At 40.0% G+C, this 45,495-nt stretch carries 46 protein-coding genes and 1 pseudogene; 37 read left to right on the top strand and 10 right to left on the bottom strand.

All coding sequences use genetic code 11. From position 1 onward, the window contains the following. The first annotated feature begins 415 nt into the window (after window positions 1-415). Entirely contained in the window at window positions 416-1,597 is a 1,182-nt protein-coding gene (locus AKG98_RS12190) for a hypothetical protein (RefSeq protein ID WP_198155514.1), read from the top strand. 118 nt (window positions 1,598-1,715) lie between these two features. Here the strand turns inward: AKG98_RS12190 and AKG98_RS22245 are convergent. Together AKG98_RS22245 and AKG98_RS22995 are read right to left on the bottom strand one after the other, a co-directional pair. Further along, window positions 1,716-1,793, bottom strand: a pseudogene (locus AKG98_RS22245) (IS6 family transposase); the annotation flags it as partial. Further along, window positions 1,769-1,834, bottom strand: a complete 66-nt coding sequence (locus tag AKG98_RS22995) for a DUF4113 domain-containing protein (protein WP_083543956.1) — start codon at window positions 1,832-1,834, stop codon at window positions 1,769-1,771. The gene AKG98_RS22995 and the pseudogene AKG98_RS22245, both read right to left, overlap by 25 nt. A gap of 785 nt (window positions 1,835-2,619) precedes the next feature. Between AKG98_RS22995 and AKG98_RS12180 the strand changes: the two genes are divergently transcribed. From AKG98_RS12180 to AKG98_RS12120, 12 genes are all read left to right on the top strand, one after another. Then, the gene (locus AKG98_RS12180; protein ID WP_067046083.1) at window positions 2,620-3,090 is read left to right on the top strand and encodes a GNAT family N-acetyltransferase; all 471 of its coding nucleotides are present in this window, start codon (window positions 2,620-2,622) and stop codon (window positions 3,088-3,090) included. Window positions 3,091-3,220: 130 nt separating this feature from the next. Beyond that, on the top strand, window positions 3,221-3,757 hold the full coding sequence (locus tag AKG98_RS12175; protein ID WP_067046081.1) for a GNAT family N-acetyltransferase: 537 nt from the start codon (window positions 3,221-3,223) through the stop codon (window positions 3,755-3,757). Window positions 3,758-3,875: 118 nt separating this feature from the next. Next, the gene (locus AKG98_RS12170) at window positions 3,876-4,262 is read left to right on the top strand and encodes a hypothetical protein (RefSeq protein ID WP_067046079.1); all 387 of its coding nucleotides are present in this window, start codon (window positions 3,876-3,878) and stop codon (window positions 4,260-4,262) included. A gap of 58 nt (window positions 4,263-4,320) precedes the next feature. Beyond that, window positions 4,321-5,031, top strand: a complete 711-nt coding sequence (locus AKG98_RS12165) for a riboflavin synthase (RefSeq protein WP_067046077.1) — start codon at window positions 4,321-4,323, stop codon at window positions 5,029-5,031. Between the two features lie 6 nt (window positions 5,032-5,037). Continuing rightward, window positions 5,038-5,496, top strand: coding sequence for an N-acetyltransferase (locus tag AKG98_RS12160; protein ID WP_067046075.1), 459 nt, complete (start codon window positions 5,038-5,040; stop codon window positions 5,494-5,496). A gap of 129 nt (window positions 5,497-5,625) precedes the next feature. After that, entirely contained in the window at window positions 5,626-6,453 is an 828-nt protein-coding gene (locus tag AKG98_RS12155) for an NAD(P)-dependent oxidoreductase (protein ID WP_067046073.1), read from the top strand. An 80-nt stretch (window positions 6,454-6,533) separates the two neighbouring features. Further along, a complete protein-coding gene (locus AKG98_RS12150) occupies window positions 6,534-7,241 on the top strand; it encodes an aspartate/glutamate racemase family protein (RefSeq protein ID WP_067046071.1) in 708 nt (235 codons plus the stop codon). A 28-nt stretch (window positions 7,242-7,269) separates the two neighbouring features. Then, the gene (locus tag AKG98_RS12145; protein WP_067046069.1) at window positions 7,270-7,635 is read left to right on the top strand and encodes a hypothetical protein; all 366 of its coding nucleotides are present in this window, start codon (window positions 7,270-7,272) and stop codon (window positions 7,633-7,635) included. Between the two features lie 404 nt (window positions 7,636-8,039). After that, window positions 8,040-8,885: an MBL fold metallo-hydrolase gene (locus tag AKG98_RS12140; RefSeq protein ID WP_067046067.1), complete on the top strand. Its 846-nt coding sequence runs from the start codon at window positions 8,040-8,042 to the stop codon at window positions 8,883-8,885. 800 nt (window positions 8,886-9,685) lie between these two features. Then, entirely contained in the window at window positions 9,686-9,919 is a 234-nt protein-coding gene (locus AKG98_RS12130) for a hypothetical protein (RefSeq protein WP_067046063.1), read from the top strand. 17 nt (window positions 9,920-9,936) lie between these two features. Next, window positions 9,937-10,563, top strand: coding sequence for a DUF2913 family protein (locus tag AKG98_RS12125; RefSeq protein ID WP_067046061.1), 627 nt, complete (start codon window positions 9,937-9,939; stop codon window positions 10,561-10,563). A 150-nt stretch (window positions 10,564-10,713) separates the two neighbouring features. Then, on the top strand, window positions 10,714-11,244 hold the full coding sequence (locus AKG98_RS12120; protein WP_067046059.1) for a GNAT family N-acetyltransferase: 531 nt from the start codon (window positions 10,714-10,716) through the stop codon (window positions 11,242-11,244). Between the two features lie 17 nt (window positions 11,245-11,261). Here the strand turns inward: AKG98_RS12120 and AKG98_RS12115 are convergent, their stop codons facing one another. Continuing rightward, window positions 11,262-11,597 carry a hypothetical protein gene (locus AKG98_RS12115; RefSeq protein ID WP_228140288.1) on the bottom strand — a complete coding sequence of 112 codons (336 nt, stop codon included), beginning with the start codon at window positions 11,595-11,597 and terminating at the stop codon, window positions 11,262-11,264. Window positions 11,598-11,800: 203 nt separating this feature from the next. Here AKG98_RS12115 and AKG98_RS12110 point away from each other — a divergent pair, with 203 nt between their 5' ends. Together AKG98_RS12110 and AKG98_RS12105 are read left to right on the top strand one after the other, a co-directional pair. Further along, window positions 11,801-12,715: a LysR family transcriptional regulator gene (locus AKG98_RS12110; RefSeq protein ID WP_067046057.1), complete on the top strand. Its 915-nt coding sequence runs from the start codon at window positions 11,801-11,803 to the stop codon at window positions 12,713-12,715. A gap of 105 nt (window positions 12,716-12,820) precedes the next feature. Next, the gene (locus tag AKG98_RS12105; protein ID WP_067046055.1) at window positions 12,821-14,230 is read left to right on the top strand and encodes an alanine dehydrogenase; all 1,410 of its coding nucleotides are present in this window, start codon (window positions 12,821-12,823) and stop codon (window positions 14,228-14,230) included. Window positions 14,231-14,341: 111 nt separating this feature from the next. Here the strand turns inward: AKG98_RS12105 and AKG98_RS12100 are convergent, their stop codons facing one another. Further along, window positions 14,342-16,189 (bottom strand): M3 family metallopeptidase, encoded by a 1,848-nt coding sequence (locus tag AKG98_RS12100; protein ID WP_067046053.1) that lies wholly within the window; start codon window positions 16,187-16,189, stop codon window positions 14,342-14,344. A 252-nt stretch (window positions 16,190-16,441) separates the two neighbouring features. Here AKG98_RS12100 and AKG98_RS12095 point away from each other — a divergent pair, with 252 nt between their 5' ends. Next, window positions 16,442-17,455, top strand: coding sequence for a hypothetical protein (locus tag AKG98_RS12095; RefSeq protein WP_067046051.1), 1,014 nt, complete (start codon window positions 16,442-16,444; stop codon window positions 17,453-17,455). A gap of 54 nt (window positions 17,456-17,509) precedes the next feature. Here AKG98_RS12095 and AKG98_RS12090 read toward each other — a convergent pair whose 3' ends face one another. Then, window positions 17,510-18,133 carry a protein-L-isoaspartate O-methyltransferase gene (locus AKG98_RS12090; protein WP_067046049.1) on the bottom strand — a complete coding sequence of 208 codons (624 nt, stop codon included), beginning with the start codon at window positions 18,131-18,133 and terminating at the stop codon, window positions 17,510-17,512. 293 nt (window positions 18,134-18,426) lie between these two features. Here AKG98_RS12090 and AKG98_RS12085 point away from each other — a divergent pair, with 293 nt between their 5' ends. From AKG98_RS12085 to AKG98_RS12045, 9 genes are all read left to right on the top strand, one after another. Beyond that, window positions 18,427-20,670 carry a peptidase U32 family protein gene (locus AKG98_RS12085; protein ID WP_067046047.1) on the top strand — a complete coding sequence of 748 codons (2,244 nt, stop codon included), beginning with the start codon at window positions 18,427-18,429 and terminating at the stop codon, window positions 20,668-20,670. A 323-nt stretch (window positions 20,671-20,993) separates the two neighbouring features. Next, window positions 20,994-22,163 carry a glycosyltransferase gene (locus AKG98_RS12080; RefSeq protein WP_067046088.1) on the top strand — a complete coding sequence of 390 codons (1,170 nt, stop codon included), beginning with the start codon at window positions 20,994-20,996 and terminating at the stop codon, window positions 22,161-22,163. Then, the gene (locus AKG98_RS12075; RefSeq protein WP_067046045.1) at window positions 22,153-23,166 is read left to right on the top strand and encodes a glycosyltransferase; all 1,014 of its coding nucleotides are present in this window, start codon (window positions 22,153-22,155) and stop codon (window positions 23,164-23,166) included. Before AKG98_RS12080 ends, AKG98_RS12075 begins: the two co-directional genes overlap by 11 nt. Then, on the top strand, window positions 23,159-24,025 hold the full coding sequence (locus tag AKG98_RS12070; RefSeq protein ID WP_067046043.1) for a glycosyltransferase: 867 nt from the start codon (window positions 23,159-23,161) through the stop codon (window positions 24,023-24,025). The genes AKG98_RS12075 and AKG98_RS12070 overlap by 8 nt, the downstream gene beginning before the upstream one ends. Before the next feature lie 7 nt (window positions 24,026-24,032). Next, window positions 24,033-25,106, top strand: coding sequence for a dTDP-glucose 4,6-dehydratase (rfbB, locus tag AKG98_RS12065; protein ID WP_067046041.1), 1,074 nt, complete (start codon window positions 24,033-24,035; stop codon window positions 25,104-25,106). Continuing rightward, window positions 25,096-25,983: a glucose-1-phosphate thymidylyltransferase RfbA gene (gene rfbA / locus AKG98_RS12060; RefSeq protein ID WP_067046039.1), complete on the top strand. Its 888-nt coding sequence runs from the start codon at window positions 25,096-25,098 to the stop codon at window positions 25,981-25,983. Before rfbB ends, rfbA begins: the two co-directional genes overlap by 11 nt. Further along, window positions 25,984-26,520: a dTDP-4-dehydrorhamnose 3,5-epimerase gene (gene rfbC, locus AKG98_RS12055; protein ID WP_067046037.1), complete on the top strand. Its 537-nt coding sequence runs from the start codon at window positions 25,984-25,986 to the stop codon at window positions 26,518-26,520. It abuts the gene before it with no gap. Between the two features lie 11 nt (window positions 26,521-26,531). Then, complete coding sequence (rfbD, locus tag AKG98_RS12050; RefSeq protein ID WP_067046035.1) at window positions 26,532-27,413, top strand: dTDP-4-dehydrorhamnose reductase; 882 nt, start codon at window positions 26,532-26,534, stop codon at window positions 27,411-27,413. Between the two features lie 24 nt (window positions 27,414-27,437). After that, a complete protein-coding gene (locus AKG98_RS12045) occupies window positions 27,438-28,709 on the top strand; it encodes a hypothetical protein (RefSeq protein WP_067046033.1) in 1,272 nt (423 codons plus the stop codon). A 139-nt stretch (window positions 28,710-28,848) separates the two neighbouring features. On the opposite strand, the gene AKG98_RS12040 is transcribed toward AKG98_RS12045, so the two are convergent. After that, window positions 28,849-29,745 (bottom strand): glycosyltransferase family 2 protein, encoded by an 897-nt coding sequence (locus AKG98_RS12040; RefSeq protein ID WP_228140287.1) that lies wholly within the window; start codon window positions 29,743-29,745, stop codon window positions 28,849-28,851. A gap of 182 nt (window positions 29,746-29,927) precedes the next feature. Here AKG98_RS12040 and AKG98_RS12035 point away from each other — a divergent pair, with 182 nt between their 5' ends. Both AKG98_RS12035 and AKG98_RS12030 read left to right on the top strand, forming a co-directional pair. Then, window positions 29,928-30,359, top strand: a complete 432-nt coding sequence (locus AKG98_RS12035; RefSeq protein ID WP_067046032.1) for an N-acetyltransferase — start codon at window positions 29,928-29,930, stop codon at window positions 30,357-30,359. A 48-nt stretch (window positions 30,360-30,407) separates the two neighbouring features. After that, window positions 30,408-31,433, top strand: coding sequence for a serine hydrolase (locus AKG98_RS12030; protein ID WP_067046030.1), 1,026 nt, complete (start codon window positions 30,408-30,410; stop codon window positions 31,431-31,433). 40 nt (window positions 31,434-31,473) lie between these two features. Here AKG98_RS12030 and AKG98_RS12025 read toward each other — a convergent pair whose 3' ends face one another. Both AKG98_RS12025 and AKG98_RS12020 read right to left on the bottom strand, forming a co-directional pair. Then, on the bottom strand, window positions 31,474-32,601 hold the full coding sequence (locus AKG98_RS12025) for an FAD-dependent oxidoreductase (protein WP_067046028.1): 1,128 nt from the start codon (window positions 32,599-32,601) through the stop codon (window positions 31,474-31,476). Between the two features lie 23 nt (window positions 32,602-32,624). Then, on the bottom strand, window positions 32,625-33,293 hold the full coding sequence (locus AKG98_RS12020; RefSeq protein ID WP_067046026.1) for a cupin domain-containing protein: 669 nt from the start codon (window positions 33,291-33,293) through the stop codon (window positions 32,625-32,627). A 132-nt stretch (window positions 33,294-33,425) separates the two neighbouring features. Between AKG98_RS12020 and gcvA the strand changes: the two genes are divergently transcribed. Continuing rightward, entirely contained in the window at window positions 33,426-34,337 is a 912-nt protein-coding gene (gene gcvA / locus AKG98_RS12015) for a transcriptional regulator GcvA (protein ID WP_067046024.1), read from the top strand. Here gcvA and AKG98_RS12010 read toward each other — a convergent pair. After that, on the bottom strand, window positions 34,311-35,408 hold the full coding sequence (locus tag AKG98_RS12010) for an MBL fold metallo-hydrolase (RefSeq protein WP_228140286.1): 1,098 nt from the start codon (window positions 35,406-35,408) through the stop codon (window positions 34,311-34,313). The two genes, gcvA and AKG98_RS12010, sit on opposite strands and share 27 nt — an antisense overlap. Before the next feature lie 151 nt (window positions 35,409-35,559). Here AKG98_RS12010 and AKG98_RS12005 point away from each other — a divergent pair, with 151 nt between their 5' ends. Beyond that, on the top strand, window positions 35,560-36,168 hold the full coding sequence (locus AKG98_RS12005) for a TetR/AcrR family transcriptional regulator (RefSeq protein WP_067046021.1): 609 nt from the start codon (window positions 35,560-35,562) through the stop codon (window positions 36,166-36,168). 184 nt (window positions 36,169-36,352) lie between these two features. Here AKG98_RS12005 and AKG98_RS12000 read toward each other — a convergent pair whose 3' ends face one another. After that, complete coding sequence (locus tag AKG98_RS12000) at window positions 36,353-37,918, bottom strand: cytochrome-c peroxidase (RefSeq protein WP_067046019.1); 1,566 nt, start codon at window positions 37,916-37,918, stop codon at window positions 36,353-36,355. Between the two features lie 265 nt (window positions 37,919-38,183). Between AKG98_RS12000 and AKG98_RS11995 the strand changes: the two genes are divergently transcribed. The 8 genes from AKG98_RS11995 to grcA all read left to right on the top strand — a co-directional run bounded on the left by AKG98_RS11995 (window position 38,184) and on the right by grcA (window position 45,055). Then, a complete protein-coding gene (locus AKG98_RS11995) occupies window positions 38,184-38,732 on the top strand; it encodes an NAD/FAD-utilizing enzyme (RefSeq protein ID WP_067046017.1) in 549 nt (182 codons plus the stop codon). A gap of 134 nt (window positions 38,733-38,866) precedes the next feature. After that, entirely contained in the window at window positions 38,867-40,237 is a 1,371-nt protein-coding gene (locus AKG98_RS11990) for a c-type cytochrome (RefSeq protein WP_067046015.1), read from the top strand. 33 nt (window positions 40,238-40,270) lie between these two features. Beyond that, window positions 40,271-42,013 carry a cbb3-type cytochrome c oxidase subunit I gene (locus AKG98_RS11985; RefSeq protein ID WP_067046013.1) on the top strand — a complete coding sequence of 581 codons (1,743 nt, stop codon included), beginning with the start codon at window positions 40,271-40,273 and terminating at the stop codon, window positions 42,011-42,013. Between the two features lie 2 nt (window positions 42,014-42,015). Next, window positions 42,016-42,717, top strand: a complete 702-nt coding sequence (locus tag AKG98_RS11980; RefSeq protein ID WP_083543951.1) for a cytochrome c oxidase subunit 3 — start codon at window positions 42,016-42,018, stop codon at window positions 42,715-42,717. A gap of 9 nt (window positions 42,718-42,726) precedes the next feature. Further along, window positions 42,727-43,404 carry a heme-copper oxidase subunit III family protein gene (locus AKG98_RS11975; protein WP_067046011.1) on the top strand — a complete coding sequence of 226 codons (678 nt, stop codon included), beginning with the start codon at window positions 42,727-42,729 and terminating at the stop codon, window positions 43,402-43,404. 9 nt (window positions 43,405-43,413) lie between these two features. Beyond that, complete coding sequence (locus AKG98_RS11970) at window positions 43,414-43,731, top strand: cytochrome C oxidase subunit IV family protein (protein ID WP_067046009.1); 318 nt, start codon at window positions 43,414-43,416, stop codon at window positions 43,729-43,731. A 195-nt stretch (window positions 43,732-43,926) separates the two neighbouring features. Then, the gene (locus AKG98_RS11965) at window positions 43,927-44,475 is read left to right on the top strand and encodes an SCO family protein (protein ID WP_157534121.1); all 549 of its coding nucleotides are present in this window, start codon (window positions 43,927-43,929) and stop codon (window positions 44,473-44,475) included. Between the two features lie 193 nt (window positions 44,476-44,668). After that, window positions 44,669-45,055, top strand: coding sequence for an autonomous glycyl radical cofactor GrcA (gene grcA / locus AKG98_RS11960; RefSeq protein ID WP_067046005.1), 387 nt, complete (start codon window positions 44,669-44,671; stop codon window positions 45,053-45,055). The last annotated feature ends 440 nt before the right edge of the window (window positions 45,056-45,495 follow it).

The following is a 45,495-nucleotide window of genomic DNA, read 5'->3' as shown; positions in this document are numbered from 1 at the left end:
CAAGAATCCCCTTCCTTCCCCGACTTGTCGGGCGCGAAGCGAGGTGGGGGAGCTTCAAGTATGCGAATGGATTTGGTGTTGCTAAAGATGAGCAGAAAGCATTAGAGCTTTATAAGAAATCAAACACAGCCTGGTCTAAGAAAAAGCTCCTAGAGTTAAAAGCACGGTTAGATTAAAAATGCGGCTATATTTTGATAATAAAGTTTCAATTTCTAACTTGTTTCTGTCCAACTACAGCTTAGTGTTCTAACGCTAAGCCGTGTGAAATCTAGCGAACTAACGATCATTTCAAAAAAGGAGTTTAATCTCAACAAACTATGATGAAATAAACAAACGCTTACAAAGTAACCATTTTCTTTACCATTATTTTTTGTTTTAATCTTTCTAATAACTTTGTTAATGAATGAGATTTAATATGAAAAAAATAACAACTGTAGCCTTACTTGCCACTGCTCTTTCTGGGTGCGGATCAGGTTCAACTCCAACAGATCCAGTTAAACCGCCAACAACTCCAGTTAACCCGCCAACAGCTCCAGTTAATCCGCCAACAGCTCCAGTTAATCCGCCAACAGCTCCAGTTAATCCGCCAACAGCTCCAGTTAACCCGAAGGCTGATTACGTATTTTCATCGGATAAGCTTGATAAATTGAAGCTGGAGCGACAAGAGATCCAAAAAAATGCAATGACGCTCACTTATAATGGGGTGCGGTATGATAAAATTGAGTTTGCTGAAGAAATTAGTGATTCTGAAAAATTAATTAGGCTTACGGATAATTCAGGTTCAAAAAATGTTGACCTTTATCTTCCTGATGCTGAGGATAATGAGAATTGTATTATTTACGCCGAAAGCAAGATTCTGGGTAAGTTTAATTGTGATGCTAATATACGCTCCATTTCTAATGACACCACATTAATTAATACGACGACGATTAATAAAAATCTCTCCGTCAGCCTTGAATATAATAATGAAATGTCGGAATACGTTACCGCTCTTGGTAATACTATTTTAACAGAATCCAAAAATGGCAACAAAGTAACGATCACCACTTCCTTTGCTTTTAGCGATTTTTATCGTGATTTTATCCCTGGTGTTGAAACTGTTTCGACTCTTGGTGCGTCAACCTATTTCCAGCTTTCTGATATCGTGACTTCAAATCTAGGCAGTAAAATGACCTTGAAGTTTAACAACCATATCGGCGGCAGTGCTGATGATGATATCAACATGTACACCGGACTTATGATCAATAGCAACAAGATGACGACGATCGTAACCTCAACTGGCTCAGTTTTCTCTGGAGGCACGGATCTGTTCGCAGCCGGTAACCCACGAATTTTGCAACGTTCAGATACCAATAAAACCATTGAGCTTAATAAGCAAGTGGGTGTGCATAGTTGGGCGCAGGGCGATAAAACAGCCAAAGAATTCCCGTACACCAACGAAAGTCATCGTAAGCAAGCGACCTATTTTAATAAGGTGATGGGAAATAAAGGGGTTGATTTTTATATCTTTACTTTAGACTCGGCTCCTGCTAATGGTGCGCACTGGATAACTAAAGCAGACTCTGATAAATATGACTTTATCACTCGTATTGAGTAAGTCTTAATAGTGTAAATCTTTGGCTTTACAGCTCCTAAAAGGTTGATAGTTTCTTGGTCATTATCCAGGGCGAACGCGTCAATCACCCGCCCCTAAAGGGGGCGGGGCTTGGATTGGAACACATTTCAACACCTGATAATGTTGATTCTGCACCAATCCAAGACTTCCATCCTAAACATTGATGCATTTTACCTTCGGTATATCCTGCCATTTGGTTGTATATTGTGGTGTAAGCATTTTACGGCTAAACTACCGATAAATTCACTCCTCTTCGCCTACCGCGTTTTCGCAATTTTTTCACGTTTTGGACATAGCGATGGACACGCTGATATAGCTCAAGCCTTGCCAGTAAAGGATCTCGACGATCATTTAAAGATCGTTAATGTCAAAGTTGTGACACCTTTTGACACAAAGTGACAAACCCTTCTGATTTAATGAGGCGATAAATTGCAATTAACCCAAATCAGTTAAGTGATGTTCATTTCATGAAGTGTTTATCAAAATTTGTAGAACCAGAACAGTGAATTAATCTGCTTTTTAAGCTGACCAAAGTTGGCAGCAAGAACATTAAAATCACCTTGGTTAAGTACCTATCCAAAGGCTTAATACAAAATGATGCAGCCATGCTAAATGACGTGTCACAACAAAGATTAACCGTAAATTAAAGCGGTTGAATAGCTGACCGATTTTACATTAGGTTCTATCAAGGTTCTGCCTCGATAGGGTGATTTTATACAGTGTTATTTGTATTTTGGTGAACGGAGTCTCGATTTGCCAAAAGGCAGTCAGGTTTATCTTGTAGTCTAAAATTAATATCAATATAATCAGTTGCATAGCTAGTCTTGTATATAACTTATAAGACTAAATAAATAATTTACAGGACGGCTCATTTTCCCATAAACATGTAATTAATAAATTTGAAGTATAATCTTATTTTTCAATTAATTAATCTACTTTTATTGAGGTGAATGAATTTGGGGAATCGAGAGTCCTGTTATAAAAATGTTATATGTGAGTTCATTATGAGTTGTAATATCACTGTTAGAGACGGTTCTCGAACTGATGCAAAGGCAATTCAGGCGATTGCATCTCCAATTATGAAGAGTTTCGGTCTTGAGCCTGATTTTGATGATCTTGATTATGAACTTGGACACTTTGGAGAAAATTACCCTGGCTCAATTGTACAGTTGGTAGCCTGTTTAAATGATGCCGTTATAGGCTCTGTTATTTTGAAAGCTCATAAAGAAAATGTAGCAAAACTTACTGGTTTCTATATTTCAGAAAAACAGCAAGGTAAAGGTATTGGTAAAAAATTACTAAATGTCGCAATTCAACGTGCAAAGCTATTAGGACATGAGTCAATTTATCTAGAAACATGGGATAAAATGGAATCCGCTACGAACTTGTATCAAAAGTTGGGCTGGGAAAAGACTATAGATCCTGATCCTAAAAGTGGAGCTGAACGGGCTTATATTCTTAATTTAAAATCATAGGCTCACATATAAAAATGCATTTAAACAAAACTAAAACAGTGGGTTACGTTTCGCTTCGCGCCACATTTTAACTCACTATTTTAGTCCGCTTAATGCGGCGTTATACCTCACAGTTAAAAAGGAACTTTCGATGTTTAAGCTGGAAACTAGCCGTCTGATTCTTCGAGATATGATGCTCAGCGATGAAAGTAAATTTGTAGCTATGTCTCAAGATGCAAAGTTTCAGCGTTTTTATGATGAAAGTGACTGTGAACCAAATAAATATCGAGAACTCACCCAATTGTTTGTTGCACAAGCTAATGAGCTTCCCCGTCAATCCTATCAATTGGCTGTCGAAAGCAAAGAGACAGGTATGTTTATTGGCACCGTTTGTTTACGATTAGAGGTAAATAAAGAAGCTTCTATGGGGTGTGCCTTTTCTAGAGAATCACAGGGAACTAAGCTTAGTTTTGAAGCAGCCCAAGCCCTAGCAAATTTTGGTTTTTTCGAATTAGGTGTACGTCGTATTTACGCAGAAACTATCAGCAAAAACTTCCCTGCTATAAAGTTATGTAAGTCACTAGGAATGAGACAAGAAGCTTACTTTAAAGAGCATCGCTTCTTCAAAGGTAAGTGGTGGGATACGACAACTTTAGCTGTTCTTCGTACTGAATGGGTCAAGGAATAACAAGCAATTCAAGTGGGATTTTTAACAGTTTCTGGTTCCGCTTCGCTACACAATTTTAGAAAACTATTAAAAGCCCCCTTAATTGGGCATTAGGTGACACGGAAAGTTAGGAGTTAATTTGAACATCATCATTACTAATATAAAATGGATCATGGTTATTGCAGGTCTACTTACTTGTTCTATGATTTATGCGGTTTTCGCACCTCAAGCAGCTTTAATAAGTATGTTTGGTGAAGCTCTTACCGAACCATTAGCTCAGGTTGTAGTTAGAAGTTGGGGTTTTCTCATTTTCTTAATGGGTGTGTTATTAATTTATGGAGCATATAAACCTATTTATCGGAACTTATGCTTAATTATCGTAAGCCTGAGTAAAATAGCGTTCATTTCAATGATCTTTATCTTTGGCACTCAGTATATTGAAAAGTCAGCAGTAACATTAATATTAGATTCAATTTTAATTACACTGTTCGCCTTCTATTTAATTAAAGCGAAAAGTGTTACCTAACAAGCGCTTAATCGGGTGTTAGTTCTCAGCAGCACATCTTAATAAAAAAGAGGGATTTATGTTTACAGGAATAGTCCAATCAATAGCTAAAATTGTTGACGTAATCGATAAAAATGGTATCAGAACATTTGTTATCGATTTTAATGAAGGATTTTGCACGAATTTGGAAGTTGGAGCTAGTGTTGCTGTCGATGGGGTATGCTTGACTGTCACTGAGTTAGTTTCTGATGTTAGGGTCAAGTTTGACGTAATATTGCAAAGTTTGCTGATTACGACGTTAAGCCAATATGAAAATAGTACTTTCGTTAATGTTGAGCGAGCCGCTAAAGATGGAGCCGAAATCGGTGGTCACCCTTTATCAGGTCATGTTGATTTTAACTCGGCAGTTGTCAAGATTACGCAGATTGAAGACAATTATTGTATTCGTTTAGCGTTATCGGAAGAGTGGAAGCGCTATGTTTTTCCTAAAGGTTATATTGCATTAAATGGTGCAAGTCTGACAGTTTCTCAAGTTAATAAACAAGAAGGGTGGTTCGAGGTTTGGCTAATACCGGAAACTCGCAGAATGACGGTGTTTGAGGCTAAAAACGTCGGAGATCATATTAACGTTGAAATAGAGCGTGGTACTCAAGTTGTGGTGGATACTGTGCGTGATACGCTTCATGAAAGCTTGGGGCCTTTACTTCCACTATTCGAAAGGCTGTTACTAGAGCAGGGTGTTGATATTAATGCACTGGGTCATAATGCCAAGTCTCTAATTGACCGTTAGGTGAATATGCAATTAATTCAACCGTTAGATAATCATATAATAGAAATGATGAAATGGTTTTCCTGTGAAGGTGAGCTTACCGATTGGTCTGGTCCAAATTTCAGGTATCCATATAATTTATCTTCGTTTACTGATGATCTAAACATACGTAAGCTAAATTCATTCTCTCTTGTATCTAGTGATTCTGAATTTTTAGCTTTTGGTCAATATTACCAACGGCTAGGTAAATGTCATCTGGGTAGGTTAATTGTTAATCCACAGTTTCGAGGTAAGGGATTAGTATCAAAACTTATACAGCAGCTTTGTGAGTTAGGTATAAAAGAATTCGAAGTGGAGGAGTGCTCGTTATTTGTCTTAGGGCATAACAAAAACGCGATAAGAGCTTATGAAAAATTTGGTTTCTCGTTTGCTAATTATCCCGAAAAAATACCGTTAGATAATTGTTTTTATATGGTTAAATTGTAAAACGCACCTAACAAATAAGAACTTGAAACGTAAAAAATACAGTTGGTTATTTTCACTCCGTTCAATATTTTAGCCAACTACATTTTTCCGCTTAAGTTAAGCGTTGGTAAATCTAATTCCCGAGGTAGTATGAAATTACTCATTGCAGGTTCAAATGGATATGTTGGAAGTCATGTAAGAGATCTATTCAAAGCTAAAGGTTTTGATGTTTATGTCTATAGCCGAGATGGTACTAGCGATAAATGTGATAATAGAAATATTTCAAGTGAAAATACTGAAATGCACGGGAGTTTTGATGTGGTAATTAATTGTGCCCGTGCACATTGGAAAAGATACACGCCTGAAGAGATTAGCCGGATTGAGAGAAATTTACTTTCAAATTTAAATCTTTTTGCGTCAGAAACTGCAAAAAAAATACATACGTCAGGTGTTTGGCTATTTGGTAATGCAAATGAAAAAGAGCTAAATGATTTCACCTTACGTCCTTTTGAGATGGTCAAAAATGACGAAAAAACCATACATGATTCTTTATCTTTAAATTGGAATGTTGTTTATTGCCCGAGCATTATTTATGGTGGTAATTCGTGCCAAATGCGTCGCATTATTGAAGGTTGGAAAAATTCATCTGTTACAGTTGCAATTCCTAGTACCGGTTATAATCAGTATGTTCATGTATTCGATGTGGCAGATTTTTATTATGCATTAGTGTCCCAAAATAATATTCATCCACGTCAACACATCATTGCAGAAAGAAAAGGCTATACACCCGAGGAGTTTGCAGATCTACTTTATAAGCATTCAATTATTGAACGTGTTTGCAAAACAAATTGGGACGATTTTGAAATACATCATGGCTCTGATGCTATAGATATTGAAAAACTTAATCTTAATTTACCAATTAGTCCATATTTCACAGAAAAATACACAATAACCGAGTACTTCGAGCAATACACATAATAAGAACTTTAAACGGAACATTGTAGTTCCCCCCCGCTTTAGTGGCTATGGATCCAATTTTAACTCAAGGAATATATAGAATGCACATAGGGATGATTGGCGGAATTGGTCCGGCAGCAACAGAGTTCTACTATCACAATCTGGTTAAGTCATATAAGTCAGCGAATGAGTTACTGGAGCTGACTATTGTCCATGCTGAAGCTAGTGATCTTATAGGCAATATTGTTTCAGATTCACCAGATAAACAAGCCGAGATATTTTTTAAACTGGCACTACGCCTACAGGCAGCAGGTGCTGAGGTCATAGCATTATCATCTATCGCTGGTCACTTTTGTATTCCTGAATTTGAAAGAATTTCCCCATTGCCCATAATCAATGTAATTTCAGCGCTTGAGTCTGAGCTTGCCAGAAGGAAGTTGCAACGGGTTGGGATACTTGGACATCGAATTTCAATGGAAACAAAATTATTTGGTGGAATTTCTTCAGCAGAAATTGTCGTGCCTTTAGGTCAAGAGTTTGATGTGGTCCATGATGAGTATATAAAAATGGCGACTACAGGAAAGGTCGATCCTCGTCAGCGAGAGTTGCTTTTCACTATAGGTAAAGGTTTGTGCGAAAAGCAGGGTGCAGAGGCTGTTATTTTAGCTGGAACTGACCTTTTTCTCGCCTTTGATGGACATGATAGTGGTTTCACAGTCATTGATAGCGCATTAGTTCATATAGATGCACTGCTTGGCATGTCTGTTCAAACCATAACTAACAAAGTAATGCACGCTACAAGCGCGTGATTACGGCGTTAGATGAGGAAGACAGGCTATGTATATTCGTTTTGCAGTTGGAGCCGAAAGCGAAGATCCAAGGGGAATGCATGGCCCTTTTACTGAAGTTGAGTATCTAAGAGAAGAGGGTTTACTCGCGCCATATGAGGAGGAGCTGGTTGTGGCAATATTTGAAAAATTTAATCATGAACTGCCTTGCCCTCCATGGTCATCAAGGAATTGGCCAGAAGATGCTATTTCATGGTTCAAAGTTACAGCACAAACTTTCGTATCTCAGATGTATAACTTGGTCACAATTTTGAAGGAACATGGAATACAAGTTCGGGTTTTAAAGTGTCAAAGATTATTCAAAGTGTTTTACGAAGACGAATTTCAGGTTGTTGCGCTAGACAAAAGGTTTTAAGCGTAATTTTCACCTAACAAGGGTATCAACGGCGACGTCTTTTTCGCTCCTTCGTCGCTTATTCTAACCAACAATTTTAAGCCATCCTGTTCAGTGATGGCTTAGTACAATCACGCTAATCCGTTTCTGCCCCTTTCCTTGTTAGAGCTTCTACTCATTCATATTTTTATGACAATTGGCCATAGATTTTCTTATGTGATGAATTGGAGTGATTTGTCATATCATAACTGCATACGCGAGCTAAATTAGAAGGCAAGCCTTGATTAGATATAATATAAAGCGCTTTTGTCTGAGTGGTGAAATGATGGTTAAGTAGTTAGTAACATTAATAAACTAGTGTAAATAATGGTACATGAAAATGCAGGTATAGTAGACTCCGCTAAACAATGGTTGAGGAAGTAGATATGATACTGACAGCGTTAATTGATAATACTCGATTAGATGATAGAACAGACCTTACGGTTGAAAGAGGCTTATCTTTTCATATAAAAACGATGGGGCAAGAAATTCTGTTTGATGCTGGTAGCAGTAAAGCTTTTTGTGATAATGCCATTTTATTAGGCATTAAGATGGAAGATGTTGATGCTGCAATTATTTCGCACCGTCATCATGATCACTGTAATGGCATCACTCATTTCCTCGACCGAAATTCTAAGGCTCAGGTCTATTTCCGGGAATGTAAAGAAACTGATTATAGTTTCAAAGCGTTTGGTTTTAAAAGTAATGTGGGTATTGATAAAGCATTATTAAACAAAGCCAGTGGTCGATTCAGTTTCATTAATAAAACTACTGAGATACGGCCAAATATTTTTATTATTACAAGTTTGAGTCGTAAGTATGAACAGCCAAAAGGTAATAAATATCTCTTTACTGACTCCGGTGATGGCTGTAAACCCGACACATTTGACCATGAGTTACTCTTAGTCATCAAAGAATATGATGGTCTTATAGTATTTACTGGTTGTGCTCATAGTGGGGTGCTCAATATGATTGAAACTGCTATTGAATTGTTCCCGAACACGAGAATTAAGGCTGTTGTCGGTGGATTTCATTTGGTCGGATTACCTTTATTTAATAGTATTGGCGGAACAAAAAAAGACATTGAGGCAATTGCTGAAACCATGCTCACTTATCCAATCGATAAGCTCTATACGGGCCATTGTACAGGTATGAAAGCTTATGAAATATTAAAAGGTGTACTTGGTGATGCCCTTGAGTACTTCCCAACAGGACGCAGCGTAATCATTTGATTTTAAATAGGCTTAAACTTCCCTATAAAATCTAATGAGTATTACCATCAGCTAGTACAATAACCCTAAGCCAGTCATGTCCAGCTATGGCTTAGGGCCATAACGCTAAGCCATGTGAACACCAAGCGACTTTGTCTACTTCCTTCGTTATTCAGTCCCATTACTGTCATGATTTTTAATAGCTTGCGACCAATTTCCCAAACACCACTGATAAATTCACTCCTCTTCGCCTACCGCGTTTTCGCAATTTTTTCACGTTTTGGACATAGCGATGGACACGCTACTATAGCTCAAGCCTTGCCAGTAAAGGATCGAGACGATCATTTAAAGATCGCTAATGTCAAAGTTGTGACACCATTTGACACAAAGTGACAAGCTTTAGGACTTAGACCTGAATTAAGGTTGATTTTGAGGGATTTAAAAAAATACGAATTAATTCTTGTTCAATGCAAATATTTATTGAAAAGTATACTAGACTGAGTAATATACTCACTAGTAGGTAGTTTTGTTGGGGGTTGTGAAAAATGTTAAAAACAAAAAATAGCCTGATAGAAGAAGAAAAATTAAGACGTTTACAGCCAAACAGCAATAGGATTACGATACTGTTAACCTTTTTTATCGTGCCCGTAATTGTTGTGGCTATTATTTATTTGAATGTGAGATCAGTTGATTCACCGAATCTTCTAATGCAGTCAAATTTAAGTTTTGATCAATCAGCTTTCACATTTGACAAAATGCACAACATTAAATAACAAGACAAAGATCTTAAAATTATATTTAGGCGATGAAACGGAGGGGTTATGGAAACCCAAAATCAAAATCAAAATCAAAATCAAAATCAAAATCAAAATCAAAATCAAAATCAAAATCAAAAGATAAAAGACAAAAAAGAAATATTAAGAAAAGATCTGGATAGAGATATGCACTGGGCCAACCTTCATTGCGGTGGCGGCAGTATCTCTGATAGAGACCGAGATGATATGTTAAAAATCATGGCTGCGATGAAAATGTTTAGATGTTCAAGCGCTAATTAACGATTAACGGACATTAGATGAACACTAGTCGTCACGCATACATCTATCAGGGATTTGATTTAAATATGTCAGACAAAACCGAATTAAAAAATGTAATTGATAATAGCTTGTTGCATCTGTACATGAGTGTGGCCAATAGCGGAAAATTCGTGACTGTACCAGCAAGAAACAAAATTATTACAACGTTTTTGACACCAAAATTAAAAGTAACAAAATATCGCTTAGTGAAGTCTGAGGTAAAAAAAATAATCCTCACTGCTAAATTAAAAAAAGGGAATTTGGAAGGGCTATTGGTCAAGATGAGTGAGGGTCTACATAAGGTGACCAAAAGGACTCAACTTCATAACCTTATTGCTTTGTTAGAACTTATTTCTGAAGAGCACCAGATTTATTCCAAGTTCACCAGTGGTGAGACGCTTGAATCTGATGTCATTTACGTCTTAAGTGGTGATATGGAAGTCACATTCACCTGTGATGGAGAACAGGCTACGCCTTTGCCCATGATTATAAAATCAAAACGAACTTTTTTGTTAATGGAGACGATCAATAACTTTGGGGGATTTACTGCAACCTTAGACTTCCATGATAAAAAATCTGGTTTTAGTCATTTTTTGTTGGGCGCGGACCTCCATAACACAACATGAACACTTCACTTTTTCTTTAATTAAAATATATTTATTATTAAGTAACAAATATATTATGGCTCTGGTTTTAAAAACTAACCCACGAGGTTGGAGGCTAGCACCTCGTGGGAGTCATTATGCCTAGTTTTCTACAAAGAATAAGGAAGTGTTGTGCAAGAAAAATTAGTTAAAATTCGGCCTGCGAAACCGAATGAATTAGAAATTATTCACTCCCTCATTACTAAAAATGATGAATGGACAACGTTTAATGGTCCTTATTTTCCTTATTCGCACCCATCACTACAGCAGTTTGAAAAAACATCCTTTCAAAGCTTATTAAGTGGGCTAGAGCTGCAGCTAGTTACTGTGGATGATGTTCCTGTTGGAACTGTGAATTGCTACTGGGAATGTGAAGATACTCGCTGGCTTGAAGCTGGTATTGTTATTTATGATCCCACGTTCTGGGGTAAGGGCATTGCCGCATTGGCCATTACTATCTGGGTTTCTCATTTGTTTCAGGCCAAAGAGATTGAGCGTGTTGGTATGACAACTTGGTCGGGTAACCCTCGCATGATGTCGTTAGCACTAAAATTAGGCTTTCAGCAAGAAGCTAGGTTACGTAAAGTTCGCTACTACCAAGGAAAATATTATGATTCAGTCAAATATGGTGTGTTGCGTTCGGAATGGCAAGAACATAATTAATGAGGTGTTTATTGATTTTATAACCCATAGCCTGCCAACCATTTTCCATATACGGCTGCTGCTGTGGTATAAAACGAAATGAAGAATCCCAAAAACACCGTAATAATGGTTTGATCCATTAACAATTCGCGCCGGTTCTTCAACACCTGCAAGTCATAATCAGCGTCGTTACCTTTCTGGTTCGCTAGCCGTTTAGCTTCCGCCTCCAGCTTAACCAATTTAAGGTTACCTCCTGCAGTTGCAATCGATGTCGCCATCTCAGCCGCAATACATTTACGCTCTCGATAGCTACCAGACAAATCTTCAATCGGTTTCGAAATAAAACTAAATGCCCATTTACTGATAAGCCACATGTCGATGGCTCCACGACCGTTTTTGCAGGGAAATAATATGGTGTTAAGTAAATTAGCACTAAAATGTAAATTATAATGTGTGGTTGCGTTGTTCGTATAAATTAAGGCTTTTATCACTATAAACAGGACTATATATGCTAGATTAGGTCTTGTTAGGATTGAATGTTTACTTCAATAGCGATATTGCGAAAAGGTAGGTAGTGATGGACTGGATAATATGTGTGCGAAGTTATATCAAAGTGGTCGAAGAGGGTAGCTTTAACGGTGCGGCTTATCAGCTTAATACCACGGGGTCTGCAATCAGTAAGCGGATAAACTGGTTAGAAGAGAAAGTAGGTGTGCAGTTACTTAAGCGAACCACGCGATCACTTGATCAAACTGAAGCTGGTCAGCTATTTTACCAGCGGTCACGATTACAACTTGATCAGTGGATGTCGCTGGTGGACGAAGCGCGCTCGATAAACCAAACGCCTACTGGGATATTAAAGATAGGTGCGACAACGGCGGTGGGCTCTAAATTCATCATCAAGTACTTAAATGACTTCTTACTCATGTATCCAAAAATTAAAATACAATTACTGACAACATCACCAGGGCAAATGCCCGAGACTTATGTGGATGTTTTTATTAGTCGTGATTTGGAGCAGTTAAACTCGCATAATTATAAAGCAATTGAACTGTTTAAAAACGACGCCAAATTTTTTGCCTCACCAGACTATATTGAAAAATACGGCAAGCCTGAAACCGTCCATGATCTTGAATCGCATAACATGCTAATTTGGGGCGAAAGGCCAATACGAGACGTGAAGCTATCGACCGGTAATCGCATTACTTTACGGGGGAATTTTGCCACCACCAACCCTGAGGCTCTGTTCTATGGGGCTAAGTGCGGCATGGGTATTTTACTCGCTAGTCAAAAGATGCTTGAAGATTTAATTGAAGAGGGTGAATTGGTGCAAGTATTGCCTGATGTCACGGTCGATCATGGTGCAGTGTGTGCTTATTATCCAACGCTTGATTATGAGCATACCCGTACTCAGCTGTTTATTAAATATCTAAAAGAGCGAATACGAAGTCAAGAATTAAATTCGGTGGATCCTGCTATATTGCAGTGTTAAAAGTTGTATAAATATGTTTTCGTGTCCATATAGCTCCAAAGGTTAGGATTGTGCGATGTTTCATGCTACTAATGTCTCTTTTGTGGTATTAAGGAATATATACTTATGTCAGATAGTTCATCACGTTATTCATCTATTGCACTTGTTAAAGAAATTGAGTCACCAGAAAATCCTGGAGGACGAGAGAAACGTGTTGCATTGATACCGAGTGATGTAGGTCAACTTGTTAAATCTGGTATTAAAGTTTATGTTGAGTATGGTGCTGGCAACGGTGTCGGTTTTAGCGATGACGAATATTTAAAAAATAATGCCATTATGCAAACGGCAGAAGAAATTTATGTTAATAAATCACTGATCATTAAATTTAAAGGTCCTGCAATCGCCTCTGTAGAACAAATGAGTGAAGGCTGTACTTTATTCTGTATGGCGCATTTTAATTCTTACCCAGACCGCGCTAAATTGCTGCAAGATAGACGTATTAATGTGATTGCGATGGAAGATATATGTGAGTCACCGAAGTATGAAACCGATCATAAGATCCTTGCTCGCGTGGCGATGAATGCCGCATTAACCCCTTTTATTAACGATCAAACGATCGCGAACTTACAAGTCAGAGTTATCGGTTGGAGTGAACGATTACGTGGTGCTATAAAGCGTGCTGGTAATCGTGGGCCGCGTTCACTGCGGGTCATTCAACCCACGCTTGCATTTAACGAACTTGATGCTGTTGGTCCTAATGCGTTGTATTTCTATGACAGCCAGAGTTTTCACGATCAGCAAGACATATTGCTACAGCTACACAACGCGGGAACGCATCTGTTTGATCTGAGTGAGTTTGAACGTGAGCACGGACAACAAGCAATTTCAGCTTACCGAGGCAGTCATCCACCGGAAGAGTTTGGTTTACGTCGTATCCAGTGTTTACACGAAACGGGTCAAGCTGGTGCCAGATATGGGTTGTCGTTATTGAAAGAACATAAGCCGTCTGTAGATGTCGCTAATATTAAAGCGGTGATCCTTGGTTATGGTAATGTCGGGCAGGGTGCTTTGGATGAATTGCATCAACACGGTGTCAAACATATCCATGTATTAGGTCGCGCACAGACCGCAAAAGAGAGTATCGGTTATTGGTTGAAGGATGCCGATATCGTGATTAATGGTGCCGAACAGCCTGCCGCGCTTAGAGGCAAGAATTTTTTAATCAGTAACCAGCATGTGAAAGAATTAATACCTGAAAATTCGGTTGTTATCGATTTAGTGGGTGGCAGTGCGACCAACCGTAGTCCGGTAGAGCCTGTGATCAGCTGCAGCTTTTTAACGCAACCTTATTTTGTTCAAGACGGTGTGTTGATCTCATCTTTATGGGGCTGGCCAATGATGGGCATGATGCGTGAAACGGCGATACGCTACTCAGGGCAAATTACCGACGTACTGATTAGTCGTGAGAAATTGATTAATGGGCTTGATAAGTTAACGCCGGGAGTGAAACTCGCTTTGGTTTGTGGTCCTTTTTAGGCTACTTTTAGAGCCTCTTTAGGTTCTGTTTAGATCCAAGATTGTTAATATCCGTCCTGTTTGAGGACGGATATATTACCTAATTACCTAATTACCTAACTACTTAACTTCCTAACAATCACTTCCATAACGTTGCGTAATATAAGTCTCGAAGTTATCGCATAACTGGCCATCAGAAACGTTATTGTCAGCAATGGTCTCTGCACCATCAACAATACTAATTTTTGCGTTCAGCGCTGCTGGTTTCACTCTAATTCTGTTTTGCGCAGCTACTATTTTAGCCTGCTCTTGTTGCCAAGCCTGCTCACTGGTTTTATTACAGGTTTCAGCAAGGTAAGCGGCAGAGAAACCTTCGCCAGTTAAGCTACGTAAGGTTGCATCGTGACTAATGCTGTTACCCGGTTTCCAGTAATGCTCAGCCAGTAACGGACCAATTGCTGGATTATCGGTTAGGTAGCCAAATTTATCGATAAAGTAAGCGCGAGTTTGATACACAGCCATATGCGCAAGTAGGTAACCTTGGTAAGAACAAGCGGCTTCTTGCGATAGCAAATGCGGAACAGCGAGTAATGGTCGTGGACTTGCTGCTAGGCCAAGAATACGTTGCTCAGTATCACGGGCTAGCGTCGTTAAGTATTCAGGCGTTAACAAGTCTTCATCAGCGCTATACACTGCCCATTCAAAATAAGGTACCACTAAGATACTGCGTTCTTGATAAGCTTTAAACGGCTGTTTTGCTGCAATTAATGCTTTGATCACCTCGTCTGGTACAACTTCACCATCGGCGTTATAAGCATATTGTTTAAGCCAGTCACCGTCGTTTAACAAGCTATCGCAGAACATAGATTGGGTTTCTGCATACGCCATTGATGTTGGTGCAAACTCTTGTGAGAAACATGGAGAGTTTAATTTAATATTGGCAAAGTGAGCCGCATGGCCACCTTCATGGAACAAGGTATTGATGCCATCATAACCGCTGCCGATTTGGTCGGGTTTCGCGTTACTGGTGAAATTTATTTTACCGGCTTGCCATTGATCTTCTGCATAAAACGACGGAATAGGACCGTGGCAGAAACCATTTTGGTATTTACCCGGACGGTCTAATAAATCGAGGGTCATGTCGGCTTGTGAGTAATCTATATTTAGGCGACCGAATGATTCAATCCAACGACGTAATGATTTTGAGAACGGCACGTAAGGGTCAAGTTGACGTGCGGCATCACCAGCATACATAAAGCTAAAGTTATGGCCTTGAACTGCACTGTCGCCTTTAGTTTCTGCTAAATTTTGGATGCTGCTTTGGTTTTGTTCACGTGTACGTGATTCAAAGTCATCTAAAATAGTGAACAGTTGTTCTGGAGTCATCTGCTCGGTTTTATTGACTTTGTAATCAAAGAAATTACGGAAGCCTTGCTGACGAGCAAAGTCATTACGTTGTTTAACAAGGTCAATATAGCCGTTATTAAGCACCCATTGTTCAAGGTCTAATAACGCTTGGTGTGCTGATTGTCGAACACCTTCATTATTACTGGTGCGAATATTCGCGGCTAGCACGGTTAAAGATGCTTGCTGCTTATCCCCGTTTTCATCATTGCAATACATCAGGTAATCTTGGCGCTTGGTAAATAATGCCGATTCACTGCGAATGAGGGCGGCCATTTTATCTCTGCCTTCTGGGCTTTCAATTGCATTGGCATCAAAAAAGGCTAACCAACCTTTGAGCCCTTGTACCAGCTCATCATCTTCATCGGTTAGCTGTAATAGTACGTCAAGGTTACAGCGTGTTGCTTGAATGTGACTTGGGTCTGAGATAAATGCACTGAGTTTAGCTTCTGCAGCTGCAAAACCGTCATGGTCATCGCTGGTGCCCATGTAAGTTTGCCAAAATAGATCTTCTTTGCGGCGGTGTAATGCTAAATAATCATCATTGAGTTGATTAAAATAATCTTGTGGGTTCACAACGTCTCCTTGTTAAAACAGCGTATGACAGTGGCAGTACTACTGGTAACGGGTAATAGTGCGAAAGGCACTGGATGAATGTATACGCTAATTTACTATTTATTTAAAATGAAGCTTATTAAAAGCTATAGTCATTAAAATGAAAGGGAATACAGCCAAATATTAAAAAATTCTTGTTCCTTATAAGCAAAGTTAATACACTTTAGGTCTTCGCAAATAATATATATTATTAATAACACTTTTAGGACCACTATGTATACAGATGAAGACCTTAACAATGCGGTAGATAAAGGAATTTTTACTGCGTCGTCCGTTGACGAGTTTCGACATGACCAATTGTTATCCAAGCACGTGACAATTGCAGATGAAGAAAATATCCGTTTAATCGGTGGATTTAACGATATATTTATCGTGATTGCTTGCGCGCTCCTATTGTTTTCATCGCTGTGGGCAGTTAAATCGATAGATCCGCGCTTAGGTTTAGCTACTTTTGCCGCGTTATCGTGGGCGCTTGCGGAATTCTTTGTTCTGAAAAGAAAAATGGCGTTTCCCGCGATTATGTTATTACTCGCCTTTATTGGTGGTGTGTTTAAGTTATCAATGGAAGTATTTTCATCGCTTGATGAACAAGCTATTATTGCGGCGACTGGCGCATCGGTTATTGCCGCTTTTTGTCACTGGCGTCGTTTCAATGTGCCAATTACGATTGCAGCGGGTACTGCTGCAATGATCGGCTTCATCGTGTCTTCATTCATATCAACATTTACGACGGCTGAAACGATCAATGTATTAACGGATTGGATACTAGTAGTGATATTTGCCTGTGGTATTTTAACTTTCTTGTTTGCTATGTATTGGGACTCTTCTGATCGTGAACGTGTGACTAACCGTACTGATACTGCATTCTGGTTACATTTATTATCAGCACCTTTGATTATTCACCCGATATTTTTAAGTGTTGGTATTTTGAATGGCGATGAAAGTATCAGTAGTATCGCGATTATTATTACCTTGTACTTATTGATGTCACTTGTTTCTATTATTATCGACCGCCGTGCCTTTATGGTGTCATCACTGGTATATGTATTGTATGCATTATCAAGCTTAATGAGTATGTATGGCGACGTAGGTACTAATTTTGCTATTACTGGCATTGCGATTGGTGCGGCATTATTACTGTTATCAGCATTATGGCATCCTGTTCGTGGCATGATCGTAACGGTATTACCTAGCGCGGTGAAACAATTAGTACCTGATGCAAAGTAGCTTTTAGTTTAGTTTCGTTCAGTTTTAGCGATGACGGTGAGCTAAGTTAATGCTTTAACTCACCGTGCTATCGTTATCGTTATCGTTATCGGTAGCGGTAATTAAGGGCACAAAAACATACCCTAAATGTTCGTGGCAATACTCAATCTCACCTTGTGCATCTTTTTGTAATTCAAAAATACTGTTGTTAACGGGGATAATAAGCTTACCGTTAGGCGCGAGTTGATCGATTAATTCGTCAGGGATCTCATCAGTCGCCGCTGCGCTAACTAAAATGCGGTCGAAAGGCGCATGTGTCGCGAGACCGAGTCTGTTTTCTGTGATGAAAAATTCAATATTGTTCCCACCAAAACGCTGGCAATTTGTTTCACCAAACCGTTTTAAAACGGGGATGCGTTCAACAGCAAATACAGATCCTGTTGGTCCAACTAAATCAGCCAGTAGCGCGGTACTCCAACCCGATCCAGAACCCACATCCAAAATACGCTGACCCGTCTCTGGTGCTAACCATAACAGCATGTGTTTTACGGTCGTTGGTTGGCTGATAGTTTGCGCATGGCCTATAGAGAAGGGGGCATCATAGTCTGCCATATGTTGATTATCAGTGGGCATAAAATAACGCCGTTTAACGGTACGAAAAGCTTGTTCTACACGTTTATCAATCGTTGTTTTATTCATTTTTATATTGCCTACTTTCTATTTCTAGAATGTCGAATGAAATGGCTTTGTGCGAATTATGTATCTCTCTCTCTTTCTAATTCTAGCTCAGCGTTTATGATGATTTCAGGTATTATGAATTGTGCTCAATATGCGTTGTTTTTACTACATTATAGGCATTATTTAGCCCTGTAATGAGCACTTGAAAACTTTGATCTAGATCAATAAACCCGAATTCATAGCATTGGCCTGCATATACAGGTAGAATGCCCCCTCAAAAAATTACAATAAAAGCAATAAGTGGGTTATTTCGCATGAGTAGAAAAATAGAATTATTGGCACCGGGTGGTGATGTAGAAGCGATTAAAGCGGCGATTGTAGCTGGTGCAAATGCTGTCTACTGTGGTTTGGATATGTTCAATGCCCGTAACCGTGCGTCCAATCTTTCATTTGATGAGCTAAATGGCGTATTACGACTTGCACACGAACACAGCTGTGAAGTCTTTTTAACCCTGAACGTCGTGATCTTAGAGCACGAAGTTGTTAGCTTAGTACGCCTGCTTAATAAATTGGTTAACAGTGGTATTGATGGCATCATCGTACAAGACTTAGGTGTCTTTAACATTGTTAAAAAGCATTTCCCATCATTACATATCCATGCATCTACTCAGTTAACAACGCACAACGAAGGTCAGGTTTTATTCTTACATAAAATTGGTGCAACGCGCGTCAATTTATCTCGAGAGCTAAACCTTGGTGAAATTAAGCAATTAACAACAGTTGCGCATGACCATGATGTACTGACAGAAGTATTCGTGCATGGCGCACTGTGTATCGCGTTCTCTGGCCAATGTTACTCAAGCTCAGTAAGTGTAGGTAACTCAGGTAACCGTGGTCGCTGTAGTCAAGCATGTCGTGACGAATACGAAGTGACTGCAGAAGGTCATCGTTTCCCACTTAACTTAAAAGATAACTCGGCATACTTTGACTTACCGCAACTGGTTGATGCGGGTGTTGATTCGTTAAAAGTAGAAGGTCGTATTAAAGGCGCCCATTATGTTTATACTGTTGTCGATACATGGCGTAAACAGATCAACAGCTTTGTTGAGTCTGGCAAGTTATTAGCTGATGATGGCAACTTGCATAAAGTATTTAACCGTAGCTTCACTAACTCATTCTTGCAGGGCGACCTAAACAAGAAAATGTTTACTGATAACCCACGTGATAACAGTGTTAACTACGCGGTAGAAAAAAGTGATGCGATCTCTGTTGTACAAATCCATGATGTAAAACAAGACCTTTATACTGACAAAAATGCATTAGGTGCTGAACTAGCAGAAAAGATTAAAGATCTAAGCATTGATAAGATTGGTCTTACATTAGCATTCACGGCGAAAGAAAATAGCCCATTAACAGTCAATATTATGGCTGGTGACACGCCGTTTGAAGTGAAAAGTGACTCTGTATTACGTATTGCAGATGAAATTTCAATTACACCAGAAACGGTTGAGAAACGTTTCCGTAGCTTCAACAATGCAACGTTTGATCTTGCGCCAATGAACTTTGATAATTTTGATGCAAATCTAACTGTACCGTTTAAAGAATTAACTGAACTGAAAAACCAAGTGGCGTTTTTATTAAATGATTCACGTGAAGTCGTTAAACACGTTGATGTACCGGCATTACCTCAGCATCCTAAAATAGAAGAAACGCCTAAGTTATCACTGCTTATTGCTAACGTAAAAGATTTACACCTTGCTGACGTAACAGATGCAGATATCTACTTCAAGATCCCAGAAAGCTTGAAAAAGAACTGTCCTAAACACATTAAATTATTGCAAGAAAATCCACGCTTAATTCCTTGGTTCCCAGCGGTACTGATTGGTAAAGACTACCTAGAGTCAGTGAAGATCCTTGAAGAAGTGAAACCTAAGCGTATCGTTACCAATAACACTGGTATTGCTTATAAAGCATTTGAAATGGGTATTGAGTGGGTTGCTGGTCCGTTCTTAAACACAACCAACTCACACGCATTAATCACCCTACAAGAAGAGTTAAACTGTGCAGGTGCGTTTATTTCTAACGAGATCAACCGTGGTCAAATTAGAAACATCACTCGTCCAAAGAACTTTAAAATGTTCTACAGTATTTACCATCCGATTCTGATGATGACAAGTCGTCAATGTTTCTTCCAACAAACGGTTGGCTGTAAAAAACCTGCGATTGAAGATGGTTGCATGCTGAAATGTGAAAAAGCGACAACAATTACCAATGTTAAAGGTATTTCGTTTGCGGTTGATAAACAAAAAGGCGGCTACCCAAGCATTTACAATGACGAGCAATTCTTAAACTTTGATGCAGTAAATGACTTCTCTCATCTTTTTGACGAATTCTTTATTGATCTCACTAACATCGGTGCAGGCTCTAAAAAAGAACAAGACAAAGTCGAGCTAATCAAACACTTTGAAGCGTTACTCGCGGGTGATGAAGCGTCAAAAGTAGCGTTAAATAACTTAGTGCCTGTGGCAACTAATGCACAATATACTCAGGGTTTATAAGAAAGAGTACCCAGGGTTTATAAAAAAGAGTACTCAGGGTTTATAAGAAAGAGTACCCAGGGTTTATAAAAAGAGCACTCAAGGTCTATAAACGTTAACGACATGGGTTAAGGCCTAATCGCTTGAATATTTAATCTAAGCCAAGTATTACGGATTGTAGTAAAATACATGCTGTAAAACTTGGCTTTATTTTTATGCACTTAGTAATTTTTAATGTTCTATTACATGTAGAAGGTGGTCAAAATTAGAATTTAACGCCTATAATTCTTTTTTAATGGTGATTATCTGCTGATTTAAGGCGGGTTGTGGTAGGTCGTTATGATATGAACATTTTACATATACACTCTGATTACCCCGATGGCCGCAATGATCAAAGTACGCCTGCTGTAAAATCATTATTAGACGCCACCTCTGGTATCTCCAATACCGTGTTCGTTATTCATCGCACCCCATGGCCTTGGCTGGTTCGTGTTATTCCGCATAATCCTACATTGTATTCGGTTTATTATTGGGGATTACCTTTTGGTTTAGCGCTGACTTTATCTTTATTTTTTGCTCGACATCTTCTTTTTAATCTTATCAAAAAGCAGCAGGTCAAATACCAGCTTATTCATGGTCATAAATTGGCTATTGATGGCACGTTAGGTGCTGCAATCGCGAATAAGATCGGAATTCCGTATTTCCTATCCGTTAGAGGGGGAACTGATGTACGTATTTTACAACGTAAATTCTTTTTACGATCACGTTGGAAAAAGGTCTTAGAAGAGGCGGAACATATATTTTGGGTGAGTTCTTGGGCGAAAAATCCAATTAAAAAAATGCTGAAAAGTACGTTCAATACATCGACAGCTCAATCGAGTTTGCTCCCTAATCCCTGTGAAATGAGTCAGCTAGCAGATATTAGTAAGCACAATCGAGCTGCGCATTTTGTTACCGTGTTTCGTTTTGAACAATATGAACGTAAAGGTATCATGCCATTATTAGAGGCTATCGCTAGACTTAGGGTTGTATACCCAGATATTAAACTGGATATATATGGTTCCGGACCTGAAAAAAAGATTAAAATAGTACAGGATAAAATTGATGCATTATCGTTAAATGAGCGTGTTTCGATTAAAGGGTGTATTGATAACACACAACTGCAGTACAAGTTAAAACAATATGCCGCATTTTTATTACCGAGTAAAAATGAGTCTTTTGGGATGGTTTTTGTCGAAGCGTTATTTTCTGGATTACCTATCTTATATCACGCTAATACCGGTATTGATGGCTATTTGGATGACATTGATGTGGGGATTAAGGTTCGTAATCAAGATATAGATGAGTTAGAGAACAAAGTCGAAGAGTTGATCGTGCGACATGATTTTTTTCAAAATCGTATAAGGTGTGCATTAGAAACACATGCATTAGACATTTTCGAGAAGAAAACGGTGGTTAATCATTATCAAAGTTTAGTTGATGGCCTTAATCTGGAGTATCGAAATGCCAAATAGAAAAGTGCTTGTCATTGCATCGGCAGGAGGACACCTTACTCAAGCATTATGCGCTTGTAGCCATGTTAATGATATTGTATTAGTGACAACGATGTCACTCGGTAACGATGATAAAATTAAGAAAACCTACACCATGTGGTCAACACAAAAAAATGCGTTTATTCACTTTGTAAATATTTTTCATGCCTTGTATGTGCTTTTAAAAGAAAGACCGCGGACAGTATTTACGACGGGGGGACCACTCGTTTTACCTTTTGCGCTAGTGTGTAAGTTCTTACCTTTAAAATTTGTATATTTAGATACGCTGTCTCGTGTTGTTGAACTATCTAATACAGGTAAATTTATTCATAAGTATAAGTTATACGATGAATTTATGTCGCAGTGGGAAGGGATAGCTAGAGAATATAAAGTGGAATATGCAGGCAAAACATTTGATTTAGCAGGTAAAGCCAACAAGGTCATCACACCATTACAGCCGCCTGAAAAACCATTGGTATTAGTGACGATGGGGACAAACACTTATCCTTTTCCACGCTTGATTACGGCAATGGCCAAGCTTGATATTTACAAGGATCCTAATGTTCGCTGGTTTATTCAAACCGGTGGCTTTGAGATTAAAGAAAAACCCGCTAATGGCGAAATTACAGCGATGATACCGAAGGATAAAATGGACGCCTTGGTAAAAGAGAGCAGCTTGGTGATTAGTCATTGTGGTGTTGGCAGTATCAATCACATGCTTACCTTTCAGAAGCGGGTGGTCTTTGTGCCGAGATTAGCGCGATTTGGCGAATTTTCTGATGATCATCAATTACAAATTGCGAAAGAGTTATGCAACCCTAATATGAAAGTTGTTTATCCCGATGAATTATTACCTGAATATAGTGTGGCAGAGCTAATTTCAATACCAAGGTATGACAAGGCAATAGATATAACAAATCATACGTTTGCTTCTGTTATCGATAAAAAACTATTCGTTGAGCAAAGGGAAGATTCCTATGGCTAATAAACTATTAATTTCTGTTGTTATTGTTGATTTTTTTAAAGCTGAACGAGTTGTAGATAATGTCGAAAGGGTACTGATTCAGCAAGGTGATTTTGATATAGAAGTTATCGTTATTGATAACTCAATGGATAGTGGCAACCAACAAATACTGTCCCAATATCAAGATACAGATAATGTAACCTTGATTTTTAATCAACACAATAATGGTTATACCCGAGGTTGTAATCAAGGTGCTGATTTATGCAGTGGTGACTATTTGTTTTTTGTAAACCCGGATATTGAATGGAAATCGGTCACGACACTGGCTGATATTATTGCTATATACCAACGTGATAAAGGTATAGGCATTGTGGGTACTCGACAACTTAATGATGATGGTTCGACCCCTGACACGGTACGTCGTTTTCCTAATTTAATCGCACAGGTGGTACGCAGAACGTCACTTAGAAATTGGCCAATCCTGAAAGGGATTGCGGAGTATTACGAATATGCTGAATTTGACTATTTTAAACCGGCTAATGTGGATTGGATACAGTCATCTTTCATGGCGCTCAGTCGTGACGTTTGGGAACGAATAGGTGGTTTTGACAATCGTTATTTCATCTTTATGGCAGATCCTGATATCTGTTATAAGTGTTGGGAGCTAGGGTATAAAGTTCATTATGAAAGTGACATCGTCGTCGGTGCTGATGGACTACGTTGCAGTGCTGGCGGTATTTATGATGTATTTAGTAATCGCGTATTACGTTGTCATATTCGAGACGCCTGTATTTATCATTTACAGTATTTATTGAAGCCAAGAATACCTACCGCGCGAAAGTTACAGGTTCAAGGGTCTTCAAGCGTTAATTACGAGTAGCACCAATATGAAGATATTAGTCACTGGCGGTGCTGGGTTTATTGGCAGTGCTGTTATTCGACATATATTAATCGATACTGAGCATGAGGTCGTTAACCTCGACAAATTAACGTATGCAGGTAATTTAGATTCAATACCGGTGACGTTAATATCATCTCGCTATGTATTTGAGCATGCTGATATATGTGATAAAGAAGCGGTGACACGTATTTTGGGACAGCATCAGCCAGATATTATTATGCACCTTGCTGCTGAATCTCATGTTGACCGTTCAATAGAAAATCCCAGTTGTTTTGTCGAAACAAATATCATCGGTACTTACAATCTGCTTGAATCGGCTAGAGTATATTGGTTGTCATTAGACGCTGTAAAAAAGGCGGGTTTTCGTTTCCATCATATTTCAACCGATGAAGTGTTTGGTGATTTAAACAACCATGACGATTTATTCGTTGAGACGACCGCTTATGATCCCAGTTCACCTTATTCAGCAACCAAAGCCAGTTCCGATCATTTAGTTCGTGCTTGGTTAAGAACGTATGGGTTACCTACATTAATCACCAATTGCTCGAATAACTATGGCCCTTATCACTTTCCTGAAAAGTTGATCCCTCACATTATTTTAAATGCGTTGAGCGGATTAGCACTACCTATCTATGGCGATGGTAAGCAAATTAGGGATTGGTTATATGTTGATGACCATGCTAAAGCACTCGTGTTAGTGGCAACAAAAGGGGGGATTGGTGAAAGTTACAATATTGGTGGGCATAACGAAAAACAGAATATAGATGTAGTACATACCTTGTGTGATGCGCTGGAAGCACTTGTACCCGATAAGCCTAATGGAATTGAACATTATCGCGACTTAATTAAATTTGTTCGCGATAGACCGGGCCATGATCTTAGGTATGCGATTGATGCGAGCAAAATTCAACGTGAATTAGGCTGGCAACCAGAAGAAACATTTGAGACTGGTATCAGAAAAACGGTGCAGTGGTATTTAGATAATACAATATGGTGGCAGCGAGTTCTAAGCGGTGATTATCAGTTAACTCGTCGAGGAGAAAGTGCTAATGGGCGATAAAAAATACAAAGGTATTGTGTTAGCGGGTGGCTCAGGTACGCGTTTACACCCCATCACCAGAGCGGTGTCTAAGCAGCTACTACCGATTTATGATAAGCCAATGATCTACTACCCAATCTCGGTACTTATGCTGGCTAATATTAAAGATATATTAATTATTTCGACGCCAGAGGACCTTCCACACTTTAAAAATTTATTCGGTGATGGCTCGACATTTGGGCTGAACATTGAGTATGCAGAGCAGCCAAGGCCAGAGGGGATTGCGCAAGCTTTTATCATTGGTGAAGACTTTATTGGCGACGATAATGTCTGCCTGATATTGGGAGACAATGTCTTTTATGGTCAGCACTTTACGGGAAAATTGTTAAATGCAACGAGCCGAGATGAAGGGGCAACGATCTTTGGTTATCAAGTGACGGACCCAGGCCGATTTGGGGTGGTGGAGTTTGATAGTGAAGGTAACGCGATCAGTATTGAAGAAAAACCCGAACACCCTAAGTCGAATATCGCTGTCACGGGTCTATACTTCTATGATAACCGAGTCATTAATATGGCTAAATCATTAACCCCGTCGGCACGTGATGAAGTCGAAATAACGGATATAACCAATATGTATTTGGATGTTGGAGACTTGTTTGTTGAGCGCTTTGGCCGTGGTTTTGCTTGGTTTGATACAGGTACACATTACTCATTATTAAAAGCATCGATGTTTGTGCAAACCATTGAAGATAATCAGGGTTTAAAAGTTGCGTGCTTAGAAGAAATTGCATTCTCACAAGGCTGGATCACACGGGGGCAATTAGAAGATCAAGCTTGCTTGTTACAGAAAACGGAGTATGGGCAATATCTTTACGGTTTACTTAATGAGGACCTGTAGATGAAAGTCTCTAAGACACCCATTGATGGTGCGTTGGTTATTGAACCGGATGTATTTGGTGATGACCGAGGCTTTTTTATGGAAACATTTCAAGCCGCACGTTATAGAGACGTTATAGGTGATGAATTTAACTTTTTACAAGATAACTACTCTCGTTCTATGAAAGATGTTTTGCGCGGATTACATTTTCAAAAAACGAAATCACAAGGTAAGTTAGTGCATGTCGTGATGGGGGAGGTTTATGATGTTGCCGTTGATATTCGGTTGGACTCTCCCACGTACGGTCAATGCCATGGTGTGCGCTTAAATGCCGAAAATAAGTTGCAATTTTGGTTGCCGCCGGGGTTAGCACATGGTTTTGTCGTGTTGTCTGAAATGGCTGATTTCGAATATAAATGCACAGACTATTACGATCCAAACGACGAGGGCTGTCTTATTTGGAATGATCCAGCATTAAATATACATTGGCCTTGTAGTAACCCTTTACTCTCTGACAAAGACAAGATGGGACTTAAGTTTAAAGACTTGTTTCTTTAAGGACGTATTTTATGGACCGACTACTTGTGACAGGGCTGAAAGGGCAGATTGGCCAATCGATACAAGCCCGTGTTGATCATCAGTTGTGGGACGTTTTACTTACCGATATTGATACACTGGATATTACGAATGCAGAGCAAGTTTCATTGTTTTTTTTGCAATTTAGACCCGATGTAGTGATTAACACTGCCGCTTATACTCAGGTTGATAAAGCTGAAAAAGAAGTCGCTATTGCAGAAGCTGCCAATGCTTACGGCCCTTATTTACTTGCAAAAGAATGTCAAAAAATAGGGGCGCTATTGATTCACTTTTCTACAGAATATATTTTTGGTGGCCACGATAAAGCGGGTTATTTAGAAACAGATAAACCTGCCCCTTTGAATGTTTATGGCAGAACAAAGTTACAGGGTGATCAATATGTAAAATCGTATTTGACCAACTATATTATTATTCGCACATCCTGGGTGTTTAGTGAATACCAACATAATTTTGTTGCGACTATGCTATCACTTAATCGTAATACGGATGAAATTCGTGTTGTTAACGACCAGCTAGGTTGCCCAACGTATGCAGGTGATCTGGCTAACTTGGCGCTCGATATTGCCAAGGATTACACGCTTGAAACTGGCCGTTATCAATTCGGTGAATATAATTTTTGCGGTGATAGAGGGGTTAGTTGGTTTGATTTTGCTTGCGCTATTTTTGAAGAGTCGAATAAATATCAATCCGATGGGCGATATCTAAATTTAAAAGCGGTGACGAGCGAAGAATACGCTTCAATCGCCAAACGGCCAAAAAATGGCATTTTAAATTGCCATAAAATATCGCCTATATTTAAACCGTCTAATTGGCGTGAAAAATTACAACATGTGGTTAAGAAATCAATTGCATAACCGTTCCATCGCTGGGGGAAATCAATGATAAATAGAAATTTATTAGACGCATATAAAATCGAACATGGGAGTATTAAGGTTGCCATTGCTGGTGCAGGTTATATCAGTAAAGGGTTGATACAACAGATCACATTACTTGATTTTATTGATGTAGTGTCGATCTACTCTAAAACCCGCGCGCCTATTATTGCGTTATTAAAAGATGCCAACTTACCTTTATCTATTATTGCCGATGATATTACAGAGCTATGTGAAAATGATGCGGACATTGTGATTGAATTGACAGGTGATACTGAGTTTGGCTGTGAGCTTGCTCTAGCAGCATTAGCAGCGAATAAGCATTTTGTTGTCAGCGCTGAAACCGACGCATTAGTTGGGCCTGTTCTTGCTGAGTTATTCCGTGAAAAAGATCTTATCTACAGTAATATGTGGGGAGATGAACCCGGGTTAATTAAGCACCTTTATAATTACGCGGATGTATTGGGCTTTGGTATTGTTGCTGTTGGTAAATTTAAGGGCTTTCACGATTCGTTTGCCAATCCAGATACTGTACTTCCTTGGGCTGAAAAGTCGGGGCAAAAACCGACGATGATCGCCTCGTTTGCAGATGGCTCTAAAATGTCGATGGAAATGACGATTGTTTCTAATGCCACTGGTTTGGTTGCTGATGTCCCTGGTATGCACCTCGCAAAAGGGACGCTTGAAGATATTGTCGACTTGTTACAATTAAAAGAAGACGGCGGTATTTTGAATCGAACTGGTGTTATTGAAGTCGTTTGTGGTGTTGAGCCCAGTGGTGGGGTATTTGCTGTTATCACCACGGACAAGCCTGAGATATTACATTCTCTTTCGTACTATAAAATGGGTGATGGTCCTAATTATCTGTTGTATTTACCTTACCATATGCCCGGGATTGAAGCTTTATACGGCTTATATGTGAATGTTGTTGAACATCAATCTATTGTTCGGCCATTGGGTGCGCCTGTGTCTGATGTGATCTCTCGTGCGAAGCGAGATTTGAAAAAAGGGGACCAACTCGATTGCATTGGTGGTTATGATTATTATGGTGAGATGACCAGCGCAGGGCTATCGGTTGAACATAACGCATTGCCCTTAGGTTTAGCGACGGGTGCTAAATTGTTAGTGGATATTAAAAAAGGTGAACCGATTTTATTTCAACATGTAGAAATACAAGGTCATAAAGTTGGCTGTAAATTACGAGAAAAATTCAGTGAAATGGTGCAGGGAAGTCGATCATTAGATACTCGTGATATTAAACGGGCTAATTTAGGTTAGGTTCATAGCGCTAATATACGACGCAGTTAATACCAAAAGCGAGTCATTTTACCAGTGACTTGTCTTTTTGTGTTTATGACTTGTGTTTATGACGGGCTAGGTCGACTATAGGCTATTTACGTAATCAGGTTAGGTTGCTTTAATTGTACAGTTTGATGGTGTCGGTGGTAAATAATGCTTTTATTTTTCCGTATTTATCAACTAATTGTAATAATGGTTTTGCATATTTTGATTGGCCAAAAGGTAATTTAATTAACACGATAAAGAGTAATACAATGAGTTTTATTAACACATCGCCAAAGTAAGTGAGTTTGTTCCTAATGGGTGCTTTTTGCATGCGATAACGTGTATAGGTTTCACCTATACGTATGGCTCTTTTCAATAAATAATGTATGTTTAATCGATTACTTGCCACTTCTTCACTGACATACGCTTCACTTGAGCACACCAACTTACCGCCATGCTGATATAGTCGATAAAAGAAATCGGCATCCTCACCGCCTGTTAAACCATAGTTAGAATCGAACTTGAGTTGGTATTTCTGTATTGCGGTTTGACTGACTAAGGTTGAATTAGTTGCGCCGCTAGTGACTGCTTGGCCATTACTTACCGTAGATCTATCAAACACACCAGATTCGATTATCCATTGTGGTGTGTGGTTAGGGTAGGTTGATTTAACGCGACCGAAAACGGCATCTGCTTGATAGGTTTGCGCGGTTGCTAAGAGTTGCGTTAACCAGTCGGGATCTGCAACTTCATCATCATCGATAAAGGCGATCCATTCACCCTTGGTATTATCCATTGAACAGTTACGTGCTAACGCGATATTCTTCGCCGTTTCTTGGCGATAAAAAACAGGGATATTCATGAGGGCTGCTTGTGCCTTGACGAGCTTTTCGGCATAGCCTTGCTCATCGTTATCAACCACGATAACTTCAATGTTGACATGTTCGGGTAGCCGCAATGCTGCAATACTCTTCAGGGTATCGACGACATGATCTCTTTGGTATGTGCACATGCAAATAGATATCATCATTTCTGTTTTCACCTATCAAGTGATGACCTCCTAGTAATTGTAGTGAGGGAAGACGCTATTCGCTATTATGATGGTTGATTATACAGAACAGAATGCGGCACTGTTCACCTTATCGATCTTGTTATATTAATCACTTATAGGTACTATCCATTATTTCAGCCATTTTCAAATATAGACAACCGATGAACCTGGAATACAGACGCGCTACTGAGCAAGATTATTATTTTGCGTTTAACTTAAAAAAATCCGCTGAATATGGGCCGATTAACGCTATTTTTGGTTGGGATGAAGTACTACAGCAACAAATGCATGCAGAGGAATGGGCGGTTGGTAAACCTATGTTGATCTGTATTGATGGTATCGCTGTTGGCAGCTATAAGATTGAAATAAACGCTGGCCATATTCATTTTTGTCGCTTTTTCTTATTACCGGAACATCAAGGGAGAGGCATTGGTAGCAAGGTATTAAATCAGCTCATAACACTTGCCAAAGAGAAGCAATTACCTTGTAAGCTAAGTCATTTACAAGGTAATCGAGTCGGTGAGTTATATGCCCGTTTTGGCTTTGTTATTGACGACTGTGATAGCCAATTTGTTTATATGTCTCGCCAATAAATAATGCGTTTAGATTATTCCCCACACCGTTATAGATGGATTTATAAAATGATGAAAACCAATGTACTTGCCTGTCGTTTGGCGTATAGCTTAGCGATGACGTTGCCAATGGTAAGTGTTGCTGCACAACATAATGTCACTGAATTTAAATCAGTATTTACCAGTACAAATGTACCAAGAGTGTTTAGTGGCGTGGCCGTTATTGCAAAAGGTAATGACATTACGTTTAGTTATACGTCAGCATCTCAGTCAGCAAGTTCTGACTCGGCAGCGCCCGCATTTACATTACAAACACCCTTTGTAACCGCATCATTAAGTAAGCAAATGACGGCAGCGTTAGTCATGCGAGAAGTTGATCAAGGTCGACTCGAACTTGACGCGCCAATTACTCAGTATCTTGAACACTTAAAAGGGAACTGGGATGCGGTTATAACGGTTAGGCAATTGCTTAATCATTTATCTGGTATTGTGGCGATGAATAAACCACTTAAAACAGCCCCTGGTGATGTGTTTGCATATTCAAATACCGGTTATAACTTGTTAGGTGAATTAGTCGCTACGACATCAGGAAAAGACTATGAAAGGTTAGCGTCAGACATGTTTGCATACTGTGGTATGGACAATACCAATCCATCAAGTAATACCAACAATGCGCTTCGTTATCATGAAAAATTACCGGGTGAGCTGGTGGTGATGACTAAGGACCTGCCTGCTAGTTCAGCGCCAAGTGCAGGTATTATCTCTACCGCCGAAGACTTAGTGGCATGGAATCAGTGTTTGCATCATAGCGACCTGATATCAGCAAAATCGCATGTACAGATGGTCACTAAAGCGGCGACTAGAAAACACCGTTGGGGTGAGCTAGGTTATGGTTTTGGTCTGCAATTATCTGACAAAACAGCGATGCAAGAATGGAGTCACAGCGGTTATGTTCTGGGTTATATTTCGACGTTAAGCTATTACCCAAAATCAGATACCAGCATGATCCTACTGGAAAATATATCTTGGTATCCGAAAGACATGACTCGGGTATTTTATTACCATGATCAATTACGTAGTCAGTTATTAAAGTAAGCTAAGGCTGTAAATAGACCTGTATTCTATACGAATGTTTTTAAGTTGGAATACGAGCGATGACAGCTTCTGCCGCTTCTAGCGCGCCTTCGATATAACCCCCGTTTTCTTCTGCGGATTCAGTTCCCGCAAAGTACCAACCTTGTTGGTAAACAGGCGCCAGCGCTGATTGAACATCGCGTAACCCATAATGTGGGTGAGCATTGGGTGCATTTTTATCGGCATCCGTTGCTGTCATGGTTTCTTGGCTCCAGTCGACTAACTTCACATCAATAGGTTGAGCGGCTTGTTCACCATAAATACGTACAAGCTGTTTTACGGCTAACGATTTAATTAACTCATTACCTGCCGATTGGCGAGTACGTGCATCAATCCCCACAAAACCAAATAGTGCGCCTGCGCCCACATTACTACTATCGGCGGTACTACTATCGTCGATAGCCCAATCAATTGTACTTGCATCATGTATTTCTGCTAACGGGCCCACTTGGCTACTGGCCGAACCGGACAAACCCGCTTTACGCCAGAAGGGTGTGTCGTAAATGGCAAAAAATTTAGCATGTGCTGCCATCCATGTCGCAGTCGATGCGAACTTTTTCTGTACTTTCGTCGGCAATTCAGGTGATAACGTAATGCTATTTGCAAGTAAGCGTAATGGCATCGCAAAGATAACCTGACGCGCTTGTATTGTTTGTAGTTCACCGTCTATTTCGGCTTTGATGATAGAATAACTATCTTGCTCTGTCGCAGTATGGGCTACATGCGTGACCTTAGCGTTGCGAATAATACGCTCATTGATTAGCTTCGCTTTAATACCATCAACAACAGTTTGCATACCACCAGCAACACGCATTGATTGCGGTGAACCAGCGTAACCTGGTTCATAACGCTGCGGTGGTTTGTTCTCGTGTTTATCAAACAAGAACGCGCCTTTATCATGCTGTGGGAACACTGGTAAATGTAGATCATCAATCAAGGTGGTAATACGTGGGTGCATGTCAGGCCAAAACCAAGAAGGCCCCATATCAAACTGGTCTTCGGTATATATTCGGCCACCCAGTCGCGCTCGACCTTCGAGTAAAATATAATGCTTACCAAGCTGTTCTAATAAATAAGCCGTATATAAACCGCTTAATCCACCGCCAATAATGACAAATTCTGTTTTCATGTTAATACCTTAATAAGTGTAGGTTAGAGGCGGTAAGTGTGATGACCTGTTTTGATCCAAACAGTGCAACCATCTGAAGTCGTGGTGGCACCTAACATTTCACCAACAGGTAAACGCAGCCAATCAAATTGTCGATAAATGTCCCCTTGATGACTAAACTCACCATTAACAACAAGCACTTCAATCCCACCTGTATTGTCTAGGGCGATACTTGAGTCATGTGCCCAACGTTCTAAACGTACCGTTTCTTGTTTGAATGTGTGTAGCGCTTGATATTGCACAGCAGTACGGCCTTCATCTTGGGTAAAAGCTTGATTAGCGGTATTTATTTCCACATCTTGATCATCACCGTCTTGGAACTGACCCAGTTTCACTATGATCATGCAGCCGTCTTTAACTATCGGTGCATGCTCAGTACCGACAGGGTTACGCTTATAGGTGCCAGTAGGATAGTCACCATGTTCATCTGCGAACACACCGTCTAACACCAAAAACTCTTCGCCCCCAGTATGTACATGGTTAGTGAAATAGCTGTCTGCATCATAGATAACTAGTGTTGTTGGCGTTGCTGCAAACTCAGCGCCATCACGCTCTAACATTTTACGTGATACACCTTTAAGCGGAGAGGATATCCAAGTTGACTCATTAAAGAATACTTTCGTTGATTGGGTTAGGTCGCTATTAATGTTCATATCGTTATTCCACAGATGAAGTGTCTTTATGTTGTAATTATGGATTTATTCTTTGCATATGACAAAGCACTACTTCTATACTGTCGGTATAGTTTTTATTTAGTGGTTGATTGAAGGGAGGTAGTAGTGTAAATGAAAAATATAGCCCATTTAAATGCAGTTCGTGCTTTTGAAGCGTCAGCAAGGCATCTTAGTTTTTCTTTGGCGGCAAAGGAACTCAATGTCACCCCTGCCGCAATCGGCCAGCAAGTACGTTTATTGGAAGAGTGGTTAGATATCACTTTGTTTATTCGTGCGACTAGCGGAGCTTCACGCTTAACGTTGACGGATCAGGCTAAGCTTGCACTGCCGGAAATAAGCCTAGGTTTAGAACATATTTCTCAAGGTTTAGCATTATTACAAAAACCGATTATAAATAATGCCATCACGGTATCTGTGAGTCCTGCGTTTGCAGCAAAGTGGTTATTGATGCACATTGATGATTTTCAACTTAACCACCCTGATTATGATATCCGCTTAAATACTAATTCTCGTTCTGTTGATTACTTTGCTGAGGATATTGATATTGGAGTGCGTTATGGCAAAGGTAATTGGCCGGGGTTGTCACAAACATTGCTGATGGATGAGGATATATTTCCGGTGTGCTCCCCAGATCTGGTTGAACAAGGGCTAAAATTACCGACCGACTTAGCTAATTACCCGTTATTACACGATCATTCTATGCCGATAAGTTCAGGGTTTCCGACTTGGTCTAGCTGGTTGAGTGAGCAGGGAATAGAGGATGTAGACACCAATAAAGGGTTGAAAATTAACAACTCGGCATCGGTGATTCAAGCCGCGGTGGCTGGGCAGGGGGTAGCATTAGGCCGCAGTGTATTAGTCAAAGATGATCTTGCTTGTGGACGATTAGTGAAGCCATTTCCAGTACTGAATAGCAGTACAGAATTGGCTTATTATATCGTCTGGCGACCTGAACATGATGCGTTAGAAAAAGTTCAGGCCTTTAAAGAATGGTTATTAGAAACGGCTGCCGTTATACAGTGAGGTCCACCATGATGGTGTGTCTGCAATATCATCCACCGTAATAATTTGTCCCATGATAGGCGTGACAAGTGATACATCGGCCGCTTGTGCCAATGCGGATATACGCTCCAGTGGTTCATACCAACTGTGGAATGCTAAATCAAACGTACCGTTATGAATTGGCATCATATGTTTACCACGCAGGTCTTTGTGGGCTTGTAGGCTTTCATCGGGTGTCATGTGAATAGTTGCCCAATCTTTATCGTAAGCACCAGTTTCAATCATAGTGATATCAAAAGGACCTAAGCGATCGCCAATCTCTTTAAAGCCAGCAAAGTAACCTGAATCACCACTAAAGAATAACTTGCTGTTTGTCGATTCAATGACGTAAGACGCCCACAAGGTCTCGTTTTTATCAAACAGTCCACGTCCAGAAAAGTGCTGCGTTGGTGTCGCGGTTATTTTTACATTATCGATGGTGATCGATTGCCACCAATCTAAGCTATGAATGTGGTCTGCTTTAACGCCCCAATCTTGTAAATGAGCACCAACACCCAGTGGTACGACAAAGTGTTTTACGTTTTCAGCTAAGTACTTAATCGACGCTTTATCAAGGTGATCATAGTGGTCGTGAGAGATCATCACACCATCAATTTTTGGTAATTGTGTCAGACTAATGGGCGGCTGATGAAATCGTTTCGGTCCAGCAAAACTAACGGGTGACGCGCGTTCACTAAACACTGGATCAATTAACCAGCGCTGTCCAGAAATCTGTAAATAAATACTGGAATGACCAAGGCGGATCAAGCTATCACTCAATAATGGCAACTGTTCTAGTTGTGTGGTTGTTAATGGTGATAACGGGATCGGATTAATCGGTTCTGCATCAGCGCGTTCTTCGCGGATATAACGAACAAGTAACGGTAAGATCGGTGTATCAGCTTTAAAGTCCGGCGCGGTATTTAAAAATCCACCTTTGGTATTATGATGCGCGAGGTTCAATTGGGTCGCTGAACTTGTATTTGATGTTGCCGCTGTAGACATAACGCCTCCGATTAACGCGAGTAGAATAAACAATGTAAATTTTGTCATAATTTTAATTCTGGCTATCTTAATTCAGTGTTAAATAGTGATGGTAATAAGTAAACTATACGGTGTAGTTTACTTATTTGTTTTGAAAAGTAAACTCATCAGTGTAAAATAATGAATGTCATTGATTGAACTACTATGTAAGAAGCTGAAAATGAAAGAAAAAAATATGTCACGCTCAGAACTTAAAAGGGCAGCTGTACTCGACTCTGCTATGTTAGAGTTCCAAGCTAAGGGTTTTAAAGCCACAAGCATGGACGATATAGCTAAACGTGCAGAGGTTTCCAAGCGTACTGTCTATAACCATTTTGCCAGTAAAGAAGTGCTGTTCAGCGCCATTATGTTAAAAATGATGAACCTGTTATGCAATTTTGATTATGTGCAATACAGCGCAGAGCAAGATTTAGGTAAGCAATTAACCTTGTTAGCTAAATATGAAATTACCCAATTACAGAACGAAAGCTTTATCGCGATGGCCAGAGTTATTATTGCGGAAGCGATCCATTCACCAGAATTAATTCAAGAAGCCTTAGCCAGTTTTAATGAACAAGAATCACCTTTGGCTGCTTGGTTTAATGCCGCGATTACGGATGGCGCCTTAACGATCCAACATCCAGAGTTAGCGGTGATGCAGTTTATCTCCGTGATTAAAGGCTTTTGTTTTTGGCCACAAATAGTGCAGGGGGAAGCATTTCCCGATGAAGATAAAATTGCTTTAATAACCGAGACTGCAGTGCAGATGATCTTAAAGCAATACGGTTAGCAGTTTAAAGGCTAGGCCTGTCATCATTAGCTTAGCTGGGCGTTTTTCAAGGAAGGCGCTGACTGCCTCTGCTTGACCTTGATGATGATTCACTCTGTGAACTAAGGCATCAATTATGTTGTTATGTAACACCTTAGATCACAAGTTTATGTGATTAATTACACCTAGGCCGTTAGCCGCTGCGTTATAATGGGTTGCCATTTATGTCCGTTCCAATAAGCACTTGGTCATCGGGATTATCCGTTGTTTCATCTGCAATCCAAGGGGCAAGGCAATCACGGTCTTCGACACAAGGATCTGTAAGGCTATTGAGAAAATCCACCAATTGATCAACGTCCTTATTATTTAAGTCCATATTTGGTAATCGTGATGTTCCATTTTGGCGCTCTTGCTCTAGTTTAGCTAATGCAAGTTCGCCATTAGCTTCAACGTTTGGATATAAGCTTGTACAGTTTGCGACATTCTTGAATTGTGCTAATTGACACCACTCATTGTCATTAACATAATCATCAATACTGCGAATTGGGTTGATATGATGGCGCAGCACTCTTTCTAATGAATCAAATGTACCGGCGTGGCCATAAGGCGATGTTACAGCAACGTTTAATAAGCTTGGTGTTCGGAAGTTATATCTGTCCTGAGTGTTACCGGTTACGCGCTCACGACCAAAATCATCATCGCCATTGCTGCCATCACCTTTACCAATGCCGATTTGTGGAAAGGCAATAATGTTATGGCGTTCGTCACTTAACAGCGGACCACTATGGCACGCCGAGCAGCCTGCACCATTGTCTTTAGGTGTATTAAAGAATAACAACGCACCTTGTTTTTGCTGTTCTGTTAATGCGGTAATATCACCATCGAGATAATTACGCCATGGTGAGTTGATAAACACCATAGATCGCTCATATTCACCCATGGCTGTGCCGATGTTTGCGAAGGTGACAAGATCCTCTGTATCAGCATTACTATTGAATGCCGTTTGGAATTCGGTTAGCCATTGATTACGGGTCAATTCACCTGCGCCTTCGTCATAATCGCCCAGACGCGCGGCAAGGTGATGACGAATGACATCTCTGCTACTGTCATTTTCAAAATCAGCCGTTTTCATTTCGTGATTTGACGTAATGGGAAATCGAGTTTGTGCAACAACCAAATTAGAACCTGCATTGTTATCTGTTACGCCAAAGCCGCTGTCTGGTGTACTAATGCCCGATGCCGCACCATTTTGGTCAACTTCTTTTCCTAAACTCTCGACGCGAGAATCCCAGAATAAACTGCCGTCCCATAAAGCGATATTAAATATGGTAGGACTATTGCGTGGTACGAAGGGTATACCTTCACTATTGTTACGTCCTTGACCAAGCACTTGTGTATTTATTGATTCGACACCAATAGGGAGACTTAATTCGTCTGCACCACCAAGTGTGGGGTGATGACAGCTAGCACAGGCGCTATCAAAATTACCGCCGAGGCTTTGGCTAAAGAATAATTTTTTACCTAAATTAGCAAGCGGGGAGTCAATCGAAGGAATATCACGGTTTGCGGTCGCTGAGCGGTCAAGATTTTTTTCGGTGATGAGTGCTTGTAGCAATATGTCTAATTCAGTTGGTTTTTTTGGCTCAGTTGGCTGTGCACTGTCGTCAGCAGCATCCCCTAAATTATCATCATGGCGGTGACATCCTGATAATGTCAATGCGAGAGATAGCATCATAATCAGTGCTAATGATTCTTTTATTTTGAATATCATATCAGATCCCACTCACTTGTGATTTGTTTTTTGAATTACTTAGTCTAATTAATGAGTATGGAAGAACAATGCGATAAATAAGAAATAAATATCTAAAATAGTGCTGATTTGTGGAATTTATGCCATTTAAAGGTATAACTTAGTGATAGATGAAACTGTTAATTACCTTTTTTATATTCACTTATCTAGATAACCAGACTATGGTTTGAGCATGGTTATGTATTTTTGTGTGTTAATTACGACAGTTTTCAAGGCGGTAGTTACTATGCTAAGACACTATTATGTATCTGATGATCTTGATGAGTTAGAGATTGTTGAAAAGGAGCTAGAAGCAGAAGGATTTACTGAACCTCAAATCCATGTATTAAGTCTTGATGATTACCATGTTGAGCAGCACCATTTACATGAAGTTGAATCATTACTTAAGCAAGATGTTATTCGGGGGGGAGAAATAGGGGCTGGTGTTGGCGTTATTATTGCGATGTTTGCGTTAGTGATACCTTATATGATGGGCTGGACGAATGGCGCTGCAGGTTGGTTACCCTTTATATTTTTGTCTATGTTGAGTTTTGGATTTTGTATTTGGGAAGGCGGATTCATTGGTTTTCAGAAGCCGAATGTGAACTTTGTTCGCTTTCAATCGCTATTAATAAAAGGGAAACATATCTTATTTGTCGATGTGGATCCGGTACAGGAGCATCATTTTGGCGTGATAATGCGATCGCACCCCGATGTTAAACCGGTAGGTTGTGGCGCGGGTTCTCCACATTGGGTAGTGAGTTGTCAGGATACATATAACCGCATGATGAAGTGATCACCTTAAACACGGCTTTAGTTATTTCGCAACGCAATTCAAATTTCTTGCGCTATGCTTATTAATTACACTGGTTTTCAGGTCACTAGTTAGTTTTATATTTTGTAAAACTGACAATAATCGATGGTTCAATTATGGTTATTGCGGTAGTAATTCTCTTACTGGTTATTAGCTCCTTATTGTTTCATTTCTTTAGTCCATGGTGGTTTACGCCTATCGCGTCTAATTGGACTGCAATAGATCAAACTATCAATATTACCTTCTGGGTCACGGGTATAGTATTTGTTGCCGTGAACCTGTTTCTCGCTTATGTAGTGTATAGGTTCCGTTACAACAAAAAAAGAAAAGCAGATTATGATCCGGAGAATCGTAAATTAGAAGGCTGGTTAACGGTATTAACGTCGATTGGTATTATCGCTATGCTAACACCTGGGCTGTTTGTTTGGGCTGATTTTGTCAATGTGCCAGCAGATGCGAGTGAGGTCGAAGTGGTTGGCCAGCAATGGCATTGGAGCTTTCGCTTACCTGGTGAGGACGGCAAACTTGGTCGTACAGCCATTCCGTTAATTAATCAGAATAATCCGTTTGGTATCGACCCAGAAGATCCACATGGGCAAGACGACGTGTTGATCAATAGTAATGAATTACACCTGCCTATCGAACATCCGGTTAAAGTGTTATTGCGCTCTAAAGATGTGTTACATAATTTCACCGTTCCTCAATTTAGAGTGAAAATGGACTTGGTGCCAGGCACTCAATCTTACCTCTGGTTTACACCTACTTTACTTGGTCGTTTCGAAATTCTATGCCTCGAGTTATGCGGTATTGCCCACTATACAATGCGTGGACACGTTGTTGTTGAATCTGAACGTGATTATCAAATATGGCTTAACCAACAGCCAACATTTAGCCAAAGCCTTGCTCGTATTAGTCGTGATATTTCGGCAGGCCAGCAGATGTATACCATGTGCATTGCCTGTCATGGCGTGAATGGTGAAGGGAATAGGACGATCGGTGCGCCAGCATTAGCGGGTCAGGAACGTGATTACCTTAATCGGCAGTTACATTATTTCCGTAATAATATTCGTGGTGGCAGTGATGATGATATTTATGGCCGTCAAATGTTACCGTTTGCAGCAATGTTAGCTGACGATACTGCGGTGGCTAATATCAGTCGTTACCTTAATTCGTTGCCCCCTGTGACAGTGACTCAGTCAACTGAACGTCGAGGTAATGTGTCGGTGGGGCGTGACATTTATAAAAATTGTGCCGTTTGTCATGGTGAATTTGCTCAAGGACATTATGCCCAAAAAGCGCCTAAGTTAGCGGGACAATATACTGGCTACCTTAAACGTCAATTAGAGAACTATCAACAAGGTATTCGCGGTAAACACCCACAAGATATGTACGGTTCTCAGATGATCCTGATGTCTAAATTACTGCACGACGAGCGAGCTATCGACGATGTTCTTGCGTATATCGCTACATTACAGCCAGTTCAATAGGGTTTGTTAAATAAGGTTTGGTAGGAGGTTTGAGTGAAAGAAATACAGCCTATAGCAGACGATCACCAACCATCGGGATTTTTTGCTAAGTATGTGTGGAGTCTGGATCATAAAGTGATTGCTATTCAATATTCAATCACGGCTATTTTTGTTGGTTTGATCGCCTTAGTATTATCTGCGCTAATGCGTTTACAACTCGGTTTCCCTGATCATTTCTCTTTTATAGACCCAAGCTCTTATCTGCAATATGTCACCATGCACGGGATCATTATGGTGATCTATTTACTTACCGCATTATTACTCGGTGGTTTTGGTAATTACCTGATCCCATTGATGATTGGCGCTAGAGACATGGTGTTCCCCTATCTGAACATGCTGAGTTTTTGGACTTATTTAGTATCGGTTATCGTGCTGATATCCAGTTTTTTTGTTACCGGAGGGCCGACTGGTGCGGGGTGGACCTTGTATCCACCACAAGCTATTTTGCAAGGTACGCCGGGGGCCGATAACGGTATATTGTTGATGTTGTTATCGCTGGCCATTTTTATTATTGCTTTTACCATGGGTGGACTTAATTACGTGACCACGATATTGCAAGCGCGTACTCGTGGTATGACCCTGATGAGAATGCCACTGACATTGTGGGGTATCTTCATTGCCACTATTTTAGGGTTGTTGGCATTTCCGGCGTTGCTGGTCAGCGCGATCATGATGTTGTTTGATAAATTACTGGGGACCAGTTTCTTCATGCCTGCGATCTTATCCTTAGGTGAAAACTTAGACTACACCGGCGGGAGCCCTATCTTATTTCAACATCTATTTTGGTTCTTTGGTCATCCCGAGGTATACATTGTCGCTTTGCCAGCATTCGGCATGGTGTCGGATGTGATCGCGACTCACGCTCGTAAAAATATCTTTGGTTATCGGATGATGGTATGGGCGATCGTCGCGATCGGGGGGCTTAGTTTTGTGGTGTGGGCGCATCATATGTATGTCAGTGGGATGAATCCTTATTTTGGTTTCTTCTTTGCTACCACCACCTTGATTATTGCAGTACCGACAGCATTGAAAGTCTATAACTGGCTGCTAACACTGTGGCGTGGCAATATTCATTTTACGGTGCCGATGTTTTTCGCTATTGGCTTTATCTTTACCTTTACGCACGGTGGTCTAACGGGTTTGTTCTTGGGTAATGTGGTGGTTGATTTACCGTTGTCGGACACCTTTTTTGTGGTTGCGCATTTTCATATGGTGATGGGGGTGTCGCCGATCATGGTGCTGTTTGCGGCGATCTATCATTGGTTCCCGCTAGTAACGGGTCGTATGCTGCACACGGGGCTGGGTAAATTACATTTTTGGGTTACTTTTATTGGCACCTATGCGATTTATTTACCGATGCACTATCTTGGTTTTCTTGGTGTACCGCGCCGTTATTTTGCGCTGGGTGATACCGCTTTCATACCGGATTCAACACAAACACTCAATGCTGGTATTACTGTCGCCGCCTTGATTGTTGGTGTGGGTCAGCTGATCTTTATTTTCAATCTGATTTGGAGTATACGTCGCGGTAAACTTGCCGTTGCTAACCCTTGGCAAGCGACGTCGTTGGAATGGCAAACGCCGCAATGCCCACCTATACATGGTAATTGGGGGGATAACGTGCCAGTCGTTTACCGGTGGGCTTATGATTACAGTGTACCTGGACACAAAACTGATTTTACCCCACAAAATATAACGGATTCAGAGTGTTTATTAACAGATAAGGGAGGGCGGTGATAATGAACATTATTCGCCAATTACTCAGTAAACCTTGGTTACCAGACGATGCTGCTATTTCCGAATCATATAATCAGACGCAATGCTTGAAAGTGACGCAGACCCAATCAACTAAAACTGCGCTGGTGTTTTTTTTGATGGTGGTGACCGTTGTTTTCTTCTTGATTTCAATTACCTTCTTATCACGTTCTCAATATCCCGATTTTACGGCGTTAGCGGGCCCGCCTTGGTTACCCTTTAGCAATCCCATTACCCTTTGGGTGAACAGCGGGTTCTTATTATTGGCGTCTATTTCTATTCGCTTTGCGGCGACCACTAAGCCGATTAACGAGAGCGTGGGTCATACACGTATGGTGGTGGCGTTATGCCTGACGGGGTTATTTAGTTGCTTGTTTTTAATCGGGCAATTATTCGTGTGGCAGCAGCTTACTGCATCGGGTTTTGCGGTAAATGGGAATCCAGCCAACAGTTATTTCTATTTGTTTACGGGTATTCATGGATTACATTTGGCTGGTGGTTTTATTGCATTAATTCGGGTTGTGGTTACCTTTTTTAAACATACAGATAGTGAACGATTGACGGCTAACTTACGCTTATGTGTTTGGTATTGGCATTATTTGTTTATTGTGTGGATGTTGCTGTTTGCATTGTTAACGGCAACACCAGGTACCTACAAAACGATTGCATTGCTTTGTGGTTTTTAGGAGAACGTCATGAATAATAACAGCCACAATGATGATGGAAAGAAAGGCTGGCAAAGTGCAGTATCTGATTGGTCGAGTGATCGCTCTGTGTTTGATATGCCTTGGCCTAAGTTTATGATGTGGGTATTTTTACTCAGTGACACCTTCATTTTTGGTATTTTTCTAACCGCTTATATGAGCGTGCGAATGAGTACGGTCGATGTGTGGCCTAATTCGAGTGAAGTATTTGCGTTAACGATCGCGGGGGAGCACGTGCCCTTAGTGTTGATTGCGATTATGACGTTCATTCTTATTACCAGTAGCGGCACGATGGCGATGGCTGTTAATTTTGCCTATCAAGGCGATAAACGCAAAGCCAGTTATCTAATATTTATTACCGCTTTATTCGGAATTTCTTTTGTAGGTATGCAAGCTTTTGAATGGAGCAAGTTGATCTTTGAAGAAGGGGTTCGGCCATGGAGTAACCCATTAGGCGCAGCACAATTTGGTGCCACCTTTTTTATGATCACCGGGTTTCACGGTTTGCATGTGAGTATTGGCGTTATTTATTTGCTCGTCATTGCCAAACGTGTACGTGCGGGTGATTATGAAAATAAAGGTTATCAAGCGGTTGAAATATCGGGACTATATTGGCATTTTGTTGATTTGGTGTGGGTATTTATTTTTGCTTTTTTCTATCTTTGGTGAGGTGTGATCATGAAGTCCACACAAACACATAAAATGGGTCAAGTGCACCCCATTAGCCTTTATCTTAAAGCATGGTTATTGTTATTCACCTTAAGCGCTTGTTCTTATATGGTGGATTATTTTCAGGTTCAAGGCTATTTACGCTGGGCGCTTATCTTGTTTTTCATGCTCATGAAAGCAGGGCTGATTTTAACTGTATTTATGCATCTAAAATGGGAACGCTTTGCAGTTAAGCTACTGTTATTCATTCCTCCTATTGCGATATTGATTTTCATTACCTTAATGAATATAGAAGCTGGCTATGTATTTATAAATAGATTTTTATAAATAGGTTTTTATAAATCGGTGTTTATCAATCGAAAGTTGTTAATGGAGTCTCCTTAATTGGCCTTAAAGAAAACCGCTAATAAATTTTTATATACCGGATTGGGCTTAAGCATCATATTCATTTTTTTTATTGTGCTGAGGGTTTTGTTTGGGTTATATCAATCTCAACCCGTAGTGAAAATTAATGGGGTTGCCTTGAGTGACGCGATGCCGATTACGGACTTTGTATTACAAGATCAACATGGCAATCGTTTTACTCAAGATGACTTGTTAGGCAAGTGGCATATCGTTGCTGCAGGTTATACGCACTGCGGCGATATTTGTCCGATGACGTTATTAGCACTGAGTCAGTTCCAGGATCATTTAGAACAAAGCGCATTTGAGGATGATGTCGATATTATTTTTTATACCGTTGATCCTCAGCGTGATACCCCCCAAGTATTGGCTGAATATTTGGCATTTTTCGCTCCCGAGATAATAGGGCTAAGGAAAGTTGAGGAAGTGACTTATTTAGGGTTTGTAAATAGCTTAAATATTATTGCCATTTATGAATATGAAGCCACTAATGACAATTATAGCGTTAGCCACAGCTTCGCTTTTATGGTGATTAATCCTGAAGGGAAATTACAAGCCATACTCGAACCTGAAACCAACCCTTTTGGAGATGCAATATTATCATCGGATCTCCTATTTGAAGATTTTAAGCAAGTACGGCAGCGTTATAGCGATGCGAAAGGAAGTTGACCAACCTGAACAAGAGCCAGTTAAATATTGATTTTTAAGTTCATTTCCCCCACTGATTTAACCTTGTTCTAACATTGATTCTACATATACACAAAATACCCATAAAGTATTAATTATTTTCTTTATAACCCTTGTAATTATAAGGTTTATTGCTGTATGGTTGATTTAAATCTACAACATAGAAGGTAATATAATGAGTAAATTAAAAGGTGTTCAAATCACTAAAGCTGACGATCAGCGTCTTAATAATTCAATTTGGCTCATTGATGAAAGTGCAGAACAAGCAAGATGTATTGGTACTGTTGATGATGTGATTGCGCAAGATGCCGTGATTAACTTAGCTGAACTGGGTAACTTTGAGTCGCGTGATATTGCCATCGAAGAGCCTACTAAAGTAGAAGGTGGCCAACATCTAAACGTGAACGTATTAACACGTGAAACTCTTGAAGATGCAATTAAAAATCCGAGTGCTTACCCACAGCTAACAATTCGTGTATCGGGTTACGCTGTGCGTTTTAATTCATTAACATCAGAACAGCAGCAAGACGTTATTAGCCGTACATTCGCTAAAACAATGTAATAACATAAAGATATTTGCGAACTATTGCTGTCCTAGCCATTGCCAGTTTTGACACGACCACAGTAGCGGGTGGTACTATTCCATTGTTAGCACCATGTAGCCGTTGTCATCGATCAGGAAAATCAGCAATTACTGGGTTATATCGATGTCGCTCACCATTTAAATGGGTGGGCATACCCGTGTTACCTGTGAAGATGGTGTGACCTCGGCATACCCTAAGATTTGTGTATCGGCATTGGAGCAAGCATATGATGGTATCAAAATTTATCATAAAGCCTTGTCAAAGATAACATTTGATGGTGCGTCTATTCACAAATCATAAGACATACATTTCCTATTTTTCCTTATTTGCTTTATATCTATTTGATAGATTAATTATATTTTGAAGCTCACCCAGCTAAAGCAAGGTGATTCTTGTCGTCAACGGTTTAAGCATTGTG

The organism is Moritella sp. JT01, from assembly GCF_001574435.1.
In the GTDB taxonomy this organism is placed as follows: Bacteria; Pseudomonadota; Gammaproteobacteria; order Enterobacterales; family Moritellaceae; genus Moritella.
The sequence above is the reverse complement of the archived record's forward strand: the minus strand, read 5'-3'. Positions and strand labels throughout refer to the sequence as shown.

Bases quoted from the DNA above. Each gene is read 5' to 3' on its own strand.
- AKG98_RS12090 (WP_067046049.1), bottom strand. From the start codon at position 18,133: ATGAATAAAACAACGATTGATAAACGTGTAGAACAAGCTTTTCGTACC.
- AKG98_RS11980 (WP_083543951.1), top strand. From the start codon at position 42,016: ATGAACATTATTCGCCAATTACTCAGTAAACCTTGGTTACCAGACGAT.
- AKG98_RS12190 (WP_198155514.1), top strand. From the start codon at position 416: ATGAAAAAAATAACAACTGTAGCCTTACTTGCCACTGCTCTTTCTGGG.
- AKG98_RS12140 (WP_067046067.1), top strand. From the start codon at position 8,040: ATGATACTGACAGCGTTAATTGATAATACTCGATTAGATGATAGAACA.
- AKG98_RS12080 (WP_067046088.1), top strand. From the start codon at position 20,994: ATGAACATTTTACATATACACTCTGATTACCCCGATGGCCGCAATGAT.
- AKG98_RS12010 (WP_228140286.1), bottom strand. From the start codon at position 35,408: ATGACAAAATTTACATTGTTTATTCTACTCGCGTTAATCGGAGGCGTT.
- AKG98_RS12030 (WP_067046030.1), top strand. From the start codon at position 30,408: ATGATGAAAACCAATGTACTTGCCTGTCGTTTGGCGTATAGCTTAGCG.
- AKG98_RS12020 (WP_067046026.1), bottom strand. From the start codon at position 33,293: ATGAACATTAATAGCGACCTAACCCAATCAACGAAAGTATTCTTTAAT.
- rfbD (WP_067046035.1), top strand. From the start codon at position 26,532: ATGGACCGACTACTTGTGACAGGGCTGAAAGGGCAGATTGGCCAATCG.
- AKG98_RS12040 (WP_228140287.1), bottom strand. From the start codon at position 29,745: ATGATGATATCTATTTGCATGTGCACATACCAAAGAGATCATGTCGTC.
- AKG98_RS11990 (WP_067046015.1), top strand. From the start codon at position 38,867: ATGGTTATTGCGGTAGTAATTCTCTTACTGGTTATTAGCTCCTTATTG.
- AKG98_RS12125 (WP_067046061.1), top strand. From the start codon at position 9,937: ATGAACACTAGTCGTCACGCATACATCTATCAGGGATTTGATTTAAAT.
- AKG98_RS12045 (WP_067046033.1), top strand. From the start codon at position 27,438: ATGATAAATAGAAATTTATTAGACGCATATAAAATCGAACATGGGAGT.
- AKG98_RS12105 (WP_067046055.1), top strand. From the start codon at position 12,821: ATGTCAGATAGTTCATCACGTTATTCATCTATTGCACTTGTTAAAGAA.
- AKG98_RS12115 (WP_228140288.1), bottom strand. From the start codon at position 11,597: ATGTGGCTTATCAGTAAATGGGCATTTAGTTTTATTTCGAAACCGATT.
- AKG98_RS12085 (WP_067046047.1), top strand. From the start codon at position 18,427: ATGAGTAGAAAAATAGAATTATTGGCACCGGGTGGTGATGTAGAAGCG.
- AKG98_RS12000 (WP_067046019.1), bottom strand. From the start codon at position 37,918: ATGATATTCAAAATAAAAGAATCATTAGCACTGATTATGATGCTATCT.
- AKG98_RS12095 (WP_067046051.1), top strand. From the start codon at position 16,442: ATGTATACAGATGAAGACCTTAACAATGCGGTAGATAAAGGAATTTTT.
- rfbC (WP_067046037.1), top strand. From the start codon at position 25,984: ATGAAAGTCTCTAAGACACCCATTGATGGTGCGTTGGTTATTGAACCG.
- AKG98_RS12175 (WP_067046081.1), top strand. From the start codon at position 3,221: ATGTTTAAGCTGGAAACTAGCCGTCTGATTCTTCGAGATATGATGCTC.
- AKG98_RS12110 (WP_067046057.1), top strand. From the start codon at position 11,801: ATGGACTGGATAATATGTGTGCGAAGTTATATCAAAGTGGTCGAAGAG.
- gcvA (WP_067046024.1), top strand. From the start codon at position 33,426: ATGAAAAATATAGCCCATTTAAATGCAGTTCGTGCTTTTGAAGCGTCA.
- AKG98_RS11970 (WP_067046009.1), top strand. From the start codon at position 43,414: ATGAAGTCCACACAAACACATAAAATGGGTCAAGTGCACCCCATTAGC.
- AKG98_RS12070 (WP_067046043.1), top strand. From the start codon at position 23,159: ATGGCTAATAAACTATTAATTTCTGTTGTTATTGTTGATTTTTTTAAA.
- AKG98_RS12035 (WP_067046032.1), top strand. From the start codon at position 29,928: ATGAACCTGGAATACAGACGCGCTACTGAGCAAGATTATTATTTTGCG.
- grcA (WP_067046005.1), top strand. From the start codon at position 44,669: ATGAGTAAATTAAAAGGTGTTCAAATCACTAAAGCTGACGATCAGCGT.
- AKG98_RS12145 (WP_067046069.1), top strand. From the start codon at position 7,270: ATGTATATTCGTTTTGCAGTTGGAGCCGAAAGCGAAGATCCAAGGGGA.
- AKG98_RS12150 (WP_067046071.1), top strand. From the start codon at position 6,534: ATGCACATAGGGATGATTGGCGGAATTGGTCCGGCAGCAACAGAGTTC.
- AKG98_RS11995 (WP_067046017.1), top strand. From the start codon at position 38,184: ATGCTAAGACACTATTATGTATCTGATGATCTTGATGAGTTAGAGATT.
- AKG98_RS12005 (WP_067046021.1), top strand. From the start codon at position 35,560: ATGAAAGAAAAAAATATGTCACGCTCAGAACTTAAAAGGGCAGCTGTA.
- AKG98_RS12165 (WP_067046077.1), top strand. From the start codon at position 4,321: ATGTTTACAGGAATAGTCCAATCAATAGCTAAAATTGTTGACGTAATC.
- AKG98_RS12130 (WP_067046063.1), top strand. From the start codon at position 9,686: ATGGAAACCCAAAATCAAAATCAAAATCAAAATCAAAATCAAAATCAA.
- AKG98_RS12155 (WP_067046073.1), top strand. From the start codon at position 5,626: ATGAAATTACTCATTGCAGGTTCAAATGGATATGTTGGAAGTCATGTA.
- AKG98_RS11975 (WP_067046011.1), top strand. From the start codon at position 42,727: ATGAATAATAACAGCCACAATGATGATGGAAAGAAAGGCTGGCAAAGT.
- AKG98_RS12160 (WP_067046075.1), top strand. From the start codon at position 5,038: ATGCAATTAATTCAACCGTTAGATAATCATATAATAGAAATGATGAAA.
- AKG98_RS12075 (WP_067046045.1), top strand. From the start codon at position 22,153: ATGCCAAATAGAAAAGTGCTTGTCATTGCATCGGCAGGAGGACACCTT.
- AKG98_RS12180 (WP_067046083.1), top strand. From the start codon at position 2,620: ATGAGTTGTAATATCACTGTTAGAGACGGTTCTCGAACTGATGCAAAG.
- AKG98_RS12025 (WP_067046028.1), bottom strand. From the start codon at position 32,601: ATGAAAACAGAATTTGTCATTATTGGCGGTGGATTAAGCGGTTTATAT.
- rfbA (WP_067046039.1), top strand. From the start codon at position 25,096: ATGGGCGATAAAAAATACAAAGGTATTGTGTTAGCGGGTGGCTCAGGT.
- rfbB (WP_067046041.1), top strand. From the start codon at position 24,033: ATGAAGATATTAGTCACTGGCGGTGCTGGGTTTATTGGCAGTGCTGTT.